The 57,671-nt window shown below is 65.0% G+C and carries 37 protein-coding genes and 1 pseudogene (2 of these 38 only partly in view); 16 read left to right on the top strand and 22 right to left on the bottom strand.

Annotation, left to right across the window (positions count from 1 at the left end):
- Positions 1 to 581, bottom strand: the 5' portion of a protein-coding gene (gene ku / locus CK489_RS38415) for a non-homologous end joining protein Ku (protein ID WP_095736075.1). The gene continues 301 nt to the left of window position 1, outside the view; the window shows 581 of its 882 coding nt (coding positions 1-581); it begins with the start codon at positions 579 to 581; its stop codon lies off the left edge, out of view.
- Positions 582 to 687: 106 nt separating this feature from the next.
- Here ku and ligD point away from each other — a divergent pair, with 106 nt between their 5' ends.
- Positions 688 to 3,333, top strand: coding sequence for a DNA ligase D (gene ligD, locus CK489_RS38410; RefSeq protein ID WP_095735975.1), 2,646 nt, complete (start codon positions 688 to 690; stop codon positions 3,331 to 3,333).
- Between the two features lie 167 nt (positions 3,334 to 3,500).
- Here ligD and CK489_RS38405 read toward each other — a convergent pair whose 3' ends face one another.
- Entirely contained in the window at positions 3,501 to 3,665 is a 165-nt protein-coding gene (locus CK489_RS38405; RefSeq protein ID WP_021080901.1) for a DUF3309 family protein, read from the bottom strand.
- Positions 3,666 to 3,831: 166 nt separating this feature from the next.
- On the opposite strand from CK489_RS38405, the gene CK489_RS38400 reads away from it, so the two are divergent.
- Complete coding sequence (locus CK489_RS38400; protein WP_095735974.1) at positions 3,832 to 4,140, top strand: polyhydroxyalkanoic acid system family protein; 309 nt, start codon at positions 3,832 to 3,834, stop codon at positions 4,138 to 4,140.
- Positions 4,141 to 4,149: 9 nt separating this feature from the next.
- Here the strand turns inward: CK489_RS38400 and treY are convergent, their stop codons facing one another.
- Genes treY through CK489_RS38370 form a run of 6 tightly spaced genes read right to left on the bottom strand, consistent with a single transcriptional unit; the run spans position 4,150 to position 18,174 of the window.
- Positions 4,150 to 6,933: a malto-oligosyltrehalose synthase gene (gene treY / locus CK489_RS38395; protein ID WP_095735973.1), complete on the bottom strand. Its 2,784-nt coding sequence runs from the start codon at positions 6,931 to 6,933 to the stop codon at positions 4,150 to 4,152.
- Between the two features lie 4 nt (positions 6,934 to 6,937).
- Complete coding sequence (gene treZ / locus CK489_RS38390) at positions 6,938 to 8,689, bottom strand: malto-oligosyltrehalose trehalohydrolase (protein WP_095735972.1); 1,752 nt, start codon at positions 8,687 to 8,689, stop codon at positions 6,938 to 6,940.
- Positions 8,686 to 10,758 (bottom strand): glycogen debranching protein GlgX, encoded by a 2,073-nt coding sequence (gene glgX / locus CK489_RS38385; RefSeq protein ID WP_095735971.1) that lies wholly within the window; start codon positions 10,756 to 10,758, stop codon positions 8,686 to 8,688. The genes treZ and glgX overlap by 4 nt, the downstream gene beginning before the upstream one ends.
- 3 nt (positions 10,759 to 10,761) lie before the next feature.
- The gene (glgB, locus tag CK489_RS38380) at positions 10,762 to 12,909 is read right to left on the bottom strand and encodes a 1,4-alpha-glucan branching protein GlgB (RefSeq protein ID WP_095735970.1); all 2,148 of its coding nucleotides are present in this window, start codon (positions 12,907 to 12,909) and stop codon (positions 10,762 to 10,764) included.
- The gene (gene treS / locus CK489_RS38375) at positions 12,906 to 16,214 is read right to left on the bottom strand and encodes a maltose alpha-D-glucosyltransferase (RefSeq protein WP_095736074.1); all 3,309 of its coding nucleotides are present in this window, start codon (positions 16,212 to 16,214) and stop codon (positions 12,906 to 12,908) included. The genes glgB and treS overlap by 4 nt, the downstream gene beginning before the upstream one ends.
- 10 nt (positions 16,215 to 16,224) lie before the next feature.
- Positions 16,225 to 18,174, bottom strand: a complete 1,950-nt coding sequence (locus CK489_RS38370) for an alpha-1,4-glucan--maltose-1-phosphate maltosyltransferase (protein WP_095735969.1) — start codon at positions 18,172 to 18,174, stop codon at positions 16,225 to 16,227.
- A 203-nt stretch (positions 18,175 to 18,377) separates the two neighbouring features.
- Between CK489_RS38370 and malQ the strand changes: the two genes are divergently transcribed.
- Together malQ and CK489_RS38360 are read left to right on the top strand one after the other, a co-directional pair.
- Complete coding sequence (gene malQ / locus CK489_RS38365; protein ID WP_095735968.1) at positions 18,378 to 20,324, top strand: 4-alpha-glucanotransferase; 1,947 nt, start codon at positions 18,378 to 18,380, stop codon at positions 20,322 to 20,324.
- 18 nt (positions 20,325 to 20,342) lie between these two features.
- Positions 20,343 to 22,151: a glycoside hydrolase family 15 protein gene (locus CK489_RS38360; protein ID WP_095735967.1), complete on the top strand. Its 1,809-nt coding sequence runs from the start codon at positions 20,343 to 20,345 to the stop codon at positions 22,149 to 22,151.
- 231 nt (positions 22,152 to 22,382) lie between these two features.
- On the opposite strand, the gene CK489_RS38355 is transcribed toward CK489_RS38360, so the two are convergent.
- The 9 genes from CK489_RS38355 to CK489_RS38315 form a co-directional block, all read right to left on the bottom strand.
- On the bottom strand, positions 22,383 to 25,925 hold the full coding sequence (locus CK489_RS38355; protein WP_095735966.1) for a beta strand repeat-containing protein: 3,543 nt from the start codon (positions 25,923 to 25,925) through the stop codon (positions 22,383 to 22,385).
- A gap of 340 nt (positions 25,926 to 26,265) precedes the next feature.
- Positions 26,266 to 27,069: an HAD family hydrolase gene (locus CK489_RS38350; RefSeq protein ID WP_095735965.1), complete on the bottom strand. Its 804-nt coding sequence runs from the start codon at positions 27,067 to 27,069 to the stop codon at positions 26,266 to 26,268.
- Positions 27,066 to 27,554, bottom strand: a complete 489-nt coding sequence (locus CK489_RS38345) for a gluconokinase (RefSeq protein WP_095735964.1) — start codon at positions 27,552 to 27,554, stop codon at positions 27,066 to 27,068. The genes CK489_RS38350 and CK489_RS38345 overlap by 4 nt, the downstream gene beginning before the upstream one ends.
- 54 nt (positions 27,555 to 27,608) lie before the next feature.
- The gene (gene pgl / locus CK489_RS38340; protein ID WP_095735963.1) at positions 27,609 to 28,361 is read right to left on the bottom strand and encodes a 6-phosphogluconolactonase; all 753 of its coding nucleotides are present in this window, start codon (positions 28,359 to 28,361) and stop codon (positions 27,609 to 27,611) included.
- Between the two features lie 2 nt (positions 28,362 to 28,363).
- Positions 28,364 to 29,857: a glucose-6-phosphate dehydrogenase gene (gene zwf, locus CK489_RS38335; RefSeq protein WP_245350712.1), complete on the bottom strand. Its 1,494-nt coding sequence runs from the start codon at positions 29,855 to 29,857 to the stop codon at positions 28,364 to 28,366.
- Between the two features lie 172 nt (positions 29,858 to 30,029).
- A complete protein-coding gene (gene gnd, locus CK489_RS38330; RefSeq protein ID WP_095735962.1) occupies positions 30,030 to 31,013 on the bottom strand; it encodes a phosphogluconate dehydrogenase (NAD(+)-dependent, decarboxylating) in 984 nt (327 codons plus the stop codon).
- Between the two features lie 12 nt (positions 31,014 to 31,025).
- Positions 31,026 to 33,872 (bottom strand): bifunctional transaldolase/phosoglucose isomerase, encoded by a 2,847-nt coding sequence (locus CK489_RS38325; RefSeq protein ID WP_095735961.1) that lies wholly within the window; start codon positions 33,870 to 33,872, stop codon positions 31,026 to 31,028.
- A gap of 215 nt (positions 33,873 to 34,087) precedes the next feature.
- The gene (locus CK489_RS38320; protein ID WP_095735960.1) at positions 34,088 to 34,537 is read right to left on the bottom strand and encodes a DsrE family protein; all 450 of its coding nucleotides are present in this window, start codon (positions 34,535 to 34,537) and stop codon (positions 34,088 to 34,090) included.
- 38 nt (positions 34,538 to 34,575) lie between these two features.
- Complete coding sequence (locus CK489_RS38315; protein ID WP_095736072.1) at positions 34,576 to 35,193, bottom strand: hypothetical protein; 618 nt, start codon at positions 35,191 to 35,193, stop codon at positions 34,576 to 34,578.
- 508 nt (positions 35,194 to 35,701) lie between these two features.
- Between CK489_RS38315 and CK489_RS38310 the strand changes: the two genes are divergently transcribed.
- The 5 genes from CK489_RS38310 (at position 35,702) to CK489_RS38290 (ending at position 42,885) form a co-directional block, all read left to right on the top strand.
- On the top strand, positions 35,702 to 37,645 hold the full coding sequence (locus tag CK489_RS38310) for a PrkA family serine protein kinase (protein ID WP_021080883.1): 1,944 nt from the start codon (positions 35,702 to 35,704) through the stop codon (positions 37,643 to 37,645).
- A gap of 111 nt (positions 37,646 to 37,756) precedes the next feature.
- Positions 37,757 to 39,028, top strand: coding sequence for a YeaH/YhbH family protein (locus CK489_RS38305; RefSeq protein ID WP_198961127.1), 1,272 nt, complete (start codon positions 37,757 to 37,759; stop codon positions 39,026 to 39,028).
- Between the two features lie 3 nt (positions 39,029 to 39,031).
- Positions 39,032 to 40,576: a SpoVR family protein gene (locus CK489_RS38300; RefSeq protein WP_095735958.1), complete on the top strand. Its 1,545-nt coding sequence runs from the start codon at positions 39,032 to 39,034 to the stop codon at positions 40,574 to 40,576.
- Between the two features lie 254 nt (positions 40,577 to 40,830).
- Positions 40,831 to 42,021, top strand: coding sequence for an ABC transporter substrate-binding protein (locus tag CK489_RS38295; protein WP_095736071.1), 1,191 nt, complete (start codon positions 40,831 to 40,833; stop codon positions 42,019 to 42,021).
- A gap of 303 nt (positions 42,022 to 42,324) precedes the next feature.
- Positions 42,325 to 42,885 carry an STM3941 family protein gene (locus CK489_RS38290; RefSeq protein ID WP_095735957.1) on the top strand — a complete coding sequence of 187 codons (561 nt, stop codon included), beginning with the start codon at positions 42,325 to 42,327 and terminating at the stop codon, positions 42,883 to 42,885.
- On the opposite strand, the gene CK489_RS38285 is transcribed toward CK489_RS38290, so the two are convergent.
- From CK489_RS38285 to CK489_RS38270, 4 genes are all read right to left on the bottom strand, one after another.
- A complete protein-coding gene (locus CK489_RS38285) occupies positions 42,877 to 43,932 on the bottom strand; it encodes a 2-oxoacid:ferredoxin oxidoreductase subunit beta (protein ID WP_050422489.1) in 1,056 nt (351 codons plus the stop codon). The genes CK489_RS38290 and CK489_RS38285 overlap by 9 nt on opposite strands.
- Entirely contained in the window at positions 43,929 to 45,776 is a 1,848-nt protein-coding gene (locus CK489_RS38280) for a 2-oxoacid:acceptor oxidoreductase subunit alpha (RefSeq protein ID WP_021082265.1), read from the bottom strand. The genes CK489_RS38285 and CK489_RS38280 overlap by 4 nt, the downstream gene beginning before the upstream one ends.
- Positions 45,746 to 47,545, bottom strand: coding sequence for an FAD-dependent oxidoreductase (locus tag CK489_RS38275; RefSeq protein WP_095735955.1), 1,800 nt, complete (start codon positions 47,543 to 47,545; stop codon positions 45,746 to 45,748). The genes CK489_RS38280 and CK489_RS38275 overlap by 31 nt, the downstream gene beginning before the upstream one ends.
- Positions 47,546 to 47,786: 241 nt before the next feature.
- A complete protein-coding gene (locus CK489_RS38270; RefSeq protein ID WP_095735954.1) occupies positions 47,787 to 48,458 on the bottom strand; it encodes a DUF4286 family protein in 672 nt (223 codons plus the stop codon).
- Positions 48,459 to 48,654: 196 nt separating this feature from the next.
- On the opposite strand from CK489_RS38270, the gene CK489_RS38265 reads away from it, so the two are divergent.
- The 6 genes and pseudogenes from CK489_RS38265 to CK489_RS38240 all read left to right on the top strand — a co-directional run.
- Positions 48,655 to 50,964 carry a caspase family protein gene (locus CK489_RS38265; protein WP_095735953.1) on the top strand — a complete coding sequence of 770 codons (2,310 nt, stop codon included), beginning with the start codon at positions 48,655 to 48,657 and terminating at the stop codon, positions 50,962 to 50,964.
- Between the two features lie 35 nt (positions 50,965 to 50,999).
- Positions 51,000 to 52,544: a DUF1800 domain-containing protein gene (locus CK489_RS38260; protein ID WP_502694171.1), complete on the top strand. Its 1,545-nt coding sequence runs from the start codon at positions 51,000 to 51,002 to the stop codon at positions 52,542 to 52,544.
- Positions 52,545 to 52,559: 15 nt separating this feature from the next.
- The gene (locus tag CK489_RS38255; RefSeq protein WP_095735951.1) at positions 52,560 to 53,753 is read left to right on the top strand and encodes a DUF1501 domain-containing protein; all 1,194 of its coding nucleotides are present in this window, start codon (positions 52,560 to 52,562) and stop codon (positions 53,751 to 53,753) included.
- 92 nt (positions 53,754 to 53,845) lie between these two features.
- Positions 53,846 to 54,661: a molybdate ABC transporter substrate-binding protein gene (gene modA / locus CK489_RS38250; protein ID WP_158226559.1), complete on the top strand. Its 816-nt coding sequence runs from the start codon at positions 53,846 to 53,848 to the stop codon at positions 54,659 to 54,661.
- A gap of 117 nt (positions 54,662 to 54,778) precedes the next feature.
- Positions 54,779 to 55,486, top strand: coding sequence for a L,D-transpeptidase (locus CK489_RS38245; RefSeq protein ID WP_095735949.1), 708 nt, complete (start codon positions 54,779 to 54,781; stop codon positions 55,484 to 55,486).
- Positions 55,487 to 55,500: 14 nt separating this feature from the next.
- Positions 55,501 to 55,939, top strand: a pseudogene (locus tag CK489_RS38240) (DUF1501 domain-containing protein); the annotation flags it as partial.
- On the opposite strand, the gene CK489_RS38235 reads toward CK489_RS38240, so the two are convergent.
- Positions 55,902 to 57,257: a metal-dependent hydrolase family protein gene (locus tag CK489_RS38235; protein ID WP_095736070.1), complete on the bottom strand. Its 1,356-nt coding sequence runs from the start codon at positions 57,255 to 57,257 to the stop codon at positions 55,902 to 55,904. The pseudogene CK489_RS38240 and the gene CK489_RS38235 sit on opposite strands and share 38 nt — an antisense overlap.
- A gap of 188 nt (positions 57,258 to 57,445) precedes the next feature.
- Here CK489_RS38235 and CK489_RS38230 point away from each other — a divergent pair, with 188 nt between their 5' ends.
- Positions 57,446 to 57,671, top strand: the 5' end (the start) of a protein-coding gene (locus CK489_RS38230; RefSeq protein WP_095735948.1) for an Lnb N-terminal periplasmic domain-containing protein. 785 nt of this gene lie beyond the right edge of the window; the window shows 226 of its 1,011 coding nt (coding positions 1-226); its start codon is at positions 57,446 to 57,448; the stop codon falls past the right edge of the window.

The raw sequence follows: 57,671 nt of genomic DNA, 5'->3' as shown, positions 1-57,671 counted from the left end.
ATCATGTCCTTGGTCACCTTCGGGCTCTTGATGTCGTCGAAATAGTCGTCGGCGTCGCGCACCTCATAGGGGTAGCGCAGGGTGGTGCCGAGCATGCCCTTGTCGAGCGGCTCGATCGCGATCACGTGCTCGCGGTTGGTCAGCACGATCCGCGCCAATGCGACGCGGTCCTGGTCCTTCATGGCGTCGCGGATCACCGCGAACGCGTCGATGCCGGACTTGCCGTCGGGCCGGATGTAATAGGGGTGGTCGAGGTAGCGCTTGTCGATCTCGCCCTCGGGCACGAAAGCGTCGATATCGATGGTGTGATTGCTCTCGATCTGGACTGCCTCGAGCTCGTCCTTCTCGATCTCGACATACTTGCCCTTGCTCACCTCGTAGCCGCGGCCCTTCTGGTCGCCCTCGACGACGTCGCCGGTCTCGGCATCGACCATCTGCTGCTTCAGCCGGTTGCCGGTCTCCCGGTTGATCATGTGGAAGCGGGTTTTCTCCACCGTGGTCGAGGCCGGATAGAGCGCCACCGGGCATGACACCAGCGAGAGCTTGAGCGTGCCTTTCCAGTAGGCGCGGGGAGCAGCCATGATCGTCTCCAAACAGCTTGAGTTTGGAACTTGAACGGATACCGTAGGTTTTGGTTCCTGATGGCCGCGCCGGGGCGGCGGCCGCCGTTTGCGCCGAGGCCTGCACGTGTCGCTGAGAAATCTCACCACCTATCGCAAGAAGCGCGACTTCGAGAAGACCAGCGAGCCGTCGGGTGACGTCAAGGTCGCGCCGAGCAAGCAGCGGCGCTTCGTGATCCAGAAGCATGACGCGACGCGGCTGCATTATGATTTCAGGCTGGAGTTCGACGGCGTCTTCAAATCCTGGGCGGTGACGCGAGGGCCCTCGCTCGATCCGCATGACAAGCGACTGGCAGTCGAGGTCGAGGATCATCCGCTCGACTACGGCGATTTCGAAGGTACCATTCCCGAGGACCAGTATGGCGGCGGCACCGTGCAGCTGTGGGATCGCGGCACCTGGGAATCCGACGATCCCGAGCGTGGCTTCAAGAAGGGCGACCTGAAGTTCACCTTGCACGGCGACAAGCTGCGCGGCAGCTGGGTGCTGGTGCGGATGAAGAACGACCGTTTCGGCGGCAAGCGCACCAACTGGCTATTGATCAAGCACCGTGACGAGTATGCGGTGGACGGCAACGGCGAAGCGATCCTCGACGAGGATCGCTCGGTCGCTTCCGGCCGCTCGATGGCCGAGATCGCGGCCGGCAAGGGCCGGGCGCCGAAGCCGTTCATGCTGGCCAGGGGGAACGGGAAGGGCAACGGCAAGGCCAAAGCAGATGCGGTCTGGCACTCCAATCACGGCATGGCTGCGGACGCGCGCGCCAAGACGAAGGCGCCGGCGCCGAAGGCAAAACTGAAGGCGCAATTGAAGGCGCCGCCAAAGGCGCAGCCGAAGCAGGTGTCCGACATGCCGGACTTCGTCGCGCCGCAGCTCTGCGCCGCGGTCGAGAGCCCGCCGAAGGCAGCGGGCTGGTGCCACGAGATCAAGTTCGACGGCTACCGCGTGCAGCTTCGCGTCGAGAATGGCGAGGCTGAGCTGAAGACCCGCAAGGGGCTCGACTGGTCCGACAAGTTCGGCGCGATCGTGAAGGAGGCCGGCAAGCTGCCGGACGTCCTGATCGATGGCGAGATCGTCGCGATCGACGCGAAGGGCATACCGCATTTCTCGACGCTGCAGGCGGCGCTCTCCGACGGCAAGACCGATCAACTGATCTTCTACGCGTTCGACCTGCTGTTTGCAGGCCACGAGGATCTGCGCCCGTTGCCGCTTGCCGAGCGCAAGGCGCGACTGCAGAAATTGCTCGCGGCGCGCAAGGGCAGGAATCCCTTGATCCGCTATGTCGAGCATTTCGAGGAGAACGGCGATGCCGTGCTGGAGTCCGCGCGCAAGCTCGGACTGGAAGGCATCGTCTCCAAGCGGCTCGACAGGCCATACCGGTCCGGCCGATCCGACGACTGGACCAAGGCGAAGGTTCGCGCCGGCCACGAGGTGGTGCTCGGCGGCTGGAAGACCACCAACGGCAAATTCCGCTCGCTGATGGCCGGTGTTTATCGCGGCGAGCATCTCGTCTTTGTCGGCATCGTCGGGACCGGCTTCGGGCAGGACACCGTTCGCCGCATCATGCCGGCGCTGAAGGCCGCCGCATCCGATACCAGCCCGTTCGGCGGCAAGGATGCGCCGAAGAAGACCCGCGACGTGCACTGGCTGAAGCCCGAGCTGGTTGCCGAGATCGAGTTCGCCGGCTGGACCGACGCCGGCAATATCCGCCAGGCCGCGTTCAAAGGCCTGCGCCAGGACAAGCCGGCGCATGAGGTCGAGGCCGAACGGCCGGTCGTAACCAGAGTGGTGAAGCCGATGGCGAAAGGGAAATCATCCGGTACGGTGATGGGCGTCGCGATCTCCCACCCGGACAAGGCGCTCTGGCCCGACGCCGGCGACGGCGCGCCGGTGACGAAGCTCGACCTCGCCAATTATTTCGAGGCGGTCGGCGAATGGATGATCGGCTATCTCAAGGGCCGGCCGTGCTCGATCGTGCGCGCGCCCGACGGCATCAAGGGCGAGACCTTCTTCCAGCGCCACGCGATGGCCGGTACGTCGAAGCTGCTGAAGCTCGCCAAGGTGTCCGGCGATCGCAAGCCCTATCTGCAGATCGACCAGGTCGAGGGCCTCGCTGCGGTCGCGCAGCTCGGCGGCCTCGAGCTGCATCCCTGGAACTGCGCGCCCGATGCCTATGACACGCCGGGCCGGCTGGTGTTCGATCTCGACCCGGCGCCCGACGTTGCGTTCTCCGATGTGGTCGACGCGGCCAAGGACATGCGCCAGCGGCTGACCGCGGTCGGCCTCGAGAGTTTCTGCAAGACCACCGGCGGCAAGGGCCTTCACGTCGTGGCGCCGCTGCTGTCAGGGGCGCGGGACAGGGTGACGTGGAAGGAGGCCAAGGGCTTCGCGCAGGGCATCTGCCAGTGGATGGCGCAGGATGATCCCGAGCGCTATCTGATCAACATGTCGAAGGCGAAGCGCACCGGAAAGATCTTCCTCGACTATCTGCGCAACGACCGGCTCTCGACTGCGGTTGCGGTGCTATCGCCGCGGGCGCGGCCGGGCGCGACGGTGTCGATGCCGTTGACTTGGCCGCAGGTGCGCGGCGATCTCGATCCGAAGAAATACACGGTCCGCTCCGTGCCGGCACTGCTCGCCAAGACCAAGGCCTGGGACGGTTATGAGGATGCGGCCTCGTCGATCAAGGCTGCGATGAAGAAGCTCGCGGCGCAGTAGCCTGTTATTGGGCGGGTTCGTGTCGTTAACTCACCTCGCCATACCCGCGAAAGCGGGGTATCCAGCACCCCGCGATTCCATCGCTGATGTCTCTGGAATACTGGATCACCCGCTTTCGCGGGTGATGACAGTCGTAGAGGTGGTAAGGATGCAACTCGCACCCCAGGCTACAGCCTTCCGAGCAGCAGCAGGATCAGCAGGATCACGATCACAAGGCCGAGCCCGCCGCCGCCATAGTAGCCGGTGCCGTAGAACGGTCCGCCGCCGATGCCGCTGAAGCCGCCCAGCAGCGCGATGACCAGAATGATAAGAATGATCGTTCCAATTGACATTGAGTCTCTCCTCAGCCCCGCGGGCTCACCGATCTCTGCCCTTCGGGTAGGGAAACAATCCGCAACTACGAAGGTTCCGGTTTCGCCGGTACGATAAAGCTGTGCGATCTTCCGTTTGGGTTGGAACAGAACTACATCAGCGGAATCCATCGAGGAGTGCACTGCGATGTCGGCTCCGTTGATCGTCTCGATTCCCCATAGCCTCGGCCGCGATGAGGCCATGCGCCGCCTGAAAACCGGCCTGTCGCGCACAGCGGCGAACGTGCCGGTCATGAGCGTCGAGGAGGAGCGCTGGGACGGCAACCGCATGAGCTTCCGCGTCCGCGCGCTGGGGCAGGTCGCCGCCGGGCATGTCGATGTCGAGGATAGCCATGTGCGCCTTGAGGTGACGCTGCCGTGGCTGCTGCAGCGCTTCGCCGAGGTCGCGCAGGCCGCTATCCAGAAGAGCGGGCAATTGCTGCTGACCAAGCGCTGACGCGCGGCGTCAGCCGTGCGCGCGGGCGCGTTTTGGGGCCTGCTTCGTGCCGGCCGCAGCCTTCACCTTCAGCACGGCGACCGGCAGCTTGGCGAACAATGTCGCGAGCTGAATTCTGCTGTCGCCGCCCGGGAGCGCGTATCCGGTCACGTCGATCTCGCCTTCAAAGGCTTCGGGGCGCGGCCAACTGCGTCCTCCTTGTGTGAACGGCGCAAATGCTCTGGCCGCCGCGACGATGACCGCCTCACGGCCATGACGCCGTGCGAAGGCGATGACATGCTCGCGATGCGGGCCGCTGACCGCGAGCGGCTGATAATCGCCGCTGGCGAAGACTTCGGGCAGCTCGTTGCGCAATCGCAGCAGATGCCGCGTCCACGCGAATTTCAGGCGGCCATCGCGCCAGCTCTCGGTCACCGCGCCCCAGTCGGGGGCTTCGAGCGCGGCGAGCGTTTCCGCACGTTCGGCAAAGGCGACCGGACGGCGGTTGTCGGGGTCAACGAGCGAAAGATCCCAGCTTTCGGTGCCCTGGTAGAAGTCCGGCACGCCCGGCATGGTCGCTTTCAGCGTGATCTGGCTCAGCGAGTTTAGCGCGCCGATCAGCGCGGTGCGCCGCGCCAGCGTGTCGAGTGCGTCGAGGAATTCGGGCGAGATCTTGCGGTCGAGGATCCGGTCGATGAAGGTCTTCACACCGGCTTCATAAGGCTCATGCGGATTGAGCCAGCTGGTTTCCTGCTTGCCTTCGCGGGCCGCCTTCAGCGCATAGGCCTGGATGCGCCCGAGCAGCGATGGATCGTCAGGGTCCCAGGCGCCGAGCAGGGCCTGATAGAGCATGTATTCAAACGTTGCCGATGGCGCGCGCATCTCGCCGTCCAGCAACAGATGCGGCGCGTTCAGCACCTTCCAGCGCGCCACCGCGCTGGTCCATTCGCCGGGGATTTCCGCAAGCGCCATGATGCGGGCACGCGCATCCTCGCCGCGCTTGGTGTCGTGGGTCGCGGTCGCCGTCATGCCGTGCGGCCATTCGCGGGCGCGTGTCGCCATCATGGCGTGGAATGTTTCGGGCGCAATCGCGCTCGCCGCCGGATCGCCGCCGACCTCGTTGAGCGCCAGCAGGCGGTGATAGCGGTAGAAGGTGGTGTCCTCCAGCGATTTCGCCATCATCGGCCCGGTAAATTGCTGCACCTTCAGCGCGAAGCGTCGCACCCGCGGCGCGCTGTGCGGCGGCCGGCCGGGCTTCAGCAGGTCCATGGTCAGGGCGTCGCGCAGGAAGTCGAAGATACCTTCGTCGGCGGCGAACCAGTCGGCGCGGGCGCGGGCGATGGTCTCGTCGATCAGCGCGCGGTCATGCGCGGTCGGGCCGGAGCCGGTGAGATAGGTGCGATAGACCGGGAAATGCAGCACGTAGAGCTCGAGCGCCTGCCGCAGGCTGTCTCCCGAGAAATCGCGGGTCGAATAGTGCCCACTGGCGATGCGTGCGACGAGCCGCGCCAGCACGGTGAATTCGCTGGTCAGCAACGTCTCCAGCACGCGGCGCTTGGCCTCGCGCAGCACCGGCGTCAGGTTCGGCGACTGGTTGCTGATCTGGCGCCAGATCTCGCTCAGCGGATCGAGGCCGCTGCCATCGACCAGCACCTGGCTGATCGTGTTCATCCATTCATAGCCGGTGGTGCCGTGCACGCCGGCGAATTTCGTCAGTCTCTCGTGCTCGCCGAGGATCTTCTCGATCACCATGTAGAACGGCCTGGCCTTGGCGCCCTGCGCTGATCGGATCAGGCGACGCAGCCGCTGGAAGTACTGCGCGGGATCGCGCAGGCCGTCGATATGGTCGAGCCGCAGACCCTGCAGCCGATCCTCCGCAATCAACCGCTGCACGAGGCTGTGGCTTGCCTCGAACGTGGCGGCGTCCTCGACCCTGAGGCCGGCCAGCGTGTTGACGTCGAAGAAGCGGCGGTAGTTGATGTCGCTGGAGGCGAGCCGCCAGTGGCCGAGCTTGTAGTGCTGGCGCTCCAGCAAGTGGTGCAGCGCCAGCGTCTGGGTGGAGCGATCCTCGCCGGCACGATAGGCATCGAGCCCACGCGCGATGATGTCGGCGCCGCCCTCGATCGCCTTGATCGCCGCCTTCAGCGTCGGCGCCTCCTTGCGGTTCGGATGGCGCAGGCCGCGGTAGCGCGCCGCCAGTTCGAGCAGCGCGCGCCCGGCCGGGCTGGCTTCGGCGCCAGCCTCGCGGACAATGCTCCGCAGCACCTCGCCATAGCGCTCCGGCGCGATCGGCAGGCGATGCTCGAAATACCAGGCGGAGAAACTGCCTTCGTTCGCGTCGTAGCGCAGCTCGATTTCGCCGCGTTCCAGCGCCTGGCCGTAGGACGAGCCGAGGATCGGCAGCAGCACGCCGCCACGCGCGCGGTAGGGCAACTGGTCCCAGTCGATGTCGAAGGAGACCGCGTGCGGCGACACCGGTCCCCATTCCAGCACGTCGAGCCACCACGGATTGTCGGCAAAATGCACGCCGACATGGTTCGGCACGAAATCCAGGATCAGGCCGAGGTCGTTGCGCTTCAACGCGTCGCTGAACCGCGCAAAACCGGCTTCGTCGCCGAGTTCCGGATTGAACTTGGTGTGGTCGACGACGTCATAGCCATGGGTCGAGCCCTTGCGCGCCTTCATGAACGGCGAGGCATAGACATGGCTAATGCCGAGCGCCTTCAGATACGGCGCCACGTGGGCTGCGGCATCGAAGTCGAAATCAGCGGTGAGTTGCAGTCGGTAGGTTGCGATCGGGATCGCCGGAGGCATTGTGCTATCCGATGTGCCAGCGCACCGCCCAGCCGGGGAGGTCGCCGGACAACGCGCGGCCCCAGATCGCAGTTCCCTTCGGCTCCGGCGCGCCGGGTATGTCCCGATCGGACAGATTGGCGGTCAGCCACAGCGTGCGGCCATCGCCCAGCCGCCAATGCGCGGTCAGGAGATCGCCCGTGACGCGGTCGCCGCCGAAGCTTGCCCCTGGGAGCCGCGGCGTGATCTCGCGCCGCCGTATGGCGAGCAGGTCGCGCACCAGCGCAAGCCGCGTGCGCGCCGGATCGCGGCCGAGCGCCGCCCAGTCGAGCACGGCCGACCGCACCGTCGCCTCGGCGAGCGGATCGGGAATCTCGTCGCCATATTTGGCATAGGCCCAGGCGAACTCGCGGCGCCGTCCGGCGCGCACCGCGTTGGCGAGATCGCCCTTGAAGTCGCAGAAGAACGGGAACGGCGTCGTCGCGCCCCATTCCTCGCCCATGAACAGCATCGGTGTGTTGGGTGCGATCAGCGTGACCGCGAGCGCGGCCTCGACCGCTTCGGGCTTCGCGATGCTCTCGAGCCGATCGCCGAGTGGCCGGTTGCCGATCTGGTCGTGGTTCTGCAGAAAGTTGATGAAGCAGGTCGGAGACAGCGCGCCGCTCGGCTCGCCGCGGGCCTTGCCGCCCCAGAACTCCGAGATTTCACCCTGATAGATGTAGCCGGACGACAGTGCGCGTGCGAGGTCCTGCTTCGGCGCCCGGTAGTCGCCATAATAGCCCTGCCTTTCGCCGGTCAGCAGCACATGCCAGGCGTGATGATAATCGTCGTTCCACTGGCCGCGGAATTTGCCGTCCGGCGGGTCCTCGGCGGCATCGAGCAGGCTCGCAATGTTGTCGCCGTTCTCCAGCACGAGGTTGATCTGCCGGCCGGTCTCGGCCGCGAGCTGGCCGGCGGCCTTGCTGAAGTCGTGAAGGATGGAGATTTCGCCGGCTTCGACGATGGTGTTGACGGCGTCGAAGCGCAGTCCGTCGAAGCGATAGTCGCGCAGCCAGCTCACCACGCTGCCGATCGCGAACGCGCGCACTTCAGGCACGCGGTAATCGATCGCGCTGCCCCATGGCGTATGTGCGTCGCTGAAGAAGCTCGGCGCATAGCGGCCGAGATAATTCCCCTCGGGGCCGAAATGGTTGTAGACCACGTCGAGCATCACCATCAGCCCGCGCAGATGCGCCTCGTCGATCAGGGTCTTGAGGTCCTCAGGCCGGCCATAGGCGCTGTCTGGCGCGTACCACAGTACGCCGTCATAGCCCCAGTTGCGCTTGCCGGCGAAGTCCGCCAGCGGCATCAGTTCGAGCGCGGTGACGCCGGTCGCCACCAGATGATCGAGCTTGTCGATCATGGCGCGGTAGGTGCCCTCCGGCGTGAAGGTGCCGACATGGGCTTCGAGGACGACGGCCTCGTGCCAGGGCCGTCCGCGCCATTGCGTCGCGCGCCATTGGAAGGCTGCGTGATCGATCACCTCGCTCGGGCCGAACACGTCGTCCGGCTGGAATGCGGAGGCGGGATCGGGCGCATCGACCTCGTCGTCGATGCGGAATTTGTAACGGGTGCCGGCGCGCGCGCCCGGGATTTCGGCGACGTACCAGCCGGCCGCATCGCGCGTGAGCGCGTGCGGCTTGTCGAGCAGCAGGTGGACGCGCTTCGCCGCCGGCGCCCAGAGCCGGAAGCGCGTGCCGTCAGCGGTGAGTTCCGGTCCGAAATGCCGCGCGCTCATGCGGAGCCTGCAAATGCCAGCACCGAACGCGGCGGTGCGGTGGTGTCGGCGCCGGACGCAATCTGCTCACCGGTCTGCTCCGACTTCGTCGTGTTCAGAACCTGTTGCCAGCTCTTGTATTCCGCCATCCTCGGCATCCTGAACACGATCTCCTGCGGCGCGGCATTGAGCACGATAAAGATCGGCGCCTGACCTTGTTCCATCGGGCCCAGCACGTAGGCGAGGAACCGGCTTTCCGGGAATTTCCAGTCGGATTCCTTCATCTCCTCCGCCGCCGGCGTCAGCCAGAGCACGCCATAGCTGCCGTCGGTGCGGCGGCCGTCGAGCCAGCTCTGGCAGCGGATCTGGCCGAAGCGCTGGCGTAGCGCGGTGAGATGGCCGATGAAATCGATATCGTCGTCGTCGCTGCCCAGATTCTCCCAGCCGATCCAGCCGGTCTCATTGTCCTGGCAATAGGCGTTGTTGTTGCCGTCCTGGGTGTTGGCGACCTCGTCGCCGGCAAGGATCAGCGGCGTGCCCTGCGCGAGCAAGAGGCAGGCCAGCGCGTTCTTCCTGAGCTGGCGGCGCAGCGCGATGATCGCAGGATCGTCGGTCGGGCCTTCATGGCCGCAATTGTTGCTGTGATTGTCGTTGGAGCCGTCGCGATTGTCCTCGCCATTGGCCTCGTTGTGCTTCTCGTTGTAGCTGAACAGGTCGGCGAGCGTGAAGCCGTCATGCACCGTGATGTGGTTGATGCTGGCGCGGGTCGCGCGGTTGTCATGGTGAAACAGGTCCGAGGAGGCGGTCATGCGGCCGGAGATATCGCCGATCAGGCTGCCTTCGCCGCTCCAGTAGCGCCGCATCGCGCTGCGATAGCGGTCATTCCACTCCGACCATTGCGACGGAAACGCGCCGACCTGGTAGCCGCCGAGGCCGAGGTCCCAGGGTTCGGCGACCATCTTGGCGGTCGCCAGCACCGGGTCCTGGCGGATCGCGGTGAGGAAGGCGTGGTTGCGGTCGAAGCCGTTCGGCCCGCGCGCCAAAGTGGTCGCGAGATCGAAGCGGAAGCCGTCGACATGGCAGACCTCGACCCAGTAGCGCAGCGAATCCATCACCATCTGCAGCACGCGCGGATGGGTGAGGTTGACCGAGCTGCCGCAGCCGGTGAAGTCGTCGTAGAAGCGCGGGTTCTCGCGGTTCAGCCAGTAGTAGGAGGCATTGTCGATGCCGCGGAAGCACAGCGTCGGGCCCATATGGTTGCCCTCGGCGGTGTGGTTGTAGACGACGTCGAGCAGCACCTCGATGCCGGCGTCGTGCAGCCGCGCCACCGTGGTGCGGAACGAGTCCAGCGCATTGTCCTGGGCGTAGCGCGCTTCGGGCGCGAAGAACGCGATGGTGTTGTAGCCCCAGTAATTCGAAAGCTTCTTCTCGACCAGGACGCGGTCGTCGATCAGGCCATGGATCGGCAACAGCTCGATGGTGGTGACGCCGAGCCGCTTGAGGTGGTCGATCATCGCCGGCGATGACAGCCCGCCATAGGTGCCGCGCAAATTCGGCGGCACGTCCTCGCGCTTTTGGGTCAGGCCCTTGACGTGGGCCTCGTAGATGATGGTGTCTGCCCAGGGAATCTGCGGCCGGATTTCGCGGCGGCCCCAGTTGAAGGTCTCGTCGACCACGACCGCCTTCGGCATGCCGCGGGCATTGTCGCGTCGGTCGAACGACAGATCCTCGCGCGCGCTGCCGGTGCGATAGGCGAAATGCGCGTCGCTCCACACCAGCCGGCCGGCGAGCCGCTTGGCGTAGGGGTCGAGCAGCAGCTTGTTGGCGTTGAAGCGGTGGCCGCGCTCCGGCGCGTAGGGCCCGTAGACGCGATAGCCGTAGAGCTGGCCCGGCGAGACGTCGTTGAGATAGCAATGCCAGACGTCCTCGGTGCGCTCCGGCATCTCGATCCGCTCGAGCTCGCGGCGGCCCTGGCCGTCGAACAGGCACAGCTCGACCTTCTCCGCATTCGCCGAGAACAGCGCAAAATTGGTGCCTCTGCCGTCCCAGCTTGCACCGAGCCGTGCGGACGTACCCCCGGTCAGTCGCATGAATCAGCTTTCCGGTACGAGGAAGATCGCAGCCAGCGGCGGGATGGTCAGGCTCAGTTCCGGCGTGGCGCCCTCCGAAGCGCGCACTTCGCCGATATTGCCGACATTGGTGCCGCCGTAATGCGCGGAATCCGAGTTGAACACCTCGTGCCACTTGCCCGCGAACGGCACGCGGACGCGATAGTTGCGATAGACGTTGGGCGAGAAATTCACGACCACGAGGCAGCGGGCGCGCGCATCACTGCCCTTGCGGATCCAGCCGAACACATTGTTGTTGGCATCGTCAGTGATGACCCATTCGAAGCCGGCCTGGTCGCAATCCAGCTCATGCAGCGCCGGCAGCGCGCGGTAGAGCCGATTGAGATCGCGGACCAGGTTCTGGATGCCGCCGTGCCGCGGCTGTTGCAGCAGATGCCAATCGATCGAGTAGTCGTGATTCCACTCGCGCTCCTGGCCGAACTCGCAACCCATGAACATCAGCTTCTTGCCGGGATGGCCGAACATGAAGCTGTAATAGGCGCGCAGATTGGCAAAGCGCTGCCAGTCGTCGCCGGGCATGCGGCCGAGGATCGAGCGCTTGCCGTGCACGACCTCGTCGTGGGACAGCGGCAGGATGAAGTTCTCCGAGAAGGCGTAGTGCAGGCCGAACAGGATGTCGCCGTGATGGAATTTGCGGTGGATCGGATCCTTGCCGATGTACTTCAGCGTGTCGTGCATCCAGCCCATGTTCCACTTGTAGCCGAAGCCGAGCCCGCCATATTCGACCGGGCGCGACACCTGTGGCCACGCGGTGGATTCTTCCGCCGCCGTCGTCGCCTGCGGGAAGTGCGCGAACAGCTCGGTGTTGAAGCGACGCAGAAAATCAATCGCCTCGATGTTTTCCCGGCCGCCATATTTGTTCGGGATCCAGCCACCCGCGGGCCGGCTGTAATCGAGATAAAGCATGGAGGCGACGGCATCGACGCGCAGCCCGTCGATGCCATAGCGGTCGAGCCAGAACAGCGCGTTCGACACCAGGAAATTGGTGACCTCGGTGCGCCCGTAATTGTAGATCAAGGTGCCCCAGTCGAGGTGCCGGCCCTGCAGCGGATTGGCGTGCTCGTAGAGCGCGGTGCCGTCGAAATTGCCGAGGCCGTGCGGATCGTCCGGGAAATGTCCGGGCACCCAGTCGAGCAGCACGGCGAGCCCGGCGCCGTGGCAGGCGTCGATCAGCGCCGCGAAATCGTCCGGCGAGCCGAAGCGGCTGGTCGGAGCGAACATGCCGGTCGGCTGGTAGCCCCAGGAACCGTCGAACGGATGCTCTGATATGGGCAGGAATTCGAGATGGGTGAAACCCATGTCGCTGGCATAGGCCGGCAGCTGCTCGGCCATCTCGCGATAGGTCAGCCACTCGTTGCGGCCCTTGCGGCGCCAGGAGCCGAGATGCACCTCGTAGATCGACATCGGCGAGCTCAGCGCGTTGACGCGCTCGGGCGCCGGGCGCGGGTGCGGGATCTTGCGCTCGTCGATCACGATCGAGGCGGTCTTCGGGCGCACCTCGGCGGCGAACGCCAGCGGATCGGACTTCAGCGGCAGATGCTGGCCGTTGCGCCCGATGATCTCGAACTTGTAGTGGTCGCCGACCCGTGCGCGCGGGACGAACAGCTCCCAATAGCCGGGGCCGCGCACCCGCATCGGATGCCGCCGTCCATCCCAGAAATTGAAGTCGCCGACCACGCTGACCCGCCGCGCGTTCGGCGCCAGCACCACGAAGCCGATACCCTCGACACCGTCGAGCGTCATCGGATGCGCGCCGAGCGTGTCATAGACCCGCTGATGCGTGCCTTCGCCGAGCAGATAGAGATCGAAATCGCTCAGGATCGGCGGAAAGCGGTAGGCGTCCTCCAGCTCGACGACGTTGTCGCCGAACCGGGCGCGGAGCTGGTAGCGCGTCGAGCCGTTCGGCAGCGGACCTGCGAACAGGCCGGCGTCGTGGATCCGCGTCAGCGGTGCCGTCTCGCCATGCTCGCCGATCGCCTCGACATTGGTCGCATCAGGCAGGAAGGCGCGCACGACGTTGCGATCCCCCTCGGTGTGGAGCCCGAGATAGTGGAACGGATCGGAGTGGCGGCCCTCGATGATGGCATAGGCCTCGGCGGGCAGTTTGTTCATGCAACCTCATGCGGCTGTTGCGCCAAAATCCTCAGCAGGCCGGTCAGCGGCACCCGCAGCCAATCCGGCCGGTTGGCCTGCTCATACTCAATCTCGTAGAAGGCTTTCTCAAGCAGGAAAAAGTTGAGCAGGCGATCGGCCGCCTTGGCGTCAGCGGGCCACAGCCGCTGGCCGGCCATGGTCTCGCGATAGGCCGCCAGCAGGGTCTCCGCGGCCTGGTCGCGCCATTCGGCCAAAGCGAGACTCAGCCTGCCGCTGTCGTCGGGGGCGACCTTGAGCGCGCGTTCCAGCGCCGCGGTCGCGGCATAGTCGATCGAGCGGATCAGGCCGGCGACGTCGCGCGCTGCCGGCGCCTTGCGCCGCCGCTCGGCGATGGTGCGGCCCGGTCCGCCGTCGAAATCGATGATGAAGACGTCGTCCTTGACCACCAGCAGCTGGCCGAGATGCAGGTCGCCATGGTGGCGGATGTTGAACCCGTCGGTCTCGCGCGGCAGCAACGCCTTGAGCCGCTCCGGCAGCATGTCGTGCTGGGCCTGCAATTGATCGGCCAGCAGCCGCTCGGCCTCCTTCAGGGAGCCGCGCCGCTGCTTCAGCGTGTCGAACACGCGCTCGGCGCGCGCCACGATCTCGTCGATCCAGCGCTGCAGGTCCTCGGACCTGGTCGGCTCGGGGGCGAAGTCGGGCAGGTCGCGGTTGCTGGCGAGCGCGATGTGCAGCTCGGCGAGACGCTTTCCGGCATGGGCCATGTGGCGCAGATAGGTTGCGTGATCGCCGCCGTTCTCGGCTGGGCCTTCGCTTGCGGCGAGCAGGCGCTGCCGTTCGACCAGGCGGTCGAGGTGCGAGGCGGCAACCGTCCAGAGGTCGCCCTGGTTGACCACCATCGCATGCAGCACCGCGATGGCGCTGCGCTTGTCGCCCTCGACCAGTTCAGAGGTGCCGAGCAGGGCCGGGGTGTTCGGAAAGTCGACCACTTCGGTGAGGAAGCGGCCCATCTCGATCTCCGGATTGATGCCGACCTCGAGCTTGCGGTAGATCTTGGTGACGTATTCATTGTCGACCAGCGCGGTCGAATGCGGCTGATCGTTCTCGAACACGCGGATGCGCTCGGGCTGCCGCACCGGCCGGTCGGAGAAGCGGCTGGTCGGCCGGAATTCCAGCTTCAGGCCCTGCTCGCCTTCGTCGACGGTGAGGTTTTCCCGCAAATTGCGCAGGAACAGGCCGGTGAAGATCTGGTCGGTGGCGACATCGAGCAGCGTGCCCTCGCGCGCGCCCTGGCGCACGGCGGCGAAGGCGCGCGGGTTGTAGCGCTCGCGGTCGAACCGCACCCATTCGATCTGCATCGGCAGCACGTAGCGGCTGGTGGTGCCGCGCTCCGTGGTTTCGAAGAAGATCAGCCAGGGCCGGTTGTCGCCGATGTCGCAGAACGGGACGGCCGACACCAGCGTCGGCTGGATCGCCTTGGCGGAATGCTCCGGGTACCAGCGCGAGCGGGCGAGATGGCCGGGCAGCACCTCGTGCTCGAACACGCCGCGCTCCCGCGCCAGCGAGGTCCAGGTGGAGTTGAGCGGCACGACAAGCGTCTCGAACTCCGGCACCGCCCGCGGCTTCACCGGCTCGGATTTGTCGCGCTCCTGCAGCTGGAACCAGTAGAAACCGTAGGGCGCCAGCGTGATCATGTAGGGCAGTTCGCCGATCGCGGGGAAGCGCGTGCGCCCGAGCATCTCGAGTGGAATGCGGTCCTTGAAGGCGGAGAGGTCGAGCTCGGTCGCCTGCGCCGAGCGCGACAGGTTGGCGACGCACAGGATGACCTCGCCCTGGTACTGCCTGACATAGGCCAGCACCGAGCGGTTCTCAGGACGGATGAAGGTCATGGTGCCGCGCCCGAACGCCAGTGTCGACTTGCGCACCGCGATCAGCCGCTTGGTCGCCGATAGCAGCGACGACAGGCTGCGCGACTGGGCCTCGACGTTGACGGCCTCGTAGCCGTAGACCGGATCCATGATCATCGGCGCGTAGAGCCGCGCGGGGTCGGCGCGCGAGAAGCCGCCGTTGCGGTCCGGCGACCATTGCATCGGCGTCCGCACGCCGTTGCGGTCGCCGAGATAGATGTTGTCGCCCATGCCGATCTCGTCGCCGTAATAGATAATCGGGGTGCCGGGGAATGACAGCAGCAGCGAGTTCATCAGCTCGATCTTGCGGCGGTCGTTGTCCATCAGCGGCGCGAGGCGGCGGCGGATGCCGACATTGATGCGGGCGCGCGGGTCGTTGGCGTAGGTCGACCACAGATAGTCGCGCTCGACGTCGGTGACCATTTCCAGCGTCAGCTCGTCGTGATTGCGCAGGAACAAAGCCCACTGGCAGGCCGCCGGGATGTCGGGCGTCTGCCTGAGGATGTCGGTGATCGGAAAGCGATCTTCCTGCGCGATCGCCATGTAGATGCGCGGCATCAGCGGGAAGTGATAGGCCATGTGGCATTCGTCGCCATGGCCGAAATATTCCTGCACGTCCTCCGGCCATTGATTGGCCTCGGCCAGCAGGATCTTGCCCTTGGCATAGGTGTCGAGCTCCTGGCGCAGCCGCTTGATAATGGCATGCGTCTCCGGCAGGTTCTCGTTGTTGGTGCCGTCGCGCTCGCACAGATAGGGAATGGCGTCGAGCCGGAAGCCGTCGACGCCGGTGTCGAGCCAGCGCTTCATCACCTGCACGATGGCGCGCACCACCCGCGGATTGTCGAAGTTAAGGTCCGGCTGGTGCGAGAAGAAGCGGTGCCAGTAGAACTGGCCGGCTTCCGGATCCCAGGTCCAGTTCGACTTTTCCGTATCGGTGAAGATGATCCGGGTATCGAGGTATTTCTGGTCGGTGTCGCTCCAGACGTACCAGCTGCGCGCGCTCGAGTTCGGCGGGCTGCGGCGGGCGCGCTTGAACCAGGCGTGCTGGTCCGAGGTGTGGTTGACGACGAGCTCGGTGATGACGCGCAGGCCGCGCTTCTTGGCCTCCTGGATGAAGCGCTTGAAGTCCTTCATGGTCCCGAAATCGGGATTGATGTCGCCGTAATCGCCGATGTCGTAGCCGTCGTCGCGGCCGGGAGAGGGATAGAACGGCAGCAGCCACAGCGCCGTGACGCCGAGCTCCTGCAGATAGCCGAGCTTCTCCGTCAGCCCGGTAAAGTCGCCGATGCCGTCATTGTTGCTGTCGGCGAACGCCTTGACATGCAGCTGGTAGATGATGGCGTCCTTGTACCACAGCTGGTCCGCGGTCTCGGTCGCGACCTTCGCCTCGGTATTGACGGAGGAGAATACGTTCATGACGGCTCCTTCAGGCGACACAGCGCAACAGCAACGCGGGATCGCGCGCAGGATCGAGACGCAGGCGGATGCCTCCCCATTCGAGCGCATGACGCTCGCCGCTGACAAGGTCTTCCACTTCCGCGGCGGGGCGGCGGTCATCGCCGCGGCCGACCATGACGTCGCCGAGCGGAAGCCAGACCTCGCGCGGTTCTGACGACAGTGCAATCGCGGCCGCGATCACATTGCCCTGATCGGCCGCCTCCTTGATGAAGCCGATCACGCCGCCGTCATCGATACTGATAAAGCGCAGATTGACGAATTGTTGCAGCGCCGGATTGCCGCGCCGGATCCGGTTGAGCGTCGCGATGTAAGGCTTGATGTTCCCGTGCTCGTCCCAGTCGCGCACCCTGATCTCGTACTTCTCGGAGTTGAGATATTCCTCGCGGCCGGGCACCGGCGTGTGCTCGAGCAGCTCGAAGCCGCTATAGATGCCATAGCTGCTTGAAAGCGTCGCGGCGAGCGCGAGGCGCGACTTGAACATCCAGGATTCGCCGCTTTGCAGGTGGAAGGGCAGGATGTCCGGTGTGTTGACGAAGAAATTCGGCCGAAAGAAGTCACGCTCGGGATACGAGGTCAACTCGCCGAGATACTGCTCGAGCTCGGCGCGCTGCGTGCGCCAGGTGAAGTAAGTATAGGACTGCGTGAAGCCGAGCTTGGCGAGGCCTTTCATCAGCTTCGGCCGCGCGAAGGCTTCCGAAAGGAACAGCACGTCGGCATCGCGATCCTGTACCTCGCGGATCAGCCATTCCCAGAATGCCAGCGGCTTGGTGTGCGGATTGTCGACCCGGAAGATTTTCACGCCCTGTTCGACCCAGAACAGCACGGTATCGCGCAGCGCACGCCACAGCGCGGCAGCATCCTCGCAGCTGAAGTCGGGATTGACGACATCGTCCCAGCGCTGCGGCGGATGCTCGGCGCTGCGCATCGATCCGTCCGGACGCCGCTTGAACCACTCCGGATGCTCGGTCAGCCAGGGATGGTCGGGCGAGCATTGGACGGCGAGATCGAGCGCGACCTCAAGGCCGTGCGCCTTGCATGCCGCAACGAACGCGCGGAAGCCGTCGAGCGTGCCGAGCTCGGGGTGCACTGCGTCGTGACCGCCTTCGGCCGAACCGATCGCATAGGGACTGCCGGGTTCGCCCGCCTGCGCGATGGCGGCGTTGTTGCGGCCCTTGCGATGCGCCTGCCCGATCGGGTGGATCGGCGCCAGCAGTACGACGTCAAAGCCCATCGCGGCGATATCGGGAAGCCGCGCTATGCAGTCGTTGAACGTCCCGTGCACGCCTGGCCTCCTGCCTTGGCTGCGCGGAAACATCTGGTACCAGGCGCCGCTGCGTGCGCGCGGCCGATCGGCGGTGAGGGGATACAGCTGCGATCGCATCAGGTCGCGGCGAAACTGGCTGCCGGCCATCGCCTCGCGCAATTCGGGTGCCAGCAGCGCGCCCGGCTCGCCGGTCTGCAGAAAGACTTCGCACTGCCTGATGATGACGGCAGCCGCTGCAGGTCCGCCGGCCTGGGCCTGGGTCAGCATGCCGGCGCCTTCAAGCGCGTCCAGCGTGTGATCGCCGCCGTCGCGCTGCTTCTGCGCGAAGCGGTGTCGCCAGCTGGCGAATTGGTCGGTCCAGGCCTCGATCGCGAAACTGTAGCGGCCGGGCCGGTCGGGCACGAAGCTGCCGCCCCAGCGATCGTCGCTGTGCGGCGTCATCGGTGCGGATTGCCAATCGTCGTCGCCTTCGCGCCGCCACACCAATGCCGCCGATATTACGTCATGTCCGTCCCGGTAGATGTCAGCCCACACCTCGACCGGCTCGCCCGCGACGCGCTTGACCGGGAAGCGGCCGCCATCGACCGACGGATAGACATCGGTGATATGAAAAGTGCCATGGGCACTCTCGACAGGCCGGAGGGTTTTGTTCACGGTGATGCCGCCATCGAAAATGCAAATGACGTCCCGACGCCGGGAAGGAGGCGCGCCAGACCCATATAGAAAGCCGCTCGCCGGACAATGGTTCCCGGCGGGAACGCTTGATAGGGTAGAGCGTTGAACATCAACTATCCCTTTCCCGTATCAGTACAATTTAGCAACGATCCCAATACCGTTGCGAGCAAGTAGCGTGCCGAATGGACCTTTACGCCAAAGCCCAGAGCCTGGGAATCCAGACCGAGTATATCGATGGGAGCGGTCACCGCCGTGTGACAACCCCCGAGGCGCTGACGGCGATCCTCGCCGCGCTGCCGCCCCACACGCCGCGGCGGATCGTGATCGACCCCGTGGTCGTCAGAGGCGGCCATGGCGGGCAGACGCAGCTCTCCGAGGCGGCCCGGCTGCCGGTGCAATGGAAGCTCACCAACGGCAGCGCGGTGCTCGCGCAAGGCGAGGCGGATGCGCGGAACGTGACATGGCCGGGCGGCCTCCCCGAAGGCGTGCACCGCTTGCAGCTCACGGACGCATCCGGCAGTGAGGAGCTGCCGCTATTGGTGGCGCCGGACGGTGCGTTTGGCGGCGCGTTCGACCGCTGCTGGGTGATCGCGGTCCAGCTCTACGGCGTGCGGTCCGCGCGCAACTGGGGCATCGGCGACTTCACCGATCTGGAGGGCCTGCTCGCATTCGCGCATCGGCTCGGCGCCGACGGCGTCGGGCTCAATCCGCTGCATGCGCTGTTCGACGATCGGCCCGGCGATTGCAGCCCTTATTCGCCGAACAGCCGGCTGTTCCTCAACGCGCTGTATATCGACGTCGAGAAGATTCCCGAATTCCACATCGATGCGGCGACGCAGGCTGCGCTGGCGCACCTCCGCAGCAACGACATGGTCGACTATGTCGGCGTTGCGGCGCTGAAATGGCCGGCGCTGCGCGCGGCCTTCGCCGCCTTCAAGGCCAATCCCGGCCTCGGCCGCTGGCAGGATTTCGAGGCCTACCGCAGGGAGCAGGGCACCTTGCTGTCGCGCTTCGCCTGCTTCGAGGTGATGCGGCACAAGTTCAACACGCCGTGGTGGGAGTGGCCGGATGATTGGCGGCAGCCCGACGATGCGGCCTGCGCGAAACTGCACCGGGCACGCGACACCGCCGCGGAGGTCGAGTTCGTCGAGTTCGTGCAATGGACCGCCGACCGTCAGCTCGGCGCCTGCCAGGCGCTTGCGCACAAGCTCGGCATGCGGGTCGGGCTCTATCTCGATGTTGCGGTCGGCGTGCAGTCGGATGGTTTCGATGCCTGGAATGAACAGGTCGCGATCTCGCGCCATCTCGGCGTCGGCGCGCCGCCGGATCCGCTCAACACCGCGGGACAGGACTGGGGCCTCGCGGGCTTCAATGCCGCGGGTCTCGAGCAGCGCTCGTTCGAACCGTTCCGGCAGATGCTGCGCGCCTCGATGCACCACGCCGGCGCGATCCGGCTCGACCACGCCTTCGGCTTGAAGCGGCTTTATCTCGTGCCGCGCGGCTTCGGCCCGGCCAATGGCGCCTATGTGCTGATGCCGTTCGAAGCGCTGCTGGCGGCGACCGCGCAGGAGAGCATGGCCAGCCGTTGTGTCGTGATTGGTGAGGATCTCGGCACCGTGCCGCCGGGCTTCCGCGAACAGATGAACGGCTGGGGCATCTGGTCTTATCTGGTCATGATGTTCGAGACCGACGATCAGGGCGTATTCCGCAACGCCGACTACTATCTGCCGGACGCGCTGGTCACCTTCAACACCCACGACCTCTCGACCTATGCCGGCTGGCGCTCGTTCAGCGACCTCAAGACCAAGCGCGCGCTCGGGATCGACCCCGGCGAGACCGACGAAGGGCGCTGGCACGCGCTCGGCCAGCTCGACGACGTGCTGCGCCGCTACGACATCCACCACAACGATTTCTATTCGGTGGCGAGCTTCATGGCGCGGACGGCCTCGCGCATGATGGCGGTGTCGATGGAGGACCTGCTCGGCATCGTCGAGCAGCCGAACATCCCCGGCACCGTCTACGAGCATCCGAACTGGAAGCGGCGGCTGCCGGTCTCGATCGAGCATCTCGCGTCGGCGATCGACATCGACGCGCTCAAGCGGGCAACCCGCGAGCGGTCGCATGCCTGACAACGCGGAGCACGGCGCGTGGCTTCCCGGATCGAAGACTACGGACTGATCGGTGATTGCGAGACCGCGGCACTGGTCGGCCGTGACGGCTCGATCGACTGGCTGTGCTGGCCGGCGTTCGATTCCGATGCCTGCTTCGCGGCGCTGCTCGGCACCTCGCGCAATGGCCGCTGGCAGCTGGCGCCGGCCGAGGCGATCAAGCGGATCTCGCGCCGCTATCGCGCCGATACGCTGATCCTGGAGACCCGGTTCGAGACCGACGGCGGCGTGGTCGATCTGATCGACTTCATGCCGCCCCGCGGCAAGGCTTCCGACGTGGTCCGCCTGGTTCGCGGCGTCAGCGGCCGCGTCAAGATGCACATGGAGCTGGTGATCCGCTTCGGCTTCGGGCGCGATGTGCCATGGGTGAAGAAGAACCCGGACGGCGACGGGTTGCTGGCGATAAGCGGGCAGGACATGACCGTGCTGCGCACGCCGGTCGAGACCCGCGGCCAGGACCTCACCACGATCGCCGATTTCGAGGTCGGCGAGGGCGACAGCGTGCCGTTCGTCCTGACATACGGAGCGTCCTTTCAACCGGTGCCGGGGTCGATCGATCCCGAGGCGGCGCTCAGGGATACCGAGGACTACTGGACCGAATGGTGCAGCCGCTCGACCTATGACGGCGGAGATCTGCGCGGCCTCGTGATGCGCTCGCTGATCACGCTGAAGGCGCTGACCTTCAGGCCGACCGGCGGCATCGTCGCCGCGCCGACCACGTCATTGCCGGAAAAGCTCGGCGGTGCGCGCAACTGGGACTACCGGTTCTGCTGGCTGCGCGACGCCACCTTCACGCTGCTGGCGCTGATGAATTCGGGTTATACCGAGGAAGCGGCGGCCTGGCACAATTGGCTGCTTCGGGCCGCGGCCGGCGCACCAGCCAACATGCAGATCATGTACGGCATACTGGGCCAGCGGCGCCTGCTGGAATGGGAAGCCGGATGGCTGCCCGGCTATGAAGGGGCGCAGCCGGTCCGCGTCGGCAACGCCGCGCATGCGCAGCTGCAGCTCGACGTCTATGGCGAATTGATCGACGCCTTCCATCAGTCCCGCATGGCCAAGCTCAGGCTCGACGAGGAGAGCTGGTCGCTGGAATGCACCGTCGTCGCTCACCTCGCCGATGTCTGGGACCAGCCCGACCACGGCATCTGGGAGCGTCGCGGCGTGCCCCGGCACTATGTGTTCTCCAAGGTGATGTGCTGGGTCGCCTTCGACCGCGCCATCAAGAGCGCCGAGCGGTTCGGCTTCAAGGCGCCGCTGGTGAAATGGCGGGTGCTGCGCGAGGCGATCCATCGCGACGTCTGCCGACGCGGCTTCGATCCCGATCTCAACAGCTTCGTCGAGAGCTACGGCTCAAAGCTGCTCGACGCCAGCCTGCTGCTGCTGCCGTCGGTCGGCTTCCTGCTGCCGGACGATCCGCGCATTCGCGGCACGATCGATGCGGTCGAACGGCACATGATGCGCGACGGCTTCGTGCTGCGCCACGATCCGCGCGAAGTGTCCGATGAGATCCAGCCGATCGAGGGTGCGTTCCTGGCCTGCAGCCTGTGGCTCGCCGACGCCCATGTGCTGGCGGGAGACCTCGACAAGGCGCAGACCATGTTCGATCGCGTGGTGGCGGTTGCCAACGATCTCGGCCTCCTGGCTGAGGAATACGACTCCGGCGCCGGCCGGCAGACCGGCAATTTCCCGCAGGCGCTGACCCATATCGCGCTGATCAACACCGCGCACAATCTCAGCGCGGCACGAGCCGACGCCGAGAAGCCTGCGGTGCAGCGGTCGAGTTGAAGCGCAGGGCCAAAATATCGAAAACAACCCCATGCAAAGGAGCCGGCGGCTGGCGGCTACCGGCGCTCCACAAAGCGCGGCTTGACCCGTCGGGCAAATCAGGGATACATTTCCAATATTCCGAAATTGCGTAGGCGCCTCGCCCGCCCGCAATCAGGAGAGGCGAAGCCGGTTTTCGGTGCCTCCCATTGCGGTGCGGCGCAATAGGCAAGATCATCTCACCTTCGCTGTTCAGTGCAGGTCGACCGGCGGGTACGGCGTTCCCGGCGGCACGCCGAGATAGAGATATTCGATGCCGAACTTGGCTGCGAACGCCGAGGCCGTATCATCGAGCAGGATCTGTCCCCCCGCATTGAGGTGCAACTCCGGCCGGGTGAAGCCATTGAGGGTGAACGCCGGCAGCGTATTCTCGTTGACGAACAGGTCGTCGAATGTGTGCGACACATGGGCGAGATCGGCGAGGTTTCCGGCGAGATCGCTCACGACGGCGCCGTTGGCGTTGAAGCCGGTGATTGCCAGCGGTGACGTCGGCGGATTGCCCGCCGCCACGACATGGTCGAACACCAGCTTGCTCGCATCGCCAAGCAGCGCCGTCGCCGCAGCATCGAAGTTCGCCGTGCCGCCGTCGTTCAGCGAGAGTGTCGGTGACCCGCCCGCGAGGTGAACGGCTTCGTCGAAGTCGAGGGTGAACCGGATCAATGATCCGCCGGTCTGCGTGCCGCTTGCGGGCGTGGCGGTGATGTCAGCGAGGTGGGGCGCGATCGTATCGATCTGCAACGTGCCGGCTGGATTGCCGACGGCGCCGGAGAGGTCGGCATCATGATTGAACTGGTCCTTCATCGTGCCGCCGTTCAGGTCGGAGCCGATGATGGCGAGGTCCGGCGTGTTCTCGCCGGCGGCGACCATGTACTGGTAGGTCAAGGTGTTGGTCCCGCTGCCGCTCAGGAACGACGCGAAGCCGCCGTCATTGAGCAGCAGATGCGGTTGACCGGTGACGGCCACGTTCTCGTCGAAGGTCACGGTGAAGGTCACGACGTGACCGGCATTCAGATCGCCAGACCCGGCCGTGATGCCCGTGCCCGAGGTTGTCACCGACGTCACGCCGGGGCCACCGAAGATGAAATCATCGTCGCTGAGATTGGTCTTGGTCACATTGTCCAATGTCAGGACATTGCCGCCGCCGAAGTCGATGATCGTGTCGGCGCCGACGTTTGTGGCCAGCGCGAGCACCGCTGCGAGGTCGTGAATGCCGGCTGTCTTGAACGATCTGAGATCGATCCTGTCGTCGGTACCGGCGCCGGCGATGAAGTCGGTGATGACATCGGATCCACCGCCGGGCTTGAAGACATAGGTATCGTCGCCGGTACCCAGCATGATCAGATCATTGCCGGCGCTGCCGGTGATGACATCATCGCCGGCACCGCCGTCGATCGTCAGTTTGATCGCCGCGGCGCCGAGCCCGGACGCGTCGATGTTGTCGGCGCCGCCGAAGCCGTTGATTGTCAGAGAGTCATTGGCGGCTTCCTGACCCAAAATCGAAACCTCAGCCGGAAGGCCATCGATCAGGATGGTTCCGCCGCTCTGGGTCACGGTGATCTGATCGATCCCGTTTGTGCCCTCGACCGCCACGGTATCGGCTGCGCCGTCGCCGGTGCCGCTGCCGGCGGTCGCGGAGAGATCGACGAGCACCTGCTTGACGGCGGTGCCGGTCAGGTCGTGGACGGTGACGTGATCCGCGCCGCCGAGGGCATGGTAGGCGATCTTCTCGATGCCGTTGAGGTCCATCGTGATGTTGGCGACGTCCCGGGTGAAACGCACCCGCGAGCCGTTGGCCGAGATGTCGATATTCTCGGCGATATTCGCGCCGTTGAATTGCAGCGTATCCGCGCCGGCCTGTCCTTCGACCGTATCGCTGCCATCGCCGGGATTCCAGATATAGGTGTCGTCGCCGGCGCCGAGCAGCGCGGTGTCGTTGCCTTGGCCGCCGATGACCGTGTCATTGCCGGCGCTGCCGATGATCAGATCGTTTCCAGCACCGCCGTTGATGGTCAGCGCGATCGCTCCCGCCGCGACGCCGGACGCGTTGATCTGGTCGTCGCCGCCCTGTCCGTTGATCTGCAGCACGTCGGTCGCATCCTGGCCATGGACCAGGATCTGAGCGGCTAGGCCGTTGACCAGGATGTCGTTGCCGCTCTGTGTCACGGTAATGATGTCGGCACCCGCGCTGCCGTTGGCGATCACCGTGTCGAGCGCGCCATCGGGGTTGCCGCCCGTGGCGGACAGGTCGATCGCAACCTGTTGGGCATCGGTGCCGGAGAGGTCGTTGACCGTGATCGTGTCCGCGCCGCCAAGGGTGTGGATATCGATCTTCTCGACGCCATTGAGGTCCATCGTGATGTTGGCAACGTCGCGGGTCAGCCTGACGCGGGAGCCGTTGGCGGAGATGTCGAATTGCTCGCTGATGTTCGCGCCGTTGAACACCAGCGTGTCGGTGCCGGACTGCCCCTCGACGATGTCGCTGCCGTCTCCGGGGTTCCAGATGTAGGTGTCGTCGCCGGCGCCGAGCAGGGCGGTGTCGTCGCCGCGGCCGCCGGTCACGGTGTCGTTGCCGTCGCCACCCAGGATGAGATCCGCGCCCTGGCTGCCGATGATCGTGTCGTTGCCGTCGCCGGCGTCGATCGTGAGCGCGAGCTGTCCGGCGGGCAAGGCGGATGCATTGATGACGTCGTCGCCGCCGGAGGCGTTGATCACGAGGGAGTCATTGGCGCCTTCCGGACCGATGATGGTGACATCGGCCGCAAGCCCGCTGACAACGACGTTGCCGCCGATCAACGCAGCGGTGATCTGATCCGCGTTACCGCTGCCGTCGACCGTCACCGTGTCGGCGGCGCCGTCGCCGCCGCCTCCGCTGGCCTGTAGATCCACAGTCACATGCCTGACGTCGGTGCCGGTGAGGTCGTTGACCGTGACCTGGTCGGCGCCGCCCAGCGCCTTGAAGTTGATGTTCTCGATGCCGTTGAGGTCCATCGTGACGTTGGCGACGTCCCGGGTGAAACGCACCCGCGAGCCGTTGGCCGAGATGTCGATCTTTTCGGCGATATTGGCGCCGTTGAATTGCAGCGTGTCGTTGCCGGCGCCACCCTCGACGGTGTCGCTGCCATCGCCGGGATTCCAGATGTAGGTATCGTCGCCATTGCCGAGCAGCGCGGTGTCATTGCCGCGGCCGCCGGTGACGATGTCGTTGCCGTCACCGCCGATCAGCAGGTCGTCACCGTCGCCGCCGGTGATGGTGTCGTTTCCGTCGCCGCCATCGAGCGTCAGCGAGATCAGCGCCGCGAGCCCGTTGCCGGCCGTGATGACGTCGTCACCGCCGCCGGCGTGGAGAACCAGATTCTCGGCCGTGCTGATGTCGACGGAGAGCGGGTCGGGGCTGGTCCGATTCAGGCTGACATGGCTGCCGTTGGCCGCGATGACGAAGACCTCGCTGGCGTCCTCTCCCTGGATCACGGCGGTATCGTTGCCGGCTCCTCCATCCAATGTGACCGGCGGGAGAGCGCCATTGCTGGCGTCGAGCGTGATGGTGTCATCGCCGCCCTGGCCGAAAATGTTGATGGCCGTCGTGTTGGCGGTGGTGGACGGCCCACCCGCGATCGGAACCGCGCCCCCGTCGACTGCGATGACGCCGGCTGCGTCGCGGCTGGTGGTGATGGTGTCGTCGGCGGCATCGCCGATCACGGAGAGGACTCCTGCGGCGAGATTGGCGGTCACGGCCATGAATTGCACTCCGGTCAATATTGGCGGGTCCCGGGGAGCGGACTCGCCGAACTCATGTGATCGGCTGCCACAGGAAAAATTCCTCGATGCGGGCGGCAGCGAACGAATGTGAGGAAAGTGCTTCGAATTCCCGACCGGCTGTGTCGACGGACGGATATTCCGATAGGTCGAGTGGAACCGCGGATTGGTCGGGCGACCGACGTCGCCGCGACAAATGGCCGCGTGATCAGTGTGATCCGATCACATGATCAGTGTGACTCGATCAGATGGGGTGGACTGTAACGGCGATCACGCTGCCGCCCGCGTTCGATCGTGCGGAGCGGGTGATCGTCCGGGCGCTTCAGCGAAGCTCCAGCACCGCGTCCATCGCGCGTGCGAAACCGTCGCGCTCGTTGGTTTCGGTGACATGCGTGGCGCGCGCCTTCACGTCATCGCTGGCATTGCCCATCGCGAACGAGACGCCGCTTCGTGCGAACATCGGCAGGTCGTTCTGCATGTCGCCGATCGTGGCGACATTCTCCAGCGGCACGCCAAGGCGCTTGGCGATGCCCTCGACGAAGGTGCCCTTGTCGTGGCCGGGCGGGGTGACGTCGAGATAATAGGTCTGCGAGCGCACCGCGGTCGCATCATGGCCGACCATCTGCTGCATCTCCGCTTCGCAGCGTTGCAGCAGAGGCACATCCGAGCTGGCACCGACGATCTTGCAGGCCTGGTCGAGATAGGGCGCGAAGTCATCGACGATGGTCGGATCGTGCTTGATCGCGCGCTTCTCATGCGCGTTGTACTCGCCGTCCGGATTGCGCGTCAACCAGCGGTCGTTGGTGAACAGCCAGATGTCGATGCCGCGCTCGCGCAGCAGATCGATGCTGCGCTTAGCGATCGCCGCGGGGATCAAACTCTGTTCGAGCGGCTTCAACTGCGGATCGACGATCGAAGAGCCGTTGAACGCGCCGATCGGCAGCGTGATTTCGAGCGGCGCGAGCAGGAAGCCCATGCCGATCGTCGGCCGGCTGGAGACGATGGTGAAGCCGACGCCCGCTTCATGCAGCTTGCGCACCGCAGCCCTGGCGCCGTCGGTCAGGGTCTTGTCCTTGGTGAGCAGCGTGCCGTCGACGTCGGACACGACAAGAGCGATGCGATTCATGGGCGGTCCAGCTTCAGTTGATTGACGATGTCTTCGATGATGGTGTCGACGGAGCGGTCGATCGCAACCGTGATCGGGCGTTCGTCCGGGGTCGGCGGCTCCAGCGTCTTGAACTGGCTGGCGAGCAGTCCCGGCGGCATGAAATGGTCCTTGCGCGCGGCCAGCCGCGACGCGATCAGCTCCTGCGTGCCGTCGAGGAAGACGATCCGGATATCGTCGCGGCCATGCACCAGGATGTCGCGATAGCTGCGCTTCAGCGCGGAGCAGGCGATCACAGCGCGTTCGCGGACGCCGCAGGCGCGGTCGATCTCGGCGGCGATCGCACGCAGCCAGGGCCAGCGATCCTCGTCGGTGAGCGGCTGGCCGGAATGCATCTTCGCGACATTGCTCGGCGGATGAAAGCTGTCGCCATCCTCGAAGCGCCAGCCGATCCTGATCGCGAGGCGATCGGCGATGGTGCTCTTGCCCGAGCCGGAGACACCCATGACGACCAGCGCGCAGGGGTTTTGCCCGTCACCCAAGGAAGTCACCCAGGAAAGTCATCCACCAAAATCCTCCGGCAGCGCGGCCTTGTCGATCAGCCAGACGGTTTCGCCCAGCGATCGCGCGCGGTTTGCCGGCAGGTTCTCGCCTGCGAACAGGCGCGTCAAGATCGCACGCTTGTTTTCACCTGCCACCTCGAACAGCATCTCGCGGCAGGAGGCGAGGGCGGGCAGCGTCAAGGAGACGCGCGGCACGAACGGCTCGACATTGGCCTTGGGCACCCCAACCACCCAGCGCGGGGTTTCATCGACCGCGGGATAGCCGGGAAACAGCGAGGCGGTGTGGCCATCGGGCCCGATGCCCATCAGCACCAGGTCGAACAGCGGCCGCTGCGGGTCGAGCTGCTCGGCGCCGTAGAACGCCATCAGCTCGTTCTCGTACAGCGCCGCGCTGACGTCGGGATCCCTGAGGTCGGCGGTATCGGTTGCGATCGGGTGGACATTGGCGGCCGGGGCGCAGCGGTCGAGGAAGGCCTGGCGCGCCATGCTCATGTTGTGCAGCTTGTCCTTGCGCGGCACCAGGCGCTCATCGCCGATGAACCAGTCGATGCGGTTCCACGGGATCAGCTCGCGATAGTCCGGCGTCGCCAGCAACTGGTAGAGCGCCTTCGGACTGGAGCCGCCGGTGAGGCAGACCGCGATCCGGCCGGGATTTCCGGCGATGCGCGCGATCACCCGTTCGGCGGCGGTCTTCGCCAGTGCCGCCGGATCGGCGACCGTGATGATCTTGCGCTCGCCGCTCGTCGTCATGGTCAGCCCAGCTTCCGCCAGCTGCGGCCGTCGCGCGTCAGCAGCGCGTTGGCGGCCTCCGGGCCTTCGCTGCCGGCCTTGTAGGGTTGCAGGCCGCGCCCGCCGGCGCTCTTCCAGGCATCGATGAAGGGCTGCACCGCCTGCCATCCGGCCTCGACGCTGTCGGCGCGCTGGAACAAGAGATTGTCGCCGATCATGCAGTCATAGATCAGCGTCTCGTAACCGGTCGACGGCTCGGCCTTGAAGTAGTCCTTGTAGCGGAACTTCATCTCGACGCCGTCGATGTTGATCGCCGGGCCCGGCACCTTGGTGTTGAACTGCAGCTCGATGCCTTCGGTCGGCTCGGTCGAGATCACCAGGTAATTCTGCGACAGGCGGTCGACCGCGGTGTCGCGGAACATCGCGAACGGCGCCTGCTTGAACTTGATCGCGATCTCGGTGCGTTTGGTGGTCAGCGCCTTGCCGGTGCGCAGGTAGAACGGCACGCCGGCCCAGCGCCAATTGTCGATGGTCAGCTTCAGCGCGGCATAGGTCTCGGTCGAGCTGTCGGGCCTGACGTCCGGTGTCTTCAGATAATCCTCGATCTCGGTGTCGCCGATCCGGCCGGTGCGATACTGGCCGCGCACCGAGTTGGACAGCGCTTCCTGCTCGCTCTGGATCTGGATCGCGCTCAGCACCTCGGCCTTCTCCGAGCGCACCGCATGGGCGTCGAAACGCGCCGGCGGCTCCATCGTCACCAGCGACAGCAGCTGGAACAGATGGTTCGGCACCATGTCGCGCAGCGCGCCGGTTGCGTCATAGAAGCTGCCGCGATGGCCGACGCCGAGCTTCTCATCGACGGTGATCTGGATGTGGTCGATGTGGTTGCGATTCCAGATCGGCTCGAACATGCCGTTGGCGAAGCGCAGCACCAGGATGTTCTGGACGGTTTCCTTGCCGAGGTAATGGTCGATCCGGTAGATCTGATGCTCGTCCATCAGTTTCAGCAGCGCTGAATTCAGCGCCCGGGCCGACGCCAGGTCGGTGCCGAACGGCTTTTCGATGATCAACCGCCGCCAGGCGCCGTTCTCCTCCAGCATGCCGGTGCGTCCGAGCTGCTCGCTGATCGGCAGGAAGGCGCTCGGCGGGGTCGCAAGATAGAACAGCCGGTTGCCGCCGGTGCCGCGCGCCTTCTCCAGCTTGTCGAGCCGCTCGTTCATGGCATCGAACGAAGCCGGATCGCGCGGATCGGCTTCGACCGAGGTGACGCATTCGAACAGCCGCTTGGCGACCGCCTCGTCCACCGGTCGGGTGGCGAACTTGCGTAGCCCCTGCATCAGGCTGTCGCTGAGCTGCTCGCTCGACATGCCCTTGCGGACGATGCCGACGACACAGAACTTGTCCGGCAGCAGGTTGCCGGCGGCGAGATTGTAGAGCGCCGGGACGACCAGCCGGTGGGTTAGATCACCGGTGGCGCCGAAGATGATGAAGGAGCAAGGATCGGGTTTCTTCTGCACGTGACCTTCCGTGATTATCTCTAGATCATGATGCGTTTCCACGAAAACGCATCATGATCCGATCTCCTTGTTGAGCATGATCTTTTCGGAAAACCGGTTTCCACTTTTCCGGATCATGCTCCAGGCGCGTTTTCTTCACGCGCACAGGTACCCACTTCGCTCGAAAACGCTTTTAAGCCTTCTTCGGTGGCTCCTTATGGCCGCCGAAACCTGCGCGCATCGCCGAGAGGATCTTCTCCGCGAAGGTGTGATCCTTGCGCGAGCGGAAGCGGGTGTAGAGCGCGGCCGTCAGCACCTCGGCCGGCACCGCCTCGTCGACCGCGGCATTGACGGTCCAGCGGCCCTCGCCGGAATCCTCGACAAAGCCGGAGTAATTGTCGAGCGTGTGGTTCTGCGCCAGCGCCGAGGCGGTGAGGTCGAGCAGCCAGGACGGGATCACGCTGCCGCGCCGCCAGACTTCCGCGATGTCGGCGATGTCGAGATCGAAGCGGTGATCAGGCGGCAGCGCCTCGATGTTGGCGTTCTTCAGGATGTCGAAGCCCTCGGCATAGGCCTGCATCAGGCCGTATTCGATGCCGTTGTGGATCATCTTGACGAAATGCCCGGCGCCGATGGGGCCGGCGTGGATGTAGCCCTGCTCGATGCGCGGGTCGCGGCCCTCGCGTCCTTGGGTCCGCGGGATGTCGCCGATGCCGGGGGCCAGTGTCTTGAAGATCGGGTCGAGCCGGTCGACGACGGGCTTGTCGCCGCCGATCATCATGCAGTAGCCGCGCTCGATGCCCCAGATACCGCCGCTGGTCCCGACATCGACGTAATGCAGTCCGCGCTCCCGCAGCGCCTTGCCGCGGCGGACGTCGTCCTGCCAGAAGGTGTTGCCGCCGTCGATGATGACGTCGCCGGGCTGCATCAGCTTCGACAGCGCCTCGATGGTGGCTTCGGTGATCTTGCCGGCCGGCAGCATCACCCAGGCGGTGCGCGGCGCTTCCAGCTTGAGGACGAAATCCTCCAGCGACGTGGACCCCGTCGCATTGTCCGCAACGAGCGCGGCGACCGCCTTGGGGTCCTTGTCGTAGACCACGGTGGTGTGGCCGTTGCTCATCAGGCGGCGGACGATGTTGCCGCCCATCCGCCCGAGGCCGATCATGCCGAGTTGCATCGCGCGCCTCCGTCAGTTCAGTGCGGCCGAGATCGCGGCGTCGAGTGCCGCTAGCCCGGAGTTGAGGTCGCCCTTGAAATGCACGCGCAGCGCCCGCCGGCCGCGCTCGGTGAGCACGTCGAAATCGCCGCGCGCCTGCGCCGCCTTGATGACGCCGAAGCTCGCCTTCTGGCCGGGCACCGCCAGGTCCTGGCTATCGTCGGTCGTGACCTGCAGGAACACGCCGCTGTCGGGGCCGCCCTTGTAGGCCTGGCCGGTCGAGTGCAGGAAGCGCGGGCCGAACTCGGCGCAGGTCGCAAGGTGCTTCGCATCGCGCAGCTTCAGCCGCATCGCCTGCATCGCGTCGATGGTGTCGCCGTCGCGCTCGATATAGGCGAGCAGGGCGACATAGTCGCCGCGGCCGGAGCGCGACAGGTGCGCCTTGATCCAGGAGTTGAGATCGCCGTTGGCGCCGGCCTTGCGCAGCTCCTCGGCGTTCTGGGTATCGGTGTAGAGCTCGACCCCATCGACCGACACCACCGGCTGCTCGGCCGGCAGTGATCCGGTCTTCTCGAACGCCGCCGTCAGCTCGCGGGTCTTGATCTTGGCGGCCTCGACGTCGGGCTGGTTGAACGGATTGATGCCGAGGATCGAGCCCGCCACCGCGGTTGCGATCTCGAAGCGGAAGAACTCCTGACCGATATGGTCGATCGATTTCATCACGATCCGGACCACCGGATGGCCGGCGGCCTCCAGCGCCGCGAGCTTTGCTTCATGCGCGGCGTCGTGCTCGCGTTCGGTGCGAAGGTCGATGAAGAAGCGGTCGTTGCCGTACACTGCCGCATCGCCGATCGTCTCGCCCTCGATCGGGATCAGGCCCTTGCCGTCCTTGCCGGTCGATTCCGCGATCAGCTGCTCGGCCCAGGCGCCGAAATCGGCGACGTCGGGCGAGGCGAAGATCGTGACCTTGTCGCGGCCTTCGAGCCCGGCGATACCCATCGCCAGCCCGAGCTGGACACCCGGGTTTTCCTGCGGCGGCACGTCGGCGCCGCAGGAGCGCACCATCGAGAGCGTATGGCCGAGCAGGCTGCGGACGTCGATGCCCGCGGCCGCCGCCGGCACCAGGCCGAACGGCGACAGCACGGAATAGCGGCCGCCGATCGCGGGATCGCCGTAGAAGATCCGGGCAAAGCCCTGCTTGATCGCGACCTTCTGCAGCGAGGAGCCCGGATCGGTCACCGCGATGAAGCGGTGGCCGGCCTTGTCCTTGCCGATCGCCTTGGCGACCCGGTCGAAGAAATAGTCCTTCATCACGTTCGGTTCGGTGGTGCCGCCGGACTTCGAGGACACGATGAACAGCGTCTTGGCGATGTCGACATACTCCTCCATCGCGCGCACCTGCGCCGGATCGGTGGAATCGAGCACGTGCAGCCGCGGGAAGCCGGATTTGTGCGGGAAGGTCTGCGCCAGCACCTCCGGCCCGAGGCTCGACCCGCCCATGCCGAGCACGACGGCGTCGGTGAAGTTCTGGCCCTTCACACGCTTGGCGAAATCCTCATAGTCGGCGACATCAGCGGTTGCGGCGCTGGTCAGCCAGCCCAGCCATTTGTCCTCGTCATCGCCGGTCCAGACCGACTTGTCCTTGTGCCAGAGCCTGCGGATCTTGGCCGAGGCGCGCCATTCCTCGGTGCTCTTCTCGACTGCCTTCTCGATGGTGGCACCCAGCGCCAGCTTCTGATGGTCGATGCCGCCGCCGAGCGAGGTGGCGCGCTTGTGGGCGACCGCCCCGTACAGCTTGTCGGCCGCGTCGGCGAACAGCTTGACGCCGTCCTTGACCAGCTCCTCGGTGATCGCATCGAGCGAGATGCCGGACTTCTCCAGCTCCTCCAGCACGCGGCGGGCGTCCGCGACGTTCTCCTCGAGGCTGTCGCGGACCTTGCCGTGGTCGCGGAAGGCGTCGAGCGTCGCCGGCGGCACGGTGTTGACGGTGTCGGGGCCGATCAGCTCCTCGACATAGAGCACGTCGCTATAGTCCTTGTTCTTGGTGCCGGTGGATGCCCACAGCAGCCGCTGCGGCTTGGCGCCCTTGGCCGCGAGCTTGTCCCAGCGCGCGCCCGAGAACAGCCGCTTGTAGTCCTGGTAGGCGAGTTTTGCGTTGGCGATCGCGACCTTTCCCTTCAGCGCGGCAAGCCGCTCCTTCTCCGAGGGGTCGTTGGCGCGCGCGATCTTCTCGTCGAGCTGCTTGTCGACCGCGCTGTCGATGCGGCTGACGAAGAAGCTCGCGACGCTGGCGACATGGGAGGGATCGCCGCCCTTGGCGACGTACTTCTCCAGGCCCTTGAGATAGGCCTCGGCGACCTGGCGGTAGACCTCCTGCGAGAACAGCAGCGTGATGTTGATGCTGATGCCTTCGCCGATCAGATGCTCGATCGCCGGCAATCCCTCCGGCGTCGCCGGCACCTTGACCATCAGGTTCTTGCGATGGACGTCCTTCCAGAGCCGCTCGGCCTCCACGATCGTGCCCTTGGTGTCCATCGCGAGATAGGGCGACACTTCGAGGCTGACGAAGCCGTCGCCGCCGTGGCTGTGGTCGTAGACCGGGCGCAGCACGTCAGCGGCATGCTGGATGTCCACCACGGCGAGGTGCTCGAACAGGTCGGCGACCGAGCGGTCGCCCTTCTTGAGCGCCTGGCCGATCGCCCCGTCATACTCGTCCGAAGAGCCGATCGCCTTCTCGAAGATCGAGGGGTTGGACGTCACGCCTTTGACCCCGTCGGTCTCGATCAGCCGCTTCAGGTCGCCCTTGGCGACGAAGCCGCGGGCAAGGAAGTCCAGCCAGACGGCCTGGCGGTGATTTTCGAGTGCTTTGACGGGGTTCATGGGTGCCTGTTCTCGTTCGATCGAGGGTCGATTTTTGGGTTCCCGGGCAGCTTTCGGGGACAGCGGAGGATTGTCAACATGGGGTGGAGCCCGGGCGGAATATCAGCATTCCCAAGGGATAACGCCATTCACAACCGTTCGATCCCCTCGGACGCGTCAAGAGCAGACCCTGATCTCGGCACATTTTTATGACGCGTTGCGGCGCACGCCGCAGGTCAGGGCCGCAGGTAGAGGTAACCTTGGGATTGCAGCTCGGCGACGCGCACGACGCCGCCGCGCTCGGCGGCGACGAAGCCGGGCAGCAGGTCCTTCAGGCCGATGTTCTGCGATTTCATGGTGTTGCCGCAGGCGGCGAGCTCGATTCCGTCCCTGGTGAACTGTCCGACATGCTTTGACAGGTCGGGATTGGCCGCCGCCGAATGAAACGCCTTCAGCGCCTGGCCATGCACCACCAGCGCGATCGTGACATTGCCGGGGCCGCCGACGCCGTCGAGATGGTTCTGGATGTTGCCGATCACGAAACCGACCTTGTCGAGGTCGTCGAGGTGATAGACCACCTTCAGCTTCTGCGGCGGCGGCGTTTCGGACGCGGCGTTCGCGGGTGACGCCGCGAAGGCGGCACTGAGCGCCGAGAGCGTGCCCCAAAGGATGCTGCGTCGGTGCATGGCGTCCCTCGCGCAATTATTGTTGACGGGCAAGTCTATCACTTGTGGCGGAGTGCGGCGAGTTCCTTGCGGTCGGTCACAAGTTCGGCGCATTCGCCGACGCCCGCGCGATCGAGGCGAAAGATCTTGTCGTCGGCGCCGGCCAGCAGCTCTTCGCTCGCGTCATCGTCGGGCTTGTTGCGATTCCACATCCTGATGCTGGCGAGGCGTGCGATCGCGGATTTATCGTCCTTCGACAGCGCCACGCTGATGCCGCCGCCTTCACAATCGACGCCGCATTCGAAGCGGATCTCGTGTCCGGATTCGGCCGCGACCGCGTGGTTGCAGTAGCCGCTGGAGTCGAAATTGCCGGAGCGGTGGCGGTAGGTGACGCCGAGGCGGAAGGAGTAGTTGGTGGTCTTGTCCTCCGGTGCGTCTTCCGCCGACACCAGCAGCTTCATGGCGCTGACCTTCTGTTTCGGATGCTGCGCCAGATGATTTGCATCGTAGCGACGCACGAAGCAGGCATAGGCTTTCGCCCCTGGCGGGCCTGCGAACATCCTGTTGTCGAAGGCGGCTGCCGTGGCCTTGTCGACCTCTTCCTGCGCCTGGACGGCTGACGACGCGCCGGCGCAGGCTGCGGCGGCAAGTGCGACAACAAGGAGCGTCTGCTTCATGTCAGCCTCGGGAATAGCCTGCGCCTCCAAGGTGTCATCTGTACAGCGCGGCAATGGTGCCGCGCGGAACTGCGCGGGCTCGTTGCCTTAGTCGCGGCGACAAGGAGGCACGTTCAAGGGCTTCTGAATGTTTGTTCATGCGAATCTGTGACGTGCGCATCTTGACGCCAAGGCTGGACAGCCACACGTTTTCGGGGAGCCCAACGTTCATCTCCGGACGGGGAAGTTGCCCCGTTCGGACGTCCGCCTCGGAAGCCTGGGCCCCGGTAAACCACGGATGTGGCTGAGGAGTTACAACCGTTAAAAACAGGCTACCAACGGGGGATATTGATGAACCATTAAGCTTCCTGCCTGTTGATAAGGCAGAGGCTGCACGCGCCGTGCATTGCCGAAGTGAGTCGGTCGAGTGTCCAATGGACCCAGCGTGCCGACGCTGATTCGATCCTAGGACGCTCTGGTTACGACTCGTGTCAGTCGTGCGGCGATACATATCGTGGAGATAGGGATCATGTACAACGATTCTTTGTTCAACGCCTTCGCAAGGTCGTTTGAAGCGCGAAGCCAGACCGACATGTCGATGGCCGAGTATCTGGAGTCGTGTCGAAGTGATCCGATGCGATACGCCAATGCGGCCGAGCGGTTATTAGCGGCAATCGGTGAGCCCCAGATGATCGACACGGCCAAGGACCCACGCCTTGGCCGTATCTTTTTGAACCGTACGATCAGGTCGTATCCGGCCTTCGCCGGCTTCTACGGCATGGAAGACACGATCGAGCGCCTGGTCGGCTTCTTCCGCCACGCCGCGCAGGGCCTCGAAGAGCGTAAGCAGATCCTCTATCTGCTCGGACCGGTCGGCGGCGGCAAGTCATCGCTCGCCGAGCGCATCAAGGCGCTGATGGAAATCCATCCGATCTACGTGCTGAAGGCGGGTGACGAGCTGTCGCCGGTGTTCGAGAGCCCGCTCGGGCTGTTCGACCCCGAGCAGCTCGGGCCGATGATCGAGGAGAAGTACGGCATTCCGCGCCGCCGGCTGAGCGGGCTGATGTCGCCCTGGGCCTACAAGCGGCTCGAGGCCTTCGGCGGCGACATCTCGCAATTCCGCGTCGCGCGCATCCAGCCCTCGCGGCTGCGCCAGATCGCGGTCGCCAAGACCGAGCCCGGCGATGAGAACAACCAGGACATCTCCTCGCTGGTCGGCAAGGTCGACATCCGCAAGCTCGAGACCTACGCCCAGAACGACCCGGACGCCTACAGCTACTCCGGCGGGCTCAACCGCGCCAACCAGGGCGTGCTCGAGTTCGTCGAAATGTTCAAGGCGCCGATCAAGATGCTGCACCCGCTGCTGACCGCGACGCAGGAGGGCAACTACATCGGCACCGAGAACATCGGTGCGATCCCGTTCACCGGCATCATCCTCGCGCACTCCAACGAAGCCGAGTGGCAGAGCTTCAAGACCAACAAGAACAACGAGGCCTTCATCGACCGCATCTGCGTCATCAAGGTCCCGTACTGCCTGCGGGTCACCGAGGAGCAGAAGATCTACGAGAAGCTGATCCAGGGCTCCGAGCTCGCCGCCGCGCCCTGCGCACCGGCAACGCTGGAAACGCTGGCCCGCTTCTCGGTGATGTCGCGCCTGCGCAAGCACGAGAACTCGACGCTGTTCGGCAAGATGCGGGTCTATGACGGCGAGAGCCTGAAGGAATCCGATCCGAAGGCGCGCAGCGTGCAGGAGTACAAGGACGCCGCGGGCGTCGACGAGGGCATGGACGGCGTCTCCACGCGCTTTGCCTTCAAGGTGCTGGCCTCGACCTTCAACCACGACACCACAGAGGTCGGCGCCGACGCGGTGCACCTGATGTATGTGCTGGAGATGGCGATCCGCCGCGAGCAGCTGCCTGACGAGACCGAGAAGCGCTATCTCGAATTCATCAAGGCCGACCTTGCGCCGCGTTACGCCGAGTTCATCGGCAACGAGATCCAGAAGGCCTATCTGGAATCCTATGCCGACTACGGCCAGAACCTGTTCGACCGCTATGTCGATTACGCCGATGCCTGGATCGAGGATCAGGACTTCAAGGATCCCGACACCGGCCAGCTGATGAACCGGGAGCTTTTGAATCAAGAGTTGACCAAGATCGAGAAGCCGGCCGGCATCGCCAACCCGAAGGACTTCCGCAACGAGGTCGTCAAGTTCTCGCTGCGTTCGCGGGCGCACAATGGCGGCAAGAACCCGAGCTGGACCTCCTACGAAAAGGTTCGCGACGTGATCGAGAAGCGGATATTCTCGCAGGTCGAGGATCTGCTTCCGGTCATCTCGTTCGGCTCCAAGAAGGACGGCGAGACCGAGAAGAAGCACGGCGAGTTCGTCGAGCGGATGGTGGAGCGCGGGTATACCGAGCGCCAGGTCCGCCGGCTCGTCGAGTGGTACATGCGGGTGAAGCAAGCAGGCTAGTGCACGATCCGGAAAGCCGGCAGCGGCTTTCCGTCTCGTCCGGTTCCGTCCAATAAGAATGCGATGCGACTATGATGATCGCATCCGGCGCGAGGCAGATGCAAAGTGGTCATGCACATCGTCGATCGGCGGTTGAATCCGGGTAGCAAGAGCCTGGAGAACCGCCAGCGGTTCCTGCGGCGCGCCAAGGCGCTGGTGCAGGGGGCCGTCAAGAAGTCGTCACAAGACCGGGACATCAAGGATGTCCTGGAGGGTGGGGAAGTTACCATCCCGCTGGACGGCATGGATGAGCCGCGGTTCCGGCGCGAGGGCGGCACGCGCGACATGGTGTTGCCCGGCAACAAGAAGTTCGTCGAGGGCGACTGGCTGCAGCGCCCGAACCAGAGCGGCGGCAAGGGCTCCGGCGCAGGCGAGGGCGACAGCGAGGACGCCTTCCGCTTCGTGCTGAGCCGCGAGGAGTTCGTCGACCTCTTCCTCGACGACCTCGAACTGCCTGACCTCGCCAAGCGCAAGCTCGCGGAAACCGAGAGCGAAGGCATCCAGCGCGCCGGCTATGCGACCTCGGGCTCGCCCGCCAACATCTCGATCAGCCGCACGGTGAGCCGGGCGCTGGCGCGCCGCGTGGCGCTGCGCCGGCCGCGCAAGGACGAGATCGAGGTGCTCGAGGCCGAGCTTGCGGAATGCGAAGACGAGACGCGCCGCCGCGAGCTGCTGGCTCAGCTCGAAGCGCTGAAGGCCAAGGCCAAGCGGATTCCCTTCATCGATCCGATCGACATCCGCTACCGCCGTTTCGAGACGGTGCCGAAGCCGGTGGCGCAAGCCGTGATGTTCTGCCTGATGGACGTCTCGGGCTCGATGTCCGAGCACATGAAGGACCTGGCGAAGCGGTTCTACATGCTGCTCTACGTCTTCCTGAAGCGGCGCTACAAGCACGTCGAGATCGTGTTCATCCGGCACACCGACCGCGCCGAGGAGGTGGACGAGGATACGTTCTTCCATGGGCCGGCATCCGGCGGCACGCTGGTGTCGAGCGCGCTGGTTGCGATGAACGATATCGTCCGCACCCGCTTCCGTCCGTCCGACTGGAACATCTATGCGGCGCAGGCCTCGGACGGCGACAACATGACGTCCGACAGCGGGCTGACCGGGCATCTGTTGACCGACAAGATCCTGCCGGTCTGCCAGTTCTTCGCCTATCTCGAGGTCGGCGAGGCCGCCAACTACACCTTCGACATGCCGGACTCCTCGCTCTGGACGCTCTATGAGCGTCTGCGCAACGACGGCGCGCCGCTGTCGATGCGCAAGGTGAGTGAGCGCGGCGAGATCTTCCCGGTGTTCCAGGACCTGTTCAAGCGCCGCACCACCAGTCAGGAAAGGGTTTAGTTGATGGGATCTTCCGGCGAACGGCTGTTCGAGGGCGCCGACTGGGATTTCCAGACGCTGCAGCGGATTCACGACGCCTGCGAGGAGGTCGCGCGCAAGGAGCTCGGGCTCGACGTCTATCCCAACCAGATCGAGGTGATCACCGCCGAGCAGATGCTCGACGCATATTCCTCGGTTGGCATGCCGCTGTTCTACAAGCACTGGTCGTTCGGCAAGCAGTTCGCCTTCCAGGAAGCGTCCTATCGCAAGGGCCTGATGGGCCTCGCCTATGAGATCGTGATCAACTCCTCGCCGTGCATCTCCTATCTGATGGAGGAGAACACCGCGACGATGCAGACGCTGGTAATCGCGCACGCGGCGTTCGGGCACAATCACTTCTTCAAGAACAACTATCTGTTCAAGCAGTGGACCGACGCCGACGGCATCCTCGACTATCTCGAATTCGCCAAGGGCTACATCGCCGCCTGCGAGGACCGCCACGGCCGCGAGACGGTGGAGCGGACGCTCGATGCGGCGCATGCGCTGATGTCGCATGGCGTCGACCGCTATCCCGGCAAGAAGACGCTCGACCTGCGCGCCGAGGAGAAGCGTGCTGGCGAGCGCCGCCAGCACGAGGAGGCCGTGTTCAACGATCTGTGGCGGACGGTGCCGAACACCAAGGCCAAGACCAAGGCCGCGCTGTCCGCCGAGCGCCGCCGCGCGCTGCTCGGCCTGCCGCAGGAGAACATCCTCTACTTCCTGGAGAAGACCGCGCCGCGCCTTGCGCCCTGGCAGCGCGAGCTCATTCGCATCGTTCGCCACATCGCGCAGTATTTCTACCCGCAGGGACAGACCAAGGTGATGAACGAGGGCACCGCGACCTACGTGCATTACCGCATCATGAGCCGGCTGCATCAACAGGGCCGGATCACCGACGGCAATTTCCTCGAATTCCTGCAGTCGCACACCAACGTGGTGTTCCAGCCCGAGTTCGACGACCGCCGCTATTCCGGCTTCAACCCTTATGCGCTCGGCTTCGCCATGATGCAGGACATCGAGCGGATCGTGAAGAATCCGGAGGACGAAGACCGCGACTGGTTCCCCGATATTGCCGGCAAGGGCGACGTCGAGGGCGTGCTGCGTGAGATCTGGAGCAACTACCGCGACGAGAGCTTCATCAACCAGTTCCTCAGCCCGGCGCTGATCCGGCGCTTCCGCATGTTCCATCTGCACGACGATCCCGCCGAAAGCCAGGGGATCAAGGTCGATGCGATCCATGACGAGCGCGGCTACCGCCGCGTGCGCCGCGAGCTGGCGCGGCAATACGACGTCGGCTTCGTCGACGCCAATATCGAGGTCATGGATGTCGATCTCGACGGCGATCGCCGCCTGATGCTGCGTCACACCACCGTGAAGGGCGCGCAGCTCAACGAGACCGACACGCGGCGCGTGCTGCAGCATCTCGCCGACCTGTGGTCCTACGACGTTGCACTGACCGAAGTCGACGGCACCGACAAGGTGCTGAAGGAATACGTCGTCAGCCCGCGCGCAACGGCGGTCGCGGCCTGAGCATGGCGCTCATGCAGCGACAAGCGAGCTGACCGCTGCGTGGAATGCACGTCTCGCTCTGTGGACCTTCATTTCTATCAAAGGCCCACATCATGAACATCCCGGCAACATTTTCGGATTTGAAGCCGCATCACGTTCCGCGCGCGAACGTGATTGCCGGCTTGCGGAAATTTCGCTGCAGCCTTGGTGATTGCCTGCGCGGGCGCGATTGATAAGGTGCGCCGCGTCAAGAAAACCAAGAAAAGGATATGCTCTTGTCAACTCGCTCCCGCCTGGCGGCCCTTCTCGCCGTCACCGCGCTCACGGCTGCGTCGATCTCGTCATCCATTGCAGCCAATTCCGCGATCAAGATTGGAAATACTGCGCCCTATAGCGGCCCGGCGTCCGCCTACGGCACCATCGCACGCGCCGAAGCCGCATACTTCCAGATGCTCAACGATCAGGGCGGCATCAACGGCCGCAAGATCGAGTTCGAGAGTCTCGACGATGCCTATTCGCCGTCGAAGACGGTGGAGCAGACCCGCAAGCTGGTCGAGCAGGACGAGGTGCTCGCGATCTTCAGCGCGGTCGGTACCGCGCCGAACATCTCGGTGCAGAAGTACCTGAACATCAAGAAAGTGCCCCAGCTGTTCGTGTCGTCAGGCGCGACGCGCTGGAACGACCCGAAGCAGTTCCCGTGGACGGTCGGCTTCAATCCGACCTATGAGCTCGAAGGCAGGCTCTATGCGAAGTACATCCTGAAGACCAAGCCGGACGCGAAGATCGCGGTCATCACGCCGAACGAGGACGCCGGCAAGGACTATCTCAGGGGCTTCAAGGACGGGCTGGGCGAGCATGTCGGCCAGATCGTCGCCGAGACCACCTACCTCACGACGGACCCGACCATCGATTCCCAGATGGTGACGATGCGCGAGTCCGGCGCGGACGTGTTCTTCGCCGAGGCGACGCCGAAATTCGCCGCGCAAGCGCTGCGCAAGGCGGCGAGCATGGGCTGGAAGCCGCTGACCATCCTGCCGACCGTCTCCAACTCGGTCTCCGCGGTGCTGGAGCCGGCCGGACTCGAGAACGTCATCGGTGTCGTGACCGGGCTCTATCTGAAGGACCCGACCGATCCGCGCTGGGCCGACGATACCGGGCAGCAGGAGTTTTCGGCCTGGATGAAGAAGTACCAGCCCAATGCGAGCCCGGGCGATCTGTTCAACGTGCAGGGCTACACGGTCGCGCAGGTCATGACGGCGGTGCTGAAGAATTGCAACGGCGACTACAGCCGCGCCAACATCATCAAGCAGGCGAGCAATCTGAAGGCGCTGGAATTGCCGATGCTGCTGCCCGGCATCAAGGTGCAGACCGAGCCCGACAACGTGACGCCGATCCGCCAGATCCAGATGGCGCGGTTCGACGGCAAGTCCTGGGCGCTGTTCGGCGACGTGCTGAGCGACAAGTAGCGGTCACCAACTCCGCTGTCGTCCCTGCCTAGTGCGCAATTGCGCACGGGAGCCGGGCCCATACGCCGTGGCTTCTGTTGTGAACGGGACTCTTCGTTCCAGCGTAGCTCGACAATCTGCATCGGTGGTTATGGGTCCCTGCGTTCGCAGGGACGACACGGAGCGATGCCGATCCGCCAGATCCGGATGGCGCGGTGAAGCCGGACGGGGACATTTCGATCAGCCGTCGAAATGCGATCTTAACGTATGCCGGGTAAGTGCTTGGTTCGATAACTCCTGGTTGTCGGTAGCGCGGTCCGAGCAATGTGGCCTAGCCAAGACCTTCCCGATGTCGAGATCGGCATTTCCTATTGGAAAACGCTGGGCCTGTTGGTCACCAACGTCGTGTTTTGGGTGATGACCGCGGCCGCTTTGTTCGGCTGGCTTCCATTCAAAGCGCCCGATGCCTCCGTTGCTGCCGGCTATTGCGGCTTTATGCTCTTCGGGGTCGGCACCTGCATGTTTACCTGGCAGTTGCTGCAGCCCAACAGGACTGTCCTTGTCGTCAACCGGTACGGCGTCCGGGACCTTCGAACGTCGTTCAATCTCATCCCTTGGCAATCGGTGGGAGCAATCGATACCTGGCAGTCTCGTAGCTCGAAATACGTTGTGCTGAGACTGACTCCGGCCGCGAGGGATCGGTTCGCCGCGGCCGGCGTATTGCAGGCGGCGATGGCCTTCAACAAGATGTTCGGACTGGACGGAATCCCGATCAGCGCCACCATGCTCACGGTCAGCGCCGAGGAGTTGCTCAGTATCTGCAACACCTATCTCGCCGCCGCCCGTGGCAGCGAGACAGAATCGGCCGTGTTTCCGTCAGCGTAAGCTGGCGTTGATCTTGTCCAGCACGGCTGAGCCGGGGCACAGCGCCTGCTCGTCCATGGTGTTGAGCGGCGTCTCGACGGTGTCGAGATGGGTGTGCAGATCCTCGGCGTCCGGATCGACATAGAGCAGGCCAGTGACGATCTGGCCCTTGGCCGCGTGCTTCTGCAGGAAGGTCATCGCCCCCAGCCGATCGTGCGGATCGTAGTCGGCGTCGAGCTTGCGCAGCGCAAGGCGCGAACCGTCATGCTGCTCGACCACCTGCACGGTGCCGGGCGCATAGTCGACGCTGATCGGCTCGCGGCCGACCAGCACGTCTAGCCGGTTCACCGCGTCGTTGTGTTCGCGGACATAGTCAAAACTCTTGGTCGAGCCGGCGTGGTTGTTGAAGGCTATGCAGGGGCTGATCACGTCGATGAAGGATGCGCCCTTGTGGCGGATCGCAGCTGCAATCAGGGGTACCAATTGCGTCTTGTCGCCGGAGAAGCTGCGCGCCACGAAGGTGGCCCCTAACTGCAGCGCGATCGCAACCAGATCGATCGCGTTGTCGGTGTTGGTGACGCCCTTCTTGGACTTCGAGCCGCGGTCGGCGGTCGCCGAGAACTGGCCCTTGGTCAGGCCGTACACGCCGTTGTTCTCGACGATGTAGGTCATGTTGACGGCGCGCCGGATCGAATGCGCGAACTGGCCGAAGCCGATCGATGCGGAATCGCCGTCGCCGGACACGCCGAGATAGATCAGGTCGCGGTTGGCGAGGTTGGCGCCGGTCAGGACCGACGGCATGCGGCCGTGCACCGAGTTGAAGCCGTGCGAATTGCCAAGGAAATAGTCCGGGGTCTTCGACGAGCAGCCGATGCCGGAAATCTTCGCCACCCGGTGCGGCTCGATCGAGAGCTCGTAGCAGGCCTCGATGATCGATGCGGTGATCGAATCGTGGCCGCAGCCGGCGCACAGCGTCGAGATCTTGCCCTCGTAGTCGCGATGGGTATAGCCCAGCTCGTTCTTCTTCAGGCCGGGATGATGAAACTTCGGCTTTGCAATGTAGGTCATGTCACGGCCTTGCGGAGAGGGGTCACCTTGAGGTGGTCCTGGTGGTCGCCGATCGCGTTGGCGATGAAGCGCGCGGTGATCGGCGTGCCGTCATAGTGCAGGATCGGCACCAGGCGGACGGGGTCGATGCCGTTCTCGTTGACGATCAGCTGGCGCAGCTGCGCGTCGCGGTTCTGCTCGACCACGTAGACGAAGTCGTGATCGGCGATGAAGCTCGCGACACTGGAGTGGAACGGGAAGGCGCGGATGCGCATGCGGTCGAGCTGATGGCCGCGCGCCTCCAAAATCCCGATCGCCTCGTCCATCGCCGGCGAGGTCGAGCCGAAATACAGCACGCCATATTTGGTCGGCTTCGCCGCATTGGCCTGCAGCGGCCGCGGCACCATGTCCTGCGCGGTCTCGAACTTGCGCACCAGGCGCTGCATGTTGTCGGCGTAGACGGCGCCTTCCTCGGAATAGCGCGCGTAGCGGTCGCGCGAGGTGCCGCGGGTGAAGTAGGAGCCCTTGGTCGGATGGGTGCCGGGATAGGTGCGATAGGGGATGCCGTCGCCGTCGACGTCGAGATAACGGCCGAAGTCGCGGCCTTCCTCGAGCATCTCCGCCGTCATCACCTTGCCGCGGTCGTATTGCTTGGCGTCGTCCCACTTCAGCGGGCGGCACAGCCGGTGATTCATGCCGATGTCGAGATCGAGCATCAGGAAGATCGTGGTCTGCAGCCGCTCGGCGAGGTCGAAGGCCGCGGCGGCGAACTCGAATGCCTCCGCCGGATCCTCCGGGAACAGCAGCACGTGCTTGGTGTCGCCGTGCGAGGCATAGGCGCAGGCGATCACGTCGCATTGCTGGGTGCGGGTCGGCATACCCGTCGAGGGGCCGGCGCGCTGGATGTTCATGATCACGGCCGGGATCTCGGCGAAATAGGACAGGCCGATGAACTCGGTCATCAGCGAGATGCCCGGACCCGAGGTCGCCGTGAAGGCTCGCGCGCCGTTCCAGGAGGCTCCGATCACGATGCCGATCGAGGCGAGCTCGTCCTCGCCCTGCACGATGGCGTACTTCGCCTTGCCGGTCTCGGGATCGTGGCGATACTTCTTGCAGTGGCTGGTGAAGGCTTCCGCCACCGACGATGACGGCGTGATCGGATACCAGGCGCACACGGTGGCGCCGCCATAGACGGCGCCGAGCGCGGCAGCGCTGTTGCCTTCGATGAAGATGCGGTCACCGACCTTGTCGGACTTCTTCACCCGCAGCCCGAGCGGGCATTTCAAGTTCTGCAGCGCCCAGTCGCGGCCGAGATGCAGCGCATGGACGTTCGAGGAGAGCAGCTTTTCCTTGCCCTTGTACTGCTCGCCGATCAGCTGTTCGACCACCTTGGGATCGAGGTCGAGCAGGGCGCAGAGCGCGCCGAGATAGATGATGTTCTTGAACAGCTGGCGCTGCCTGGGATCGGTGTAGGTCGAGTTGGTGATCGCCGTCAGCGGCACGCCGATGACGGTGATGTCCTCGCGGAATTTCGACGACGGCATCGGCTTGGTCGAATCGTAGAACAGATAGCCGCCGGGCTCGATCGAGGCGACGTCCTTGTCCCAGGTCTGCGGATTCATCGCCACCATCATGTCGACGCCGCCGCGGGCGCCGAGATGGCCGTCCTCGGTGACGCGCACCTCGTACCAGGTCGGCAGGCCCTGGATGTTGGACGGGAAGATGTTGCGCGGGCTGACCGGCACGCCGTGGCGCAGGATCGAGCGCGCGAACAGTTCGTTCGCGGAAGCCGAGCCCGAACCGTTGACGTTGGCGAAGCGGACGACGAAGTCGTTTACGCTGCTGATCGGGCTTTGGACTGACATGTTGATCCCGCTTGAACCATATCGATGAGGTACTTCTGCATGTCCCAGGCGCCGGTCGGGCAGCGCTCGGCACACAGTCCGCAATGCAGGCAGACGTCTTCGTCCTTCACCATGACGCGGCCGGTCTTGAGGTCGCCGGAGACGTAAAGCGCCTGGTCGTGATGCGGCGAGGGCGCTTTCAGCCGCTGCCGCAAATCATCCTCTTCGCCGTTCTCGGTGAAGCTGATGCAGTCCATCGGACAGATATCGACGCAGGCATCGCATTCGATGCAGAGCGGCGCGGCGAACACCGTCTGCACGTCACAATTCAGGCAGCGTTGCGCTTCGCCGAGCGCGAGCTTGAGGTCGTAACCGAGCTCGACCTCGGCGCGGATGTCCTTCAGTGCGACCACCTTGTCGCGATGCGGCACCTTGAAGCGCTTGTCGGCGGAGATGTCGTTGTCGTAGCTCCACTCGTGGATGCCCATCTTCTGCGAGGAGACGTGCACCTCCGGCAGCGGGCGCTCGTTGATGTCTTCGCCGGACAGCATCTTGTGAATGGAGAGCGCGGCGTCATGGCCGTGCGCCACCGCCCAGATGATGTTCTTGGGCCCGAACGCCGCGTCGCCGCCGAAGAACACCTTCGGATTGGTCGAGACGAACGTCTTGGGGTCGACCTTCGGCATGTGCCACTTGTCGAATTCGATGCCGCAATCGGCTTCGATCCAGGGGAACGCGTTCTCCTGGCCGACCGCAACGAGCACATCGTCGCAGGGAATCGTTTCGTCCGGCTCGCCCGATGGCACCAGGTTGCGGCGGCCCTTGTCGTCGTATTCGGCCCGCACCTTCTGGAAGATGACGCCGATCAGCTTGCCGGCGACATGCTTGAACGCCACCGGCACCATGTAGTTGAGGATCGGGATGTCCTCGTGGATGGCGTCTTCCTTCTCCCACGGCGAGGCCTTCATTTCCTCGAAGCCGGAGCGGACCACCACCTTGACGCTCTCGCCGCCGAGGCGGCGCGCGGTGCGGCAGCAATCCATAGCGGTGTTGCCGCCGCCGAGCACGATGACGCGGCGGCCGATCTTGTCGACATGGCCGAACGACACGTTGGCGAGCCACTCGATGCCGATATGGATGTTGGCGCCGGCCTCATTGCGGCCGGGAATGTCGAGCTCGCGGCCGCGCGGCGCGCCGCTTCCGACGAAGATCGCGTCGTAGTTCTCGGAGAGCAGTTGCTTCAGGCTGTCGACGCGCTGGCCGCCCTTGAATTCGACACCGAGGTTGAGGACGTAGTCGGTCTCCTCGTCGATCACGCTGTCGGGCAGGCGGAATTTCGGAATCTGGCTGCGCATCATGCCGCCAGCCTTGGGATCGCCGTCGAACACGGTGCAGTGATAGCCGAGCGGCGCGAGATCGCGCGCCACCGCAAGCGAGGCGGGGCCGCCGCCGACCAACGCGATGCGCTTGCCGTTCTTCGGCCCCGGCTTCGGCAGCCGATGCTTAATGTCGTCCTTGAAGTCGGCGGCGACGCGCTTCAGGCGGCAGATCGCGACCGGATTGTCCTCGACCCGGCCGCGGCGGCACGCCGGCTCGCACGGACGGTCACAGGTGCGCCCGAGAATCCCGGGGAACACGTTGGACTTCCAATTGATCATGTAGGCGTCGCTGTAACGCCCCTCAGCAATCAACCGGATGTACTCGGGAACAGGGGTGTGTGCGGGACAGGCCCATTGGCAATCGACTACTTTATGAAAGTAATCCGGCGCCGAGATATCAGTCGGTTTCATTCCTACCTTTGACCCGCGCGAAAATGCCTACCCGCGCGGCCTTATCGTTGACGACGAACGCTCACGTGGCGTTGTTCTGGTTTTTGAATTGGATCATAGGCTTATCTTATTAGAGCCGTTCCAGAGAAGGCAAAGGCTAAATTGTCCGATCATCCGCTTTCGCGCGGCTGATACGCGTGTAGCGTTAATCTCGATTGCGTTATGTGGCGGTGCAGCATGTGCGCACCGCCAATCCGCATTGCTAGCAGCGCGGAAGATCGCTCTTCACGATATCCCACAGCAATCGATAGACGCCGCTGGTGACCACCAGCGGCTTCAAGGCTGCGTTGCCGGTGATGACTGCCGCGGCCGCAGGGACCGCGCCGACATCGGTGGCATCGATCAAGACGAACCAGTCGCCGGCGCCGGGATCGGCCTTGTCGGCGTCCGGTGTGAGCGGCTTCGACAGCACGGGATCGTTCTCCAGAAGATGCATCGAGATGATGCCGTCGCGCGCGGCGGGATCGAGTTGCTCTCGCAATGCAGCGCGGAGCCTGTCCGCTCCTTCGGCCGGCGGACGGAGGCGGATGATGCCGAGCGCGGCGCCCCGGCCGACGCCGCGGCTGATCGTGATGCGCGCCACCCCGCGGATCATGTTCTGGAAGCGCGCGATGTTGGTCTTCGACCAGTCGGTCTGGTTGGCGAGCGCCTTGCGGTAGGCCGGGCTCTCGAGCACGTCGAAGGTCGCGGTGGAATAGAGGCTGAGATATTTCGGCTTGCCGTCATGGGCGACGTAGCGGCGGGCCTCCGCGAATCCGTCGATCGCGACACGTTCTTCGAGATGCTCGCGGTCGTACCAGCGGTTGAATTCAGCTTCGTGTAAGCTGTCGATATCCATCGAGGTCAGCAGCATGCCTTGTCCGGCGATTGGCATCGGGTGCTCCTTCTTTGCCTTGTTTTATCTGTACAATATCGCCGACCGGTGCGGGCCGGGGAAGCCGGTTCCGAGGTGCCCGAGACCGTGCAGACCAAGGATTGCCACAATTGCCGCAATCCTGTTCAGCGCGCATTCACGGAAGTAGCATTTCCATCCGTTACGCCAACTCCAGAGAAGAAAAGGGACGACCACTATGGCGCGCATTCTGTGGGCATTGATCGTGGGTCTGGTGTCGCTCGCGTCACTTCCCGTCCATGCGGAGGATCAGGAAAAGCGTCTCGCGCTCGTGGTCGGCAACGGCGCCTATCAGGCCGGCGCGCTGCAGACCGCCGCGAACGATGCCGGGTTGGTGGCGCAGACGTTGCAAGCCGCCGGCTTCGATGTGATCGGGGCGCGCGATCTCGATAGCGAGACGCTGCGCAAGTCGTTCCGCGATTTCATCCAGAAGGTGCAGGACGCGGGCCCCAACGCCGTCGCCTTCGTCTATCTCGCCGGTTATGGCGTGCAGCTCACCGGCGAGAACTATTTCGTGCCGGTCGACGCCAAGATTGCCCGCGACACTGACGTGCCGGTCGAGGCGATCCGCATCTCCGACTACAGCCATCAACTCTCGGCACTGCCGATCAAGGCCGGCGTGATCGTGCTCGATGCAGCGCGCAGCAATTCCTTTGCCAAGGACGGCCAGCCGCTGGCCGGCGGCCTCGCGCTGGTCGATCCTGATCCGAAGATGCTGATCGCCTTCAACTCCGCACCCGGCACCGTCGCCCCCGACGGCGCGCCGCCCTACGGGCCCTATGCGCAGGCGCTGGCGGAAATGATCCGCGCCGGCGGCCTGACCTTGCCCGAAGTGTTCGACCGCGTTCGCCTGCGCGTCAACGAAATGACCAAGGGCGCCGAGATCCCGTGGAATGCGCAGAAGGTCGACTCGCCCTTCATGTTCTTCGAGCGCAAGCCGGACGCGCCGCCGCAGCAGGTCGATGCCGGACTGCGCACCAAGCCGATCCGCGATTTCCCGGCGCAGGATGCCTATGCGGCGGCGCTGGAGCGCGACACGCTGCAAGGCTACGAGGATTACCTGCAGGCCTATCCGACCGATCCGCTGGCCAAGCGGGTGCGCGCGATCGTGGCGGCGCGGCGCGAGGCCATCACCTGGCGGCGCACCTACAGCGCCGACACGCCCGATGCGTATTGGTCGTATCTGCGACGCTACCCGCGCGGGCCGCATGCCTACGATGCCCGCCGCCGGCTCGCCTATCTGTCGGCCGCGCTGGAGCCGCCGCCGCAGTTCACGGCGCTCGACTACGACGTGCCGCCGCCGCCGCCCGACGAGATCGTCTATGTCGACCGGCCGGTGCTCTATTACAGCGACCCGGTGTTCGCCTTCGCGCCGCCGCCACCGCCGCCGGTATTCTTCCTGCCGCCGCCGCCGCCGGACTTCGTGGTGCTGCCGCCACCGCCGCCGCCGATCGGCCTGTTCGTGCTGCCGACGCCGTTCTTCGTGGCGATGCCGGCCTATGTCGCCGCGCCGGCCTATGTGGTGCCGCCGCAGAACAACATCGTGTTCAACAACATCCACAACACGACGGTCATCAATACGGTGATCAACAATCCCAACCCGACGCCGGCGCAGCTTCATGCGGCCGGGGTGACGGCGGCGATGGGCGGTGCGCCGGTCACGGCGGCACCGCAACTGCCGGCCGCGGCGATGCAGCGGGCCAATCTGGCACGGCCGGGCGGTCCGCAAGGCGTGACGCCGGCACAGGGCGCGGCCATGGGAGCCCCTGGCGCTGCTCCGAACGCAGCCACCACGCCGAACGCGATGGGCGCGCCGGGTGCGCACACTCTGCCGGGCGCGAAGAATGGACCGCCGCTGCCGCAGTCGGCGACCGCGCCGCCCACCGCCACGCAGCAGCATGGCGCCGTGCAGCCGGGCGCCGCACAACCCGGCGCCGCGCAGCCTGGGACAGCACAGCCCGGCGCAAAGCCGAACGCGGTGACACCTGGCAAGCCGGCGACAGCCATGGCGCCCGCCAACGCGCAACCGGCGCCGCCAACCAAGCCCGGCGCAGCCCCCACGGCGAACGCGCCGGCCGCGCCCGCGACCGCCGGCAAGCCCGGGAGGCAGCAACCGCTCTCGCATGCCGCAACCGCGCCGACCGCCAACGTGAAGCCCGCAACAGCGCCAACGCCGGCGAGCCGCGCGACACCGGCACGGACGACGCCGACTATGCGTTCGGCACCCGCGCATGCCGCGGTATCGCCGCCGCCGGTTTCCCGGCCTGCGCCGGTACGGGCCGCGCCTCCGCCGCCGCGCGCTGCAGCCGTTGCGCCGCGCCCGGCGCCGGCACCGGTCCCCCGCGCAGCGCCGCCGCCGCCGCCACCGCGGCCGGCGATGCAGGCGCAGCGCGCAGCACCGCCGCCGCGGATGGCAGCGCCCCCGCCAAGGCCCGCAGCACCCGCCCGAGCCGCGCCGGCATGTCCTCCCGGCAAATGCAAACACTGAGGGCATGACAGCATGAGCCGAGCAGGTCAGCCCAGATGAGCATCACGGCCACACTCGGATTGCGGACAGTCGCGAAATTGATGATCGGCACGATCGCGGGGCTGGTGGCGTTCCACCAGCCGGCGCGGGCGGCCGAACTCGCGGCGCAGGACATCGCGCTGCTCGACCGCCTGACCTGGGGCGTCAACGCCTCCAGCGCGGCGCATCTGCGCGAGGTCGGCACCGAGCGCTGGCTGCAGGAGCAGCTGCATCCGGCTGGCAGCGCATTGCCGGCCGCCGTCCAGAAGCAGATCGAAGCGATGCCGGACGTGCATCGCTTCCCGTTCGACATTGCGGCCTCGTTCGACCAGCAGGGCAAATCCGCCAACCAGGTCGCCGATCCGGAGCAGAAGAAGGCCGCGCAACAGGTCTATCAGCAGGCCATGAACGACCGCGCCAGGCAGGCCGCAGCCCGCACCATCCTGCACGCGCTCTATGCGCCCGATCAATTGCGCGAACGCCTGACCTGGTTCTGGTTCAACCACTTCAACGTCCACCAGTACAAGGCCAACATCCGCGTCTTGGTCGGCGACTACGAGGACCGCGCGATCCGCGCCAACGCGCTCGGCAAATTCCGCAACCTGCTGTCGGCGACGCTGCATCATCCGGTGATGCTGCGTTATCTCGACAACGCCGACAACGCGGCCGGCCACGTCAATGAGAACTACGCCCGCGAGATCATGGAGCTGCACACCATGGGCGTCGGCTCCGGCTACACCCAGGCCGACGTCGAGGCCTTGGCGCGGATCCTGACCGGCGTCGGCATCGACTTCAGGTCGGAGGATCCGAAGCTGAAGCCCGAGCAGCAATCCCAGCTGGTCCGTGAGGGCGCGTTCGAGTTCAACCCGGCGCGGCACGATTTCGGCGACAAGGCTTTCTTGGGCCATCAGATCAAGGGCCGCGGCCTCGCCGAGGTCGATGAGGCCCTCGACATCCTGTGCCGTCATCCCGCGACTGCCACGCATATCGCAAAGCAGCTTGCGACCTATTTCGTGTCCGACAATCCGCCGCCCGCGTTGGTGCAGCAGATGGCGCAGACCTTCCAGAAGACCGACGGCGATATCGCGGCCGTGATGTCGACGCTGGTTCATGCGCCGGAATTCACTGCGAGCGTGAAGGGCGGCGCCAAGTTCAAGGACCCGGTGCTCTACGTGATGTCGTCGGTGCGGCTCGCCTACGACAACAAGGTGATCCTCAATACCTTGCCGATCCAGGGCTGGCTCAATCGCCTGTCCGAGGGCCTGTTCAACCACGAGACCCCCGACGGCTATTCGATGCTGTCTGCGGCCTGGAACGGTCCAGGCCAGATGATGCTGCGCTTCGAGATCGCGCGCGCGATCGGCTCGGGATCGGCCGGGCTGTTCAAGCCGAACGAGCCCAATGCAGTCGACCAGCCGGCGTTTCCGCTTGTGATGAACGGCCTCTATTTCAGCAACATCAGGCAGACGCTGAGCCCGACCACGCTCGCCACGCTCGACCAGGCGGTCTCGCCGCAGGACTGGAACACGCTGTTTCTGTCGTCACCGGAGTTCATGCACTGAAAGGGAGGTTCGACAATGAACCGCCGCGAACTGCTCAAGGCCTTCGCCGCTTCCACCTCGCTCACCCTCGCCGGCCGGGTCTGGGCGGCGCCCGCCACCGACGCGCGTCTGCTGGTGGTGTTCCTGCGCGGCGCCTACGACGCCGCCAATGTGGTCGTGCCGGTCGGCAGCGAGTTCTACTACGCCTCGCGCCCGACGCTCGCGGTGGCGCGGCCCGATGCCGGCAATCCGAATGCGGCGCTGGCGCTCGACGCCGGGTGGGGGCTGCATCCGGCGCTGCGCGATTCGATCTATCCGCTGTGGGCCAAGCGCGAGATCGCCTTCGTCCCGTTCGCCGGCACCAGCGATGACCTCTCGCGCAGCCATTTCGAGACCCAGGACACGATCGAGCTCGGGCAGACGGTCGGCGGCAGCCGCGACTACCGGTCCGGCTTCATGAGCCGGCTCGCGACCGAACTGACGCGGGTGAAGCCGATCTCCTTCACCGACCAGCTGCCGCTGATCTTCCGCGGCCAGAACCAGATCCCGAACATCGGCATCGCCAGCGTCAGCAAGCCCGGCGTCGACGACCGCCAGGCGCGGTTGATCAGGGAGATGTACGGGAAGGGCGATCTCGCCAATTCGGTGTCGGAGGGTTTTCGCGTTCGCGACGACGTCTACAAGTCGGTCTCCGAGGAGATGATGGCGGCCAACCGCGGCGCGGTGTCGCCGCGCGGCTTCGAATTGTCGGCGCGGCGGATCGGCCGGCTGATGCGCGAGCAGTTCAACCTCGGCTTCGTCGACGTCGGCGGCTGGGACACCCACGTCAACCAGGGCGCGGCGACCGGCTATCTCGCCGATCGTCTCGGCGAACTGGGCCGGGGCCTTGCCGGCTTCTCCGAAGAGATCGGTCCTCAGATGTGGCGCGATACTGTCGTGGTCGTGATCTCCGAATTCGGCCGCACCTTCCGCGAGAATGGCGACCGCGGCACCGATCACGGCCACGGCAGCGTCTATTGGGTGATGGGCGGCGGCATCAACGGCGGGCGGATGGCCGGCGAGCAGGTCCAGGTCAGCCAAGCGACGCTGTTCCAGAACCGCGATTTTCCCGTGCTGACCGACTACAAGGCGTTCTTCGCCGGCCTGATCCAGCACGTCTACGGCCTGCAGCAAGCGAGCCTCGAGCGCATCTTCACCGGCATCAAGCCGAAGGACCTGAACCTGGTTTGAAGGGGCGCTGCCAAAATATTGAAACCAACGCCATGCCGGCATGGTGGGCGAACCGGTCCAGGCCACTCGGGCGACGCCGTCCCGCTTCGGTTATGCTTGGGATCAGCCAACTGGGAGGCAAGAAGGCCATGATGGGACGGTTTTTCTCGCGACAGGCCGCCCTTGCGGCGGCGTTCCTGTTAGCTCTGGGAGCGGCAGCACCCGCCGCGCATGCCGCCGACGTCAAGGTCATGAGCACGGTCGCGCTCACCCCTACACTCGGCGAACTGATCCCGAAGTTCGAGAGCGGCAGCGGCAACAAGCTGATCGTCGTCTACAGCACGATCGCCGATCTGAAGAAGCGGATCGAGGCGGGCGAAACCGCAGATGTGATGATCCTGTCGCGCGCTGCCCTCGAGGGTCTGCTGACCCAGGGCAAGGTTGCCGAGGGCAGCATCGTCAACGTGGGCAGGTCTTATGTCGCCGTCGGGGTACATACCGGTGCGCCCAAGCCCGACATCAGCACGGTGGAGAAACTGAAGGCTGCGCTTCTCGCCGCCAAATCGATCTCCTACGCCGATCCAGCGAAGGGCGGTGCCAGTGGCATCTATTTCGCCAAGGTGATTGAGCGTCTCGGCATCGCCGACCAGATGAAATCCAAGACGGTCCTGGTGCCGGGTGCCGAAGCAGGCGAACTCGTCGCCAAGGGCGAAGTCGAAATGGGTGTCGCACAGGCCTCGGAAATTGCCGCGGTTCCAGGGGCTCAGGTGGTCGGCCCTCTGCCCGGTGATTTGAACAGCGCGATCGTCTTCGCGGTCGGCATCGGGTCCACGAGCAAGGATCCGGCAGCGGCCAGATCGCTGATCGAGTTCCTCACCGGTCCGGCCGGTTCCGCCGTGCTCAAGTCCAAGGGAATGGACCCGGCCTAGGGCGTTTTCGTCAAGGAGATTTTCAACCCCGGCTGACGAAGAACCTTTTCTCCACCTTCCTGCGGTATGCCAAAGTCTTCTCCGGGCGTACGACGGGACAAGGGGAAATCCGAAATCATGTTGATGGACCGTGGAATTGCCGACGCCGGCGCGATGGGTGAGGGGGCTCTGCCTAGTCATCGGTCGCGCCTTGTCAACCGCCGGGCGTTTCTGTTCGGCTCCGCTGCCGGTTTCGCCGCGCTTGGCCTGGCTGGTTGCGCATCCGACTACATGAGTCTGGCCGAGGCGGAGAAGGTCTACGGGCCCGTGCCCGACGAGAAATTCCCGATCCCTGCGGTCGACGTCAGGAAGGTCGATCCGAAATATTTCCGAAAGACAGTGCGCTACGACAGCAATGAGGCGCCCGGTACGATCATCGTCGATCCCGGCAAGTACTATGTCTACCGCATCGAAGGTGAGGGAAACGCAACCCGCTATGGCGCCAATGTCGGCCGCGATGGGTTCCGGTGGAACGGGGAGGCGTATGTCGGGCGCAAAGCCGAATGGCCGACCTGGACGCCGCCCAAGGAGATGATCGCGCGCCAGCCGGAGGCGGGCAAATATGCCCGCGGCATGCCGGGAGGTCTCGACAATCCGCTCGGCGCCCGCGTGCTCTACCTCTACCAAAATGGCGTGTACACGCTTTACACGATCTATAGCACCAGCGACCCCGAAACGATCGGGAACGGCATTACGAGCGGCTGTACCGGCCTCCTCAGCCAGGACATGCTCGACCTCTATTCGCGAACGCCCGTCAAGACGAAGGTGATCGTGCTGCCGGCATAGGTGGCGACGTCGGCCGCCGGTCCGGGCGCCTGATGCACGAGCAGTTCAACCTCGGCTTCGTCGACGTCGGACGCTGGGACACCCACGTCAACCAGGGCGCCGCGACCCCGGCTATCTCGGCAAATGGGGCTTCTCGGAAGAGATCGGCCCTCAGATGTGGCGCGATACGGTCGTGGTCGTGATCTCCGAGTTCGGTTGCACCTTCCGCGAAAGCGGCGACCGCGGCACCGATCATGGCCATGGCAGCGTCTATTGGGTGATGGGCGAGGCAACGGCGGCCGCATGGCCGGCGAGCAGGTCCAGGTCGCGCAGGCGACGCTGTTCCAGAACCGCGATTTTCCTGTGCTGACCTACTACAAGGCGTTCTTCGCCGGCCTGCTCCAGCACGTCCGAATTTTCAGTGGCGGCCGCCGCTTCAACTCGCGTTCTTGTAGACTTTGCCGTCCTTCATGATCACCTTGAAGTTCTTGGCAGGGTCGGCGACCAAATCGATATTTTCGAGCGGATTGCCGTCGACCAATAGAAGGTCGGCCAGCGCGCCCTGCTCGACGACCCCGAGCTTGCCGGGATACGGATTGCGTTTGCCGGACAAAGCCAGCAATTCGGCGTTGGTCGACGTCGCCATGACCAGCGCTTCGCTCGGCGTGTACCAGCGGGTGAGTGAAGCGAGGATCGCGCCTTGCCGCTTAGCCAATGCCCCGGAGAACAGAACGTCGGTGCCCCATGCCGTCTTGATCTTATATTTCCTTGCCAGTTGGTAGGTCCTGGTGATGCCGGGCCAGACTTCATCGGCCTTTGCGCGCTGCACCGATCCCGCCGCCAGGCCGGTTCGCATTTCTTCGGGAAGCGGCTGCGTGCTGAGCCACACGCCCTTGTCCGCAATCAGTTTCGCAGTCGCCTCGTCCATCAAGAAGCCGTGCTCGATGCATTTCACCCCGGCTGCGATCGACCGTTGGATCGCCTCGGGGGTGAATGCATGCACCGCGACGTAAGTCCCCCAGTTCTCGGCCGCCTCGACCGCGGCGTGCAGCTCCGCCTCCGTGAAGGTCGACACGTCGATCGGACTGAAGGGCGAGGAGACACCGCCGCCGGCCGTTAGCTTGATCTGGGAAGCGCCCTGCATGAGTTGCTCGCGGACGCGCACGCGGACTTCGTCTGGACTGTCGGCGATCATACTGCCTCCGACCTGTTCCATGCGCGTCAGCATGCCGCCGATCGTCCGCGGCAAATCGGATAACTGGCGGAAATCGCCGTGTCCACTGGTCACGGTGATCATCGCGCCCGAGGGATAGATGCGCGGTCCGGCGATCAATCCTTGGTCGATGGCGTCCTTCAGGCCGAAGGTCGGGCCGCCGAGGTCGCGGATCGTTGTGAAACCCCGCATCAATGTGTCGGTCGCCTCGACGCCGGCGGCGATGTTGTTGAAGCCGACGTCGCCCATCGCCTGAACGGGATTGGTACGGATCAGCATCGCGTGCCAATGGTTGTCGATCAGGCCGGGCATCAGCGTCCGCCCGTTGCCGGCGATCACGGTGCTACCGGGCTCGGCGGTGATCGGCGTCGCCGAGATTTGCTCGATGATGTTGCCTCTTACAAGGACGTTTGACGGCGCCGAGAGCGAGCTGCCCTTGCCGTCGAAGATGCGCACATTCTGAAATAACGTCGTGCTGATGGGCGCCGGCGGAGTGCCCTGAGCGCAGACCGCGGGCGCCAGACCGAGAGCTAGAAGCGGAAGCGTGGCACGAAAGGCTCGCAAGGATATGGCAACCATCGCAGATACCTCGCGGATGGAATCCAGCATTGAGCGCCGCGTGTAACAGTGTCGCATCTGGACGGTCGCCATTTGCGGACCGTCGCGCAGGCATCAATGCTACCAGAGCGGGTCTAACAAGTGAAGTTCAATGCGTGTACGCTCGCGCCGTCCGCCGCGATGTAAGCGCCCCGATGCCAAGGACGCCAATGAGTGCACTTGTCGGATTTCTAACTCGAATCGCCGACCGGCTGATTGCAATCATCGGCTTTCTGGTGAAGGCCCTGTCTGTCACGTGGGCCACGCTGGCCGTGTATTATTCCAACCTGCCGTGGGCCTGGGCACGCCTGGCGCTTGCGGCGGCTTTCGCGCTATTTGCGGTATGGGGGCTGTGGCCGTCGCAACGGCGCAGCATGTCCGCAGTGGTGGCCGCGC

This window comes from Bradyrhizobium sp. UFLA03-84 (genome assembly GCF_002289535.1).
Taxonomy (GTDB): domain Bacteria; phylum Pseudomonadota; class Alphaproteobacteria; order Rhizobiales; family Xanthobacteraceae; genus Bradyrhizobium; species Bradyrhizobium viridifuturi.
The sequence above is the reverse complement of the archived record's forward strand: the minus strand, read 5'-3'. Positions and strand labels throughout refer to the sequence as shown.

Bases quoted from the DNA above. Each gene is read 5' to 3' on its own strand.
- CK489_RS38405 (WP_021080901.1), bottom strand. From the start codon at position 3,665: ATGTCAATTGGAACGATCATTCTTATCATTCTGGTCATCGCGCTGCTG.
- CK489_RS38400 (WP_095735974.1), top strand. From the start codon at position 3,832: ATGTCGGCTCCGTTGATCGTCTCGATTCCCCATAGCCTCGGCCGCGAT.
- treY (WP_095735973.1), bottom strand. From the start codon at position 6,933: ATGCCTCCGGCGATCCCGATCGCAACCTACCGACTGCAACTCACCGCT.
- treZ (WP_095735972.1), bottom strand. From the start codon at position 8,689: ATGAGCGCGCGGCATTTCGGACCGGAACTCACCGCTGACGGCACGCGC.
- glgX (WP_095735971.1), bottom strand. From the start codon at position 10,758: ATGCGACTGACCGGGGGTACGTCCGCACGGCTCGGTGCAAGCTGGGAC.
- glgB (WP_095735970.1), bottom strand. From the start codon at position 12,909: ATGAACAAACTGCCCGCCGAGGCCTATGCCATCATCGAGGGCCGCCAC.
- treS (WP_095736074.1), bottom strand. From the start codon at position 16,214: ATGAACGTATTCTCCTCCGTCAATACCGAGGCGAAGGTCGCGACCGAG.
- malQ (WP_095735968.1), top strand. From the start codon at position 18,378: ATGGACCTTTACGCCAAAGCCCAGAGCCTGGGAATCCAGACCGAGTAT.
- CK489_RS38355 (WP_095735966.1), bottom strand. From the start codon at position 25,925: ATGGCCGTGACCGCCAATCTCGCCGCAGGAGTCCTCTCCGTGATCGGC.
- CK489_RS38350 (WP_095735965.1), bottom strand. From the start codon at position 27,069: ATGAATCGCATCGCTCTTGTCGTGTCCGACGTCGACGGCACGCTGCTC.
- CK489_RS38345 (WP_095735964.1), bottom strand. From the start codon at position 27,554: ATGGGTGTCTCCGGCTCGGGCAAGAGCACCATCGCCGATCGCCTCGCG.
- pgl (WP_095735963.1), bottom strand. From the start codon at position 28,361: ATGACGACGAGCGGCGAGCGCAAGATCATCACGGTCGCCGATCCGGCG.
- gnd (WP_095735962.1), bottom strand. From the start codon at position 31,013: ATGCAACTCGGCATGATCGGCCTCGGGCGGATGGGCGGCAACATCGTC.
- CK489_RS38325 (WP_095735961.1), bottom strand. From the start codon at position 33,872: ATGAACCCCGTCAAAGCACTCGAAAATCACCGCCAGGCCGTCTGGCTG.
- CK489_RS38320 (WP_095735960.1), bottom strand. From the start codon at position 34,537: ATGCACCGACGCAGCATCCTTTGGGGCACGCTCTCGGCGCTCAGTGCC.
- CK489_RS38315 (WP_095736072.1), bottom strand. From the start codon at position 35,193: ATGAAGCAGACGCTCCTTGTTGTCGCACTTGCCGCCGCAGCCTGCGCC.
- CK489_RS38310 (WP_021080883.1), top strand. From the start codon at position 35,702: ATGTACAACGATTCTTTGTTCAACGCCTTCGCAAGGTCGTTTGAAGCG.
- CK489_RS38305 (WP_198961127.1), top strand. From the start codon at position 37,757: ATGCACATCGTCGATCGGCGGTTGAATCCGGGTAGCAAGAGCCTGGAG.
- CK489_RS38300 (WP_095735958.1), top strand. From the start codon at position 39,032: ATGGGATCTTCCGGCGAACGGCTGTTCGAGGGCGCCGACTGGGATTTC.
- CK489_RS38290 (WP_095735957.1), top strand. From the start codon at position 42,325: ATGTGGCCTAGCCAAGACCTTCCCGATGTCGAGATCGGCATTTCCTAT.
- CK489_RS38285 (WP_050422489.1), bottom strand. From the start codon at position 43,932: ATGACCTACATTGCAAAGCCGAAGTTTCATCATCCCGGCCTGAAGAAG.
- CK489_RS38280 (WP_021082265.1), bottom strand. From the start codon at position 45,776: ATGTCAGTCCAAAGCCCGATCAGCAGCGTAAACGACTTCGTCGTCCGC.
- CK489_RS38275 (WP_095735955.1), bottom strand. From the start codon at position 47,545: ATGAAACCGACTGATATCTCGGCGCCGGATTACTTTCATAAAGTAGTC.
- CK489_RS38270 (WP_095735954.1), bottom strand. From the start codon at position 48,458: ATGCCAATCGCCGGACAAGGCATGCTGCTGACCTCGATGGATATCGAC.
- CK489_RS38265 (WP_095735953.1), top strand. From the start codon at position 48,655: ATGGCGCGCATTCTGTGGGCATTGATCGTGGGTCTGGTGTCGCTCGCG.
- CK489_RS38260 (WP_502694171.1), top strand. From the start codon at position 51,000: ATGAGCATCACGGCCACACTCGGATTGCGGACAGTCGCGAAATTGATG.
- CK489_RS38255 (WP_095735951.1), top strand. From the start codon at position 52,560: ATGAACCGCCGCGAACTGCTCAAGGCCTTCGCCGCTTCCACCTCGCTC.
- modA (WP_158226559.1), top strand. From the start codon at position 53,846: ATGCTTGGGATCAGCCAACTGGGAGGCAAGAAGGCCATGATGGGACGG.
- CK489_RS38245 (WP_095735949.1), top strand. From the start codon at position 54,779: ATGTTGATGGACCGTGGAATTGCCGACGCCGGCGCGATGGGTGAGGGG.
- CK489_RS38235 (WP_095736070.1), bottom strand. From the start codon at position 57,257: ATGGTTGCCATATCCTTGCGAGCCTTTCGTGCCACGCTTCCGCTTCTA.